Raw genomic sequence first — 57,671 nt, forward strand, 5'->3', positions numbered from 1 at the left:
GAGTTGGCATAGTAAAATCCTTAGAGGTTGAGTGTAATAACACTCACTCTTAGTCAAAAAGCGTGCCAAAGTGAAATCGTATATATTTCAATAACTTAAGGGTTTGTTAATATTCAAGCTGAGCAACTTTTTGCTCGATCTGAGCAAGATCTTGCTCGAATCGAGCAAAAAGTTGCCCGGAGATAAAAGTATTCTCTACAATGTCAGTAGCGCTTTATCCTTATAACAAGCCTCTATAAATCGCATAGAAATCGTCTCGCCTCAGCAGGACTCGTCAATCTAACAAAGCGAATATGTTGATATTGAGGATTGTCCATATCGGCTAAGTACCTTTCACGATTCGAATGATAGGTTTTGATCGTCCACAACAAAATTGAATCTCTACTGAAAAATGACTTGCTCAGCGTTTCTCTATTGCCCGTATTGGGCCACAACTCTTTGCCTGAAATCAAGCGGCTTAAAGCTCGTCTCACTGCATGAAAGAGGGTTCTCGACAATGAGTAGTCAACCCATATCACAGTATCAACGTCATGCCATTTAATGACACGCGTGCGATTGTAATTACCATCCAGTACCCAACTCGGCGCTTTCAGCTCATCTTCTAGGCGAGAGAAAAACTCTTCGTCACTGGACTCCTGCCAGTTTGGTTTCCAAAACAGTCGATCCATTTCGATATGTGCGCACTCAAGGTGACGAGCAAGTTGGGCTGAAAATGTTGATTTTCCGCTACCACTGGTTCCGACTACATTGATCTTGTTCATGACATTACTTGCCCAACTTGTTGAATATGCGCGCAGTAAAACATGTAGAATGCGCATTTTCAATCTTCTAACCAATATTTGTTAACATTTCAGTCGTCTCGCTTCACAAAGCCTTCTAAGGGTAACTAGCCACATGTATACAAAGTGAAGTATGATTGTTTTATTAGCGAAATAAATGGTTTGAGAGTGAACGCCGCTTATGGCAAATCTAAAAAATTCTGTGGCGAAAAACGTCAAGACAAAAGTCGCCGGCCAAACTCAGGATGACGTGGTTTATTGTCATATCTTTGATGCAATTCTAGAGCAGCGTCTACCTCCAGCAACAAAGCTGAATGAAGAAGCACTCGCTGAAATCTTTAGTGTCAGCCGCACAATCATACGTCGAGCTTTGCTGCGTCTATCGATGGAACAAGTGGTGAGTATTCGCCCTAACCGAGGTGCGATGGTATCTGCACCAACAAAAGACGAGGCGAAACAGATCATCAAAGCGCGTGAGGTGATGGAACTGGCGATTACCGAATTAGCAGTTGAACATGCCACGCCAGCCAAAATTGAAGAGTGTCGCCGCTTAGTTGAGAAAGAGAACGACGCATTTGCCAACGGTGACTACGGTAAAGGGTTGCGTCTGTCTGGAGAGTTCCATATCAAACTCGCTGAGATGGCCCACAATACGCCTTTGCTGGCATTCCAAAGGAGCTTAGTCTCTCAGACCTCTCTACTCATCGCTCAGTACGAAACTGGTAACCACGCTAACTGTTCGCTCGATGAACATTCCAACCTGCTTGACGCTATAGAAGCGGGCGATGCCACACAGGCTTTGTCTCTGATGCAGGAGCATATCAACCACATTCGGTCTCGACTCAATCTCGACAGTAGCGCTGCCTCTAATGATCTGCATGTTGTCTTCTCGGATATATTGAACCGTAAATAGTCCTGACGCTCCCCCCAACCAAGACTCAAACCCGGCATCAAGCTGGGTTTTTTATCTCCCCCTTCAAGATTGTATACAAATAAAAATACAATATTAAAAATCTTTACGCTAAGATTTTTTACACAAAAATAACAACTAAGCCATTAATTATCAATAAGTTAGTATCAACACCCTCTTCTATCATGTAAAAACACAAGCTATTTCTTGTTGCATTTTTGTAAAATTAAAGTTGACCTTGGAGTCAAATTAACCAATTATTGACCCAAAGGTCAGAAAAACAAACATCGGAACATTAGTGTCAATGCACAAGGAGGTCTCTTGATTACTTTCCTACTCAATCAAGAACTCAGACAAGAAAGTGAACTGTCACCAAACATGACGGTTCTCCAATACCTGAGAACACAAGTACAAAAAACAGGGACAAAAGAAGGATGTGGTTCAGGAGACTGTGGTGCCTGCACCGTAGTACTTGGTGAAGTTGTTGAAGGAAAGCTTCAATACCGCTCTGTTAACTCTTGTTTGACGTTCGTCTCTAGCCTTCACGGTAAACAGCTGATTACTGTTGAAGACCTAAAAAATAAAGACAAGCTTCATCCAACACAGCAAGCGATGGTCGATTTCCACGGTTCACAATGTGGTTACTGTACCCCTGGTTTCATTATGTCGATGTTCGCTTTGAGCAAAAACAAACCAGCCGCGAATAAAGAAGACGTTATGGAGTCTCTTGCCGGAAACCTATGCCGCTGTACTGGCTATCGTCCAATTGTTGATGCGGCACTTTCTTTAGTTTCCAACGAACCTTTGATGGATCAATTTGTTGAGTTGGAAAAAACCACTGTTGCTAGATTACAAACTCTTGCGGAACAACCAGCTAGCCTAAGTCATGGTAACCTCACTGCCTATCTGCCTCGAAGCATTAACGAACTCGCCGATATCTATAGCGCCAACCCGAAGGCAAAACTGGTTGCCGGTGGTACGGACTTGGCCCTAGAAGTGACTCAGTTCCACCGTGAGATAGAGACACTTATCAATCTCAATCTAGTGGAAGATATGAAGGTATGTGAAGAGAGCGACGATGCGCTACATATCGGTGCCAATGTTGCCATTAGCGACGCCTACCAACTACTGACTACGCACTACGCAGATTTTGGTGAACTGCTGCATCGTTTCGCTTCGCTTCAAGTTCGTAACCAAGGTACGCTAGGAGGCAACATTGGCAACGCCTCACCGATCGGTGACGCGCCTCCTCTACTGATTGCTCTCAACGCTCAAATCAAGCTACGTCGTGGTAAACAGAGCCGTATCATGCCGATTGAAGAGTACTTCATCAGCTACAAGGTAACCGCTCAGCAAGAAAGTGAATTCATTGAGCAAATTATTATTCCAAAGCCAAAAGCGAATGAAACATTCAGAGCTTACAAACTTTCGAAACGTTTAGACGACGACATTTCTGCGGTTTGTGGCGCGTTCAATATCCAGATAGAAGATAACAAGGTCATTGGCGCTCGAATTGCCTTTGGCGGCATGGCCGCAACACCTAAACGCGCGACTCGCTGTGAAAATGCTTTGCTTGGCAAAGAGTGGAATCAGGCCAACATTGATGAAGCCATGAGCGAGATCCATAACGATTTCGAGCCTCTGTCAGATTTCCGAGCAAGCAAAGAGTACCGCTCTCTTACCGCCGCGAACATGCTGCGCCGATTCTTCATAGAGCAAAACCTTCATAACAACCAGATTGAAACAAGGGTAACGTCTTATGTCTAACGCACATCATCAGACCATGACTCATGAGGAGATGGTCGCCATCGTAAAACAGGATCTCAAAACTGGCGTTGGTAAAAGCGTAAAGCATGATAGCGCCCCAAAACAAGTGACTGGCGAAGCCATCTATATCGATGACCGTCTTGAGTTTCCAAATCAGTTACATGTCTACGCTCGACTCAGTACGCAGGCTCACGCCAAGATCACCCATATTGATGTTTCACCTTGCTATGAGTTTGAGGGTGTCGCGATTGCCATCACCCATGAGGATGTTCCTGGGCAACTCGATATCGGTGCAATTCTTCCTGGTGACCCACTACTGGCTGATGGTCTGGTTCAATACTACGGTCAACCTGTACTTGCTGTGGCTGCCAATGATTTGGAGACGGCTCGCAAAGCAGCAATGGCTGCTATTGTCGAATACGAAGCGTTACCACCGGTTCTGGATGTAAAAGAAGCGTTGGAAAAACAACTTTTCGTTACCGAAAGCCATCAACAAAAGCGCGGCGACTCTGCGGCGGCACTTGCGAAAGCTAAACACATCATCGAAGGCGATCTTGAAATTGGTGGTCAGGAACACTTCTACCTTGAGACTCAAGTCAGTAGCGTCATGCCCACAGAAGATGGCGGCATGATCGTTTATACCTCGACTCAAAACCCGACCGAAGTGCAAAAGCTGGTTGCTGAAGTTCTTGGCGTCCCCATGCATAAGGTGGTGATTGATATGCGCCGTATGGGAGGAGGTTTTGGTGGTAAAGAGACTCAGGCCGCTGCGCCAGCATGTATGGCTGCCGTAATTGCACACCTGACTAAACGCCCTACCAAAATGCGCTTACCGCGCGCAGAAGATATGACAATGACGGGCAAACGTCATCCGTTTTACAACCAATACAAGATCGGTTTCGATGACAATGGCGTCATTCAGGGTGCTGAGATCATCGTGGCAGGTAACTGCGGCTACTCTCCAGACCTATCGAGTTCGATTGTTGATCGTGCCATGTTCCACTCAGACAACGCATACTATCTGGGTGATGCGACAGTGACAGGTCACCGTTGTAAAACGAACACAGCCTCAAACACAGCTTATCGAGGATTTGGTGGCCCACAAGGGATGATGACCATCGAGCATATTATGGATGAAATTGCCCGTTACCTTGGCAAAGATCCGCTCGAAGTCCGCAAAGCCAATTACTACGGTGGCGAGGGACGTGATGTCACTCACTACTACCAGACGGTTGAAGATAACTTCTTGCCTGAGATCACCGAACAGTTGGAACAAAGCAGTGACTATCACGCGCGTCGTAAAGCCATTGCTGAGTTTAACAAGCAAAGCCCGATCTTAAAAAAAGGCCTAGCGATCACTCCGGTGAAATTTGGTATTTCATTCACTGCGACTTTCCTAAATCAGGCTGGTGCGCTCATTCACATTTACACCGATGGCAGTATTCATCTTAACCACGGTGGTACTGAAATGGGACAAGGCCTAAATATCAAAGTGGCACAAATTGTTGCACAGGAGTTCCAAGTTGATGTTGAACGTATCCAAATCACCGCTACCAATACCGACAAAGTACCGAACACATCGCCGACCGCAGCCTCATCGGGCACCGACCTCAACGGTAAAGCAGCCCAGAACGCCGCTCTGACGATAAAGCAACGACTCATCGACTTCGCGTCAAGTCACTTTAAAGTCTCACCTGAAGAGGTCATCTTCAAAAATGGCATGATCATGATTCGTGATGAAATCATGACCTTTGAATCCTTTGTTCAGTTGGCCTACTTCAATCAGGTGTCACTCTCAAGTACCGGTTTCTACCGCACGCCTAAGATTTACTACGATCATGAGAAAGCGCGTGGTCGTCCGTTCTACTACTACGCCTACGGTGCGTCATGCTCCGAAGTGATTGTGGATACCTTAACGGGAGAATACAAAATCCTTCGCGCTGACATTCTTCACGATGTAGGGGCTTCGCTAAACCCAGCAATTGATATCGGCCAAGTTGAAGGTGGATTCCTGCAAGGTGTTGGGTGGTTAACAACCGAAGAGCTAGTGTGGAATGAGCAGGGGCGTCTGATGACCAATGGTCCAGCAAGCTACAAAATCCCAGCGATTGCGGATATGCCGATAGAGTTCCATACCCACCTTCTGGAAAACCGAGCCAATCCAGAAGATACCGTGTTTAACTCTAAGGCCGTCGGTGAACCTCCATTCATGCTTGGCATGTCTGTTTGGAGCGCCCTGAAAGACGCAATTTCTTATGTCGCCGTGGAAGGTGCTATTGCAAAACTTGATACACCAGCAACACCTGAGCGAGTGTTAATGGCGATTCAGAAAGTCACCCAGCCCCAAGCACAATCTGCATCGCAGAGTGCTCAAAAGGCTTAACACACGCTAACAGGTCACTCCCAAGCCAGCAGTATAGGAGTGAGGAAAAGATTTGAGCGTCAGCTCAACCGTTCAAGGAGAGACGTATGTTTAAGGACAATTGGATTCATGAACTGGCACAACTAGAGAAAAACAGCGAACCTTGCGTAATGGTGACTGTATTGGAAGACCGTGGCTCTGTGCCAAGGGATGCAGGCACCAAAATGCTGGTCACCAGAGATAGACTGATCGCCACCATTGGTGGTGGTCATCTCGAGCATGTCGCGACCAAGATGGCGCGTGAAATGCTTATCTCGGGAGAACGCTCGCTGAAAGTTGAACGCTTTAACCTTGGGGCTCGCTTAGGTCAGTGTTGTGGCGGAATGGCAACTCTGAGCTTTGAACCCATTGGCACCGCGCAAAAACATCTAGTCGTATTCGGTGCAGGTCATGTTGCCAAAGCCCTTTTACATATCGTCTCAACTCTTCCATTTCGTGTCACTTGGATTGATGAACGAGAAGAGGTATTCCCAGAGGAATTGCCTCGTGGCATCACAAAGTTAGTCACTGACGATCCGGTCGCTGAGGTAGCAGATATGCCACCGAACAGCTACTACCTAGTGATGACTCACAACCACCAGCTTGATTTCGATCTAGCACGAGCCATTATCGATCGTGATGACAGCCTTTACTTTGGCATGATTGGTTCGCTGACTAAACGTAAAAAGTTTGATATGCGTTTAGCCCAACGTGGATACAGTGAAAAGCAAATCAATACCATGATTTGCCCTATCGGAGTCAGCATGATTTCGGGGAAACACCCCGCAGAAATCGCCGTCTCGGTCGCTGGTGAGCTAATTGCACACTATCAAGGGATTCCACTTGAAGAAAAGCGACCAAACAGCCACATTAAAGATATACCAATGAGCGATTCTGTACTGGAAGAGAAAATCGCCTAACCCAGATTGCGGTTCTAATCGGGTTTAAAAGGAAGTAAACATGACAACGCAACGCAACGCCTATCGTGCAGCTATTTTGCACAGCATCGCTGATCCGAAAGATGTCGGACTGGATAACTCTTACCAATTTTTCGATGACGGTATGATCGTGGTCGAGAATGGTCACATCATAGATATCGGTGCAACCGAAGACGTTCTCATTCGTCAACCTAAAGACTTAAACATTACTGAGTATGAAGATAAGCTTATCACTTCAGGCTTTATCGATACTCATATTCACTACCCACAAACTGGCATGATTGCCTCTTACGGCGAACAGCTACTCGATTGGCTGGAAAACTACACCTTTCCTGAAGAGCGTCGATTTAAAAACCCGGTCTACGCCCATAAAGTGGCAAAACTGTTCTTCGATGAGCTGGCGAGCAACGGAACCACGACTGCATTGGTGTTCGGGACAGTCCACAAAGAGTCTGTCGATGTCTTTTTCGAAGAAGCAGAAAGACGTAACTTACGCATGATTGCGGGTAAGGTACTGATGGACAGAAATGCGCCCGATTATCTGACGGATACTCCAGAATCTGGCTACCAAGCATCCAAAGAACTGATCGAGAAATGGCATAACCGTGGACGACTACTCTATGCCGTTACACCACGCTTTGCACCAACCAGTACCCCTGAGCAATTGGCGACCGTCGGTAAACTGTTAGAAGAGTATCCTGACGTTTATATGCACACTCATCTGTCTGAGAACAAGAAAGAGATTGAGTGGGTAATGGAACTGTTTCCTGAGCGTGATTCTTACCTCGATGTGTATGACCACTATGGATTACTGCATAAGCGCTCAGTGTTCGCTCACGGTATCCACCTGTCAGACTGTGAATGTCAGCGACTGGCCGACACTGAGTCCGCGATAGCGTTTTGTCCAACCTCTAACTTGTTCTTAGGTTCCGGTCTATTCAAACTGCCTAAGTTAGAAGAGCATGGCGTTAGAGTTGGGATGGGAACAGATGTTGGTGCGGGTACCAGCTTCTCGATTCTTCAAACGATGAGCGAAGCCTATAAAATCATGCAGTTGCAACAAGAGAAACTGCACCCGTTGAAATCGTTATTCCTTGCCACACTCAGTGGGGCGCGATCTCTTCACCTTGAAGATAAGATCGGCAACCTCGAAATCGGCAAAGAAGCGGATTTCGTGGTGCTGGATCTCCACGCAACTCAGTTGATGCGTTTTCGCATGAATCAAGCCACTACGCTTGAAGAAAAACTGTTTGTCTTAATGAGTCTCGGCGATGATCGCACCGTCTGTGAAACCTTCATCTATGGTGAGAAAGCCTACGATGCCAAAGGACAAATTGAAGTAAAGAAGAGAGCTAGCTAACCGCTAGCCCTTCAAATCAAAACAAATTCCTTCCTGTGATAGTCACTATTGAGCAATGAAGTGCTACCACACTGGGCCGACTGACCAGACATTCGGCCCTTTTCTCCACCGCTACTGGATACCGTATTTAGCGAGTATTTTATCGAATGTACCGTTGGCCTTTATCTCAGCTAACCCCTTATTAAATGCCTCGATATATTGCCCATTGTTTGGATTCGCCAATCCAGAGGTAACATGCAATGGATTGACAGACAAAGCATTAGCGGTAAATTCAAAATCAGCCACATTCATTCCTGCGCCCGATAGAGTGGACTTGGCAACTAACTCATCCTCTAGTGTCAAATCAATCCGTTTGGCCATCAGCTTTTTAGCATTCGCCACTAAATCATTCGCTTCTGGTTTGTTGAAGTTCGTCGCCCCCAAAAACTCATCTCCATAGCCATAATTGCGGATAATCCCCACTGTTTTACCCGTCAAACTGTCCATGCCATTGTATTCAAATCCATCGCCCTTACGCTTGATGAACTTGAGTGAGTTTTCGAGATAAGGGTCGCTATACTTGAGGAAAGAGGTTCGTTCACTCGTGAACCAAGTCGCGACCAGCACATCCACTTTCCCATCTTTGACCTCATTCAATGCCCGAGTCCAAGGCATGATTTTGAAGTCCACCATATGTCCCTGCGTTTTAAAGGCTTCGGTAATAATTTCTACCGATACCCCCGGGTTCGCCTTATCGGTCTGAACAAATGGTGCCCATGGATCTTGCGCGGCAGTAATGGTCGCCGCTTGTACCGACGCAGACAAAAGTGCACCCACTGTTAGTAATAGAAGATTCCTCATAACATTCCCTCTGATTGGTAGGTTAAGTACGGAACTTAGCCATGTGATTGGCAATACTTTGGCTAAGACTCAATACTTCTTCCGTTCGTTTTGCATTCTTAGTCGCACCAGATGACACTTCGTTAGTCGCTTCAGAAGCTTCAACAATCGCTCTGCTGATCTCCTCAACCGCCATTCTTTGTTCATCGGTCGCCTGTGAAATCTGGCCACTTCGGTCGGAAATAATGGTAATAAGCGTCTGCACCTCACTGACCGAGCTTTGAGACTCGCTGACTCTTGAAGCGGTCGTTTCCAGCAAGGTTGCAATTCGGGTAAGTTCGTCCTCTACTGATTTGGTTGCCGCATCTAACGCAACAATGTTTTTATGGATCTGCTCTGTGGATTGGCTGGTTTTTACCGCTAGATTTCGCACTTCATCCGCAACCACCGCAAACCCTCGCCCTTGCTCCCCTGCCCTAGCAGCCTCAATCGCCGCATTAAGTGCCAACAGGTTAGTCTGCTCGGAAATATCATTGATGACTTTCAATGAAGTCGTGATTTTTTGGCCCTCATCAATCAGGACATGCATTTCCTCATTAACATGGTCCATCTCTTCACGCATATTGATGATGTCTCTTGCGGAGTTTTCAATCGCATCGCTGACATTAGTCGTTAACGAGGTTGCGGTATGAGCCTGCTCTGCGGTTTCAGACGCGGTATCTGCGACCGTTGAAACCGATTGATTTAACTCGGTCGCGGCGGCGGCTACGGTCGTCAACTGGTGCCTTTGTGCCTCCAGTTTTTCGGCGTTGGTATGCGCCGTCGCACCATTGGCCTGCGCTTTCTCACCGAGCGCTTCCGATGAACGATTCACATCTTGTACAATCTGTCGCAGCGACTCAGTAAAACTGTTGATGCCTTCAGTAATGTCAGCAAACTCTCGATACTTAGCAGGCGCGAGTTTGTTTGTTAGGTCTCCATCACCCGACGCTAAGTCTTTTATCACCTCAGTCAACTGAGAGATCGGCCTGATTACCGTCATCGCCAACACAGAGACAATAACGATTGAGATGATGATATCGAGCACGATAAGCTCAATAATGCTGGTATTCAGCGAGCTAGCCAACTTTGCATCCAAAGCGCCAGTATCAAAGTAGACCACCACTTCACCCACTGAATTTTCTTCACCATATTCGACAAATACCAGACTGGCTCTAAGGCTGTTTTCAGCGAGAAACTGGGCTTTATTCACTACGTCGACGATTTGTCGCTGTTCACCATTCCCTTGCTGAGTGAGGAACAACAGATCCTTGCCTTCATTGTCTACCAACTGAATCGCTGCTATCTCTGGCAAATTGAGCTCTGCGGATATGGATACCTTGGCGGATTCCAGATCGAAATCCCATACCGATTTGGGCAAACTGATCTTCATCCGTTGGGTCGTGTTTTCCACGGAATGTTCCAGCTCTTGATGTAAGTTAACTTTGAAACTCTGATATTTGATAAATGCTGACACGAGCAACACAAGGGTCAGAGCGATGATCACCTGAACTAGGAATACGACTTTTAATCTTTTCAAAACTGATCCCTTGTATGAATGAGACAGATAAATAAAAAGTAGTAATTGATTAATCAATAATCAAACAAAGTCATTAATGTGATTAAAATCTCATAAAATAAGATTCTGGCCCCACTCAAAGTCAGAGGCTCCGATTTTGGGTTAGACCCAATGAAGAAAAAAGCCCCGGTAGATAACCGAGGCTTTGGATTGAAGGTTGCAAGTGAGTTACTGAGCCCACCAGCCAAGGCGTGCGATAGCCGTTGAACACCAGTAAAACTCGAGATCACGGTTGTCAGTACCAATCTTAGCCGTCGGCCCTTGCGGACCGTCACTGACATTTCTCAAGGCCTCTTTCAGCGTCGCCAACGTGTAGGTAATGGTTCCAACACCATACTGAATACTGGTATCGACTTTACTTTTGTTCACTTTATCGAAAAAAGGGTCATTGGTGCTATAGAGCACTTTGCCATCACCAACATAGTAGGAATGAGGAGTGTAGGTTGGGTAGCCAGTCGGATTAACGACGGTAAGAACACCAGGCGCAAGCGTATCCAAATCGTTCGGGTGAACACGTTGCATCTTGCCAATCAACAGTCCCCAAAACTTTTTACTCTCTTTGACACTGGGTGTTCTATCTTTGCTTTCGACTGGGAAACAGCGCGTAAAGGCAAAGTCGTGACAAACTCCATTAATAGGCATGTAATTGTTCTCCTTGCTATTATCCAGTCAATGTATAGCTAACAAGACACTTATTCAAATTCAAAATAACTGGTAAAACCAATCTATTTGGATCGCAGGCAAATCCCAAAAGCACCTATATCAGGTGCCTTTTGAGAAGGTTGATGCAGACTACTTCATCGTTAACATGCCTTGAGTAACAATAAAATCGATAATGGTATCAAGCCCTTTTGACTCTTTTAGGTTGGTGAACACAAATGGCTTTGTTGGGCGCATTCGTTGAGTGTCTTGTTCCATTACTTCCAGCGAGGCTCCGACGTAGGGCGCGAGATCTATTTTGTTGATGATCAGCAGATCTGAGCGAGTAATACCCGGACCTCCTTTCCGAGGGATCTTCTCCCCTTCAGCAACATCGATCACGTAAATGGTCAGATCGGCCAGTTCAGGACTGAACGTCGCGCTGAGGTTATCGCCGCCACTTTCAACAAACACCACATCGAGATTTTTATGACGCTTTGCCAACTCTTCAACCGCAGCGAGATTCATCGAAGCATCTTCACGGATAGCTGTGTGAGGGCAACCGCCCGTTTCGACCCCAATAATACGATCCGGTGCTAACGCTTCGGCGCGAGTCAGAATCTTCGCATCTTCCTGAGTGTAGATATCGTTAGTCACGACAGCGATGTTGAGTCGGTCACGTATTGCTTTACATAGCACTTCGAGCAACGCCGTTTTCCCTGATCCTACTGGGCCGCCAATGCCTACTCGTAAGGGTTGTTTGTAACTTTCCATAATCTAATCCTTAATAATCCTTGTCATCCAATCCCGCAGCTATGAGCGGAACAAGCGTGTGTACTGTGTTTCATGCAGGCTACTGGCAATCGAAATAGAGGGGGTATAGCTACCGATCATCCACTCTTCTATCTGACTCGCTAACTCAAGTGCCTGTGGGAAGCTATCACTGATGTTCAATAGCGCCCGTTGACCATCCGTCTGACCTAAAGGCACCAGTTTCACGCCTGCCATCACTAGGTTCTCCGCCCAGCTCCATAAATAACCTTGCTTGAGTGCATGAGACGGTATTTGCCAATGTTTGGCTGCAATACATAAACCGAGTAACTGATTCATTTCAATGTCAGGTTCTGCAAAGCTGGCGTGTTCGATACCGAGTTGTTTAAGCAGTGTGACCAGAGCCAACCCGCGCTGCCGCTCTTCGGCTCTCAACTCTTTGGTCTCGCGACTGGTGTACAGCAGCCGACTGTGTTCAATCAATGCAGTAAGATCATCACGACACAACGCGTCACAGAACTTATCTATCAGAGGCAGTTCCAGCGTAGCAACACTGTTAAACAGCATGTTGCCAAGCCAGTCCTGCATTGACTGTCGATTGGTTACCCAGCCCGCCTCAACCGCCCACTCTAAACCTTGAGAGTAAGTAAATCCGCCAATTGGCAGAGAGGGGCTAATCAGCTGAAATAACCGATATACGCTATGAGAATCGTGTTGTTGCTTCATGGGCAAAGTAGCGGCTTAAACAAGCACTAAAGCGCTGACTGAAACAACGCCGACCGATAGCCAAGGGCTAGATAAAGCACGTCCGAACTGAATGCCGAGCATCATCAAAGCCGCGGCACTTAATGTCATCCCTGCTGCAAATGTTGAGATAGCGCCCTGTGCTTCAACACCATGCGCATAACCGTGAAAGAAGAGCAGACCGACACAAAGTGTCACGATAAAACGCATCATATCCTTGGATGCATAAAACGCCTGCCAGATCGCGCCACTGACGACAAACAGCGACGCGCCAATCGCCAGTTCAACTCCGTTGAAGATTCCGAATAGCTGACCTGCCGCTAATCCAGCCAGCAAAGAGAGCAGAGCACTGCCCATCAACGCCGTTTTGCGTTTGAAGCTGGTATTAAGGCATGCGATTAAGATACCAAAAGCAATCAGCATGATCAGGTGATCAAAACCGGTGACCGGATGGGTTAACCCTGCGGAAAAAGAGCTCGTTTCATGGCCAGGATGAGCAATAGCCGGCAATGAAGCAAAAGTAAGTGACGTCGCAGCAAATGATGAAAACCAAGACTTTTTCATAAAAACTTCCTTGTAGTACTAGCTTATGTGGGTAATTAGTGATGGTGGTGATGGCCACCAGAGCGGCCACCATAAGCGCCGCTTTCAGGCTCGAACGAAGCCTCTTCAAAGGTCACCTTAGCGCCGAGTCCTTCGACCATTTCATCCAAAACATGGTCATGTTGATAACGTACCCAGCCGAATTCGACCTGAAGAGGGACGTGTCGGTTACCCAAATGGTAAGCAACACGAGTCAGAAGGTGCAGGTCATTGCAATAAACGGTAGAGACTTTCTCTGGTGCCGCTTTTATTTCAACGATGATCCCGCACTGACTTTTCAACTGTTCACCACCACGTAGAATGTGCCCTCGGGGCAGAAACAGTCCGGCTTCTCGCCCGTCATCCAGTTCCACTTTAAGTCGGCTCTTTATTCGACTCTCTATCGGTAGGCTAAGAAAAGCATCCGGTCTTATAACGATTTCGCTGCTGATTTCGGTCAGTTCAATCATGGCATGTCCTTATTCGTTGTTAGTGCCAAAGCGCGGTTAAAACAGAAAGTAGCGCTGTGCCATGGGTAACACTTCTGCCGGTTCACAAACCAGCAGCTCTCCATCGGCACGAACCTGATAGGTTTGCGAATCCACTTCGATATTGGGCTGCCAGTCGTTTAGTTTCATGTCTGCCTTGCTGATATCACGACAATGACTGACAACCCCGAGCCGGCTCCCTAATCCCAATTCACTGGCGATTCCAGCCTGTTGCGCCGCTTGGGAAACAAACAGCATTGAGGTGTTCTGAGAGGCTTTACCATAACTGCCAAACATGCTTCGATAATGCACTGGCTGTGGCGTCGGGATGGATGCATTCGGGTCTCCCATTGGGGCCATAGCAATCATGCCACCTTTGATAATCACGCTCGGTTTGACACCGAAGAATGCAGGCTTCCACAACACCAGATCCGCCAATTTGCCTTTTTCTATAGAACCAATTTCGTGAGCCATACCATGCGTAATCGCCGGATTAATGGTGTACTTAGCGATATAGCGTTTGAGTCGAAAATTATCACTGTAGGAGGAATCTTGCGCCAAACTGCCACGTTGCACTTTCATCTTGTGCGCGGTTTGCCAAGTGCGAGTGATCACTTCGCCAACTCGCCCCATTGCCTGTGAGTCAGAAGCGATCATCGAGAAAGCGCCTAAATCATGTAAAATGTCTTCAGCCGCGATGGTTTCACGTCGAATACGGGATTCGGCAAAAGCGACATCTTCAGCAATCGATGGAGATAAGTGGTGACACACCATCAACATGTCCAGATGCTCATCGACCGTATTAACGGTATAAGGTCGAGTCGGGTTAGTCGAAGAGGGTAATACATTCGACTCACCGGCAGCCCTAATGATATCTGGAGCATGTCCACCACCTGCCCCCTCAGTGTGGTAGGTATGAATCACACGGCCACCAATGGCACTGAGCGTCGATTCAACAAAGCCTGATTCGTTAAGCGTATCGGTATGAATTGCAACCTGTACATCCATCTCATCCGCGACCGAAAGGCAGGTATCTATCGACGCTGGTGTCGTACCCCAATCTTCATGCAGCTTCAAGCCAATAGCACCAGCGCTCACCTGCTCTCGTAAAGCTTCTGGCTGGCTAGCATTGCCTTTCCCCAGTAAACCAAAATTCATAGGAAAGTGATCCAACGCCTCTAGCATACGGTGCATATTCCACGGTCCTGGCGTACAGGTCGTTGCGTTCGTGCCAGTGTTGGGCCCCGTACCACCACCTATCATTGTGGTGATACCAGAGGCGAGTGCCTCTTCTATTTGCTGTGGACAGATAAAGTGAATATGGGAATCTACACCACCAGCGGTAAGAATGGAGCCTTCCCCTGCGAGGACTTCTGTTCCCGGTCCGATGACAATAGTAACGTCTGGTTGTACGTCTGGATTACCAGCTTTACCTATAGCCTGAATGCGCCCCTCTTTAATCGCGACATCGGCTTTAACGATTCCCCAGTAATCCAACACAATGGCATTGGTGATCACTAAGTCTGCCGTCTCTGCGCTCGGACGCTGACTTTGCCCCATGCCATCACGAATCACCTTACCGCCACCAAACTTGACTTCGTCGCCATAGACGGTGAAATCCTTTTCTACTTCAAGCCATAAATCAGTGTCCGCCAGACGCACACGGTCACCAACTGTTGGCCCAAACATTTCGGCATACGCCTGTCTGGAAATGCTTGCCATTACCTATCCTTGTCTATTGTTAGAGTGCTAGGCGAGTTTGCCCATGACTTTGCCCTGAAATCCGTACACTTCGCGCTTTCCTGCGTATTCAACCAGTTCTACAGTACGAGACTGCCCAGGCTCAAAACGAGTCGCAGTTCCCGCGGGAATATTGAGCCGATAGCCAAGGCACGGTTCACGTTCAAATTGGAGTGATGGATTGACTTCGTAGAAGTGATAATGGGAGCCTATCTGTATTGGTCGGTCGCCTACATTTTCTACTGAGATTTCGAAGGTCTTACGGCCAGTGTTGAGCTCAATTTCCCCAGAGGCTGTTTCAATTTGTCCCGGTACAAAACCGCGAACACTGCTTGTCGTTGCTGCCATAATACGCCCTACACTATCGGTTCATGAACGGTAACGAGCTTAGTGCCATCAGGAAACGTTGCTTCAACCTGAACATCAGGGATCATTGAGGCAACCCCTTCCATAACATCGTCAGCGCTAAGCAGTGTACGACCATAATCCATTAACTGAGCAACGCTTTTGCCTTCTCGGGCTCCTTCCAGAATCGCGCTGCTGATATAAGCCACAGACTCTGGGTAATTGAGTTTTAGCCCTCGCTCTTTGCGTTGCTGCGCTAGCATGCCAGCGCAGAAGATTAACAGCTTGTCCTTCTCTCTTGGTGTAAGTTCCATAGTTTCCCTTGTACTAATCCAACTGATAGCGAAATTGGGCAAGTATGGAGCGAGATACGCAACCTCTAATGCATCGGGCTAACTAGGTCGCCCAAATTCTTGGTGGCTGAGGTAACTCTGTGGTCCAGTATTGGCGAGCTTGCTGCCAAACCCGCTGAAAACAAGCTAAGATCACTTCACTCCATTGACCCAATGCTCTTACTACAACGAGTTGTTCTATCTGCGTCGCAGCAATCACTAACTTATCTGTGCCAATGTCATCTCTTATGTTATTGAGCAAGCTCTGTACCAATTGGAAAAATTCCTCGTTTTGCTCAGAAATATACAGAGTTCCTGCAATAGGAAAATTTAGTAAGCCATTGTTAAGCATAAGATTATCGCCACCACGAAAATTTAACCCTTCGGTCAATATTTTCTTTCCATCGCAGTAAATCTCTGTTTTTCCAACTAAATGTCCTGATGAGAATCCCTCATTTAGTGCAGGGCGACCAAAACAGTGCATCTCCCAGCCCAAAAACAGGGCGTCCGTCTCTAAGTGAATTTGAGTATCTAGTCGGGCATGAGCGTCAGGAAAGAAGATATTCTCTTGCGGTAACCACTCAAGATATCCTCCTTTTGCCACTTCCAATATTTGTCTCTGGTGAGCGTAGCGCTGGTCAGAACGATAAAACTTGGTGGCACCCGGTGTGGTGACGAGCGAATGAGCGCCCGATTCAACTCGAGCATGAATGTTCAGAGTATCCCCTCCTACCACACCTCCTGGGGGATGGAGCAAGTAGGCGTGGCAGGTTTTGCCTTCGGGATAAAGAGGGCGCTGAATGGCTAATGGGCCCATCTGCTGGCGTTCTTTAATCACGGTTTTATCGCCACGATCAGTAAAGCGTAACTTGAGTTTCGCCTTCCACCCCTGCGAGGTATCGGACGCGATGGTTTGACCTAATGTCTTGGGCTGATTGCCAAATTCAAAGGCGACTGCTGGGTCACAAATCATACCGTGAGATACTCCTTTATCAGTTCATCCTTGAGTTGATCCATCCTTCCCTCTGCAACTCTCCTGCCACGATCTAAAATACAGAACTGATCGCCCACTTTTCGCGCAAACGGCAGCTTTTGCTCGACCAATAGCACCGTCAGCCCCAGTTTCTCATTTAGCATGCGAATGATGTCACCAATCTCCTGCACGATATTGGGCTGAATGCCTTCGGTCGGTTCATCTAGGATCAGTAAGCTAGGGTTGACCACCAAGGCACGGGCAATAGCAAGCTGTTGCTGCTGACCACCGGATAGGTCCCCGCCACGACGATGGCGCATCTCATCCAACACAGGAAAGAGATCAAAGATAAACGCAGGGATTTGTCGGTCTCCTTTGGCGCGGATCGGCAGGCCTACTTGCATATTTTCTTCGACTGTCAGCATTGGGAAGATCTGGCGTCCCTGCGGAACATAACCGATCCCCATTCTTGGGCGCGACTCTGCATCGCGACCCACTATTGATTTGCCGTCGAGCAAAATATCTCCACTTTTCACCTTCACTAGCCCCATGATGCACTGAAGTAACGTGGTTTTGCCGACACCGTTTCTGCCCATCAGCACAGTGCATTTTCCTTTGGGGATCTCCATATCGAGATCCCAAAGCGTGTGGCTCTCACCATAAAATTGATTTAGTCCTGAAATGGTTAACATGCTATTCCCCTAAATACACTTGCTTAACTTGCGGATGTTCCTGAACCTTATCCATGCTTCCCTCTGCTAACACATGACCTTGGTGGAGCACGGTGACATGACTGGCAATGGAGCGAACAAAATCCATATCGTGTTCCACCACCACCACAGAGTGCTTTCCTGCCAACGAATTCAGCAGCTCAGAAGTGCGGTCCATCTCCTGATGAGTCATGCCTGCAACGGGTTCATCGATAAGCAACAATTTAGGGTTTTGCATCAACAGCATGCCAATTTCCAACCACTGTTTCTGACCATGGGATAAATTGCCTGCAAGCATACGGGCATGATCTTGGAGGTGGATTAAAGTCAACACTGCCTCAAGTTTGTCACTCTGCTCGCCCGTTAACCTTGCGGTGTAAGTTCCCCATACGGAACGAACGCCAGACATCGCCAACTCTAGATTTTGCCAAACACTGAGGCATTCAATGACCGTAGGTTTCTGGAACTTTCGACCGACCCCCGCATTGGCAATCTGAGCCTCATTCATTTTGAGTAAGTTGAGATTAGAACCGAGCCAGACGGAACCACTATCCGGCTTCGTTTTGCCTGTAATGATGTCCATCATGGTGGTCTTACCCGCCCCATTTGGTCCAATAATGCAGCGTAGCTCTCCTTCGCGAATATAGAGGTTGAGATCATTAATCGCTTTAAAGCCATCAAAGCTCTTATTCACCCCTTCGACATAGAGCAGTATGTTGTGACGGCTATCAATCAACGGATGTTGCTCTGCTTTGAGAAATGAAAACACCTCATCTCGTCGAGTGATTTCCGCTACCGACTGTTTGAGTTGCATCGCACGGTTGAGTCCTGTCATACCAATGCCTCCTTCTCTTGCTGCTCCTTATGTGTGCTATCTCTATTCGCTTTCACTTTGTTCAACTTTTGGAATTTGTCACTGACAAAACCCATGATGCCCTTAGGAAAATACATGGTTGAAAGCACGAACAGCCCACCTAAAGCAAACAACCACACTTCCGGAAACTCGACTGTAAACCAGCTTTTTGCGTAGTTGATCACCAGTGCGCCAACGATGGCACCAAATAAGGTGGCCCGCCCACCCAGCGCGACCCAAACAACGATTTCAATAGAATTTAGCGGTGCAAACTCACCAGGGTTGATGATGCCAACCTGTGGTACGTACAATGCCCCAGCAACCCCCGCGATAACCGCTGAAAGTACAAAGATCCACAACTTAATACCATCAACGTCATAGCCCATAAATCGGGTACGAGACTCAGTGTCTCGAATCGCCATAGAGACGCGCCCTAAACGACTCGACACCACACTGCGACACAATAAGTAGCTGAGGATTAATGCAATCCCCGTCGCCACAAATAGCGAAATACGCGTGCTGTCCTGCTGCAAACTAAAACCGAGAATATCTTTAAAGTCGGTCAGACCGTTATTGCCACCAAACCCCATCTCATTGCGGAAAAATGCCAGCATCAGCGCATAGGTCAGAGCCTGAGTGATAATTGACAAATAGACCCCAGAAACCCTTGAGCAAAATGCGAGATAACCAAAAACATACGCTAGAGCACCAGGCACCAAAACGACCATCAGTGCCGCAAACCAGAATTGATCAAATCCCAGCCAGAACCAAGGTAACTCCTGCCAATTAAGAAACACCATAAAATCGGGCAGTACTGGGTTGCCATACACCCCTCGGTCACCGATCTGGCGCATAAGGTACATACCCATCGCATAACCGCCCAAAGCAAAAAATGCCCCGTGACCCAAACTCAGAATACCCAGATAGCCCCACACCAGATCGACCGCTAGGGCGAGCATGGCGTAACTAAGATACTTACCAAGCAACGAAATAGTAAAAGTCTCGACATGAAGCGGATGTCCAGCGGGAAGCAGTGTGTTTGCCAATGGAATAACGATTATCGCCGCTAACACAGCCAGCAAGGTGAGTTGTCCCCCTTTATCACCAGCCATGGCAGAAAGGACAAATGATCGAGGTCGAATTGTGTTTACTGATTGGTGCATAACCTCTCCTTAACTTTCTGCAGCGCGACCACGTTGAGGGAATAAGCCTCGCGGACGCTTTTGGATAAACAGAATAATAAAAACCAACATAAGGATTTTCGCCAGCACAGCCCCTGCCCAAGGTTCGAGAATCTTGTTGAACAGACCCAGCCCTAACCCAGCGACCAAGGTGCCCCATAGGTTACCAACACCACCAAACACCACCACCATAAAGGAGTCGATGATATAAGCCTGCCCCATGTTTGGACCCACATTGGTTAGCTGAGAAAGGGCGACGCCAGCCACTCCGGCAACACCCGAGCCTAATCCGAAGGTCAAGGCATCCACTCGCTCAGAGCGAATACCCATCGCCCTTGCCATAGCTCGGTTTTGCGACACCGCACGAACCTGAAGACCTAATGGCGTTTTTTTCAGCGTCATCACTAGACCGATAAATACCAATGCACAGAAGAGAATGATGTAAAGACGGTTATAGGTCAGTGACAACATGGGATTAATTTCCAGTGCCCCTGCCATCCAGTCAGGTGTGCTGACTGAGCGGTTAAGAGGAGAGAAAATAGATCGTACCGCTTGTTGTAGGATTAGACTGACGCCGAAGGTTGCGAGTAGAGTTTCCAGTGGACGACCATAAAGGTGGCGAATCACACTCCGCTCAATCACGACGCCCACTAATCCAGAGACGATAAACGCCATAGGAATGGATACCAGCAGAGCAACACCAATATGATTTGGCAGCAGTTGCTGCATCACGTAAGTGGTGTAGGCTCCGAGCATAATCAGCTCACCGTGGGCCATATTGATCACGCCCATCACGCCAAAAGTTATCGCTAATCCTATTCCCGCCAACACGAGCACCGACCCCAAGCTCAAACCGAAGAATAGGGTCTCGACCCCCGAATAGAATCGCTGGCTCTGTTGGTAATGCTGCAAACTGCGCTGTGCCGCGGTGAGGATACGCTCATCCTGTTCAGTGGCTAGGACTTGGTTCAAAGTAGACAACACCACTGGCTGGTTATAATCAGCCAAAGACTCTATCGCTGACAGTTGTTGCGCATTGCTGCCATCGAGTGCCGCATCAACGGCGATCGCCAATTCAAGCAGGGCTTTGATATCACTATCCTGTTCTGAAGAGATCAACTGTTTAAGCTGCATTGTGACATTTTGATCGGAGTGGCCAATCAGTGCCTGAACCGACGCTTTGCGCATCTCGACATTGGCGCTATGCAATCCAAGAGTCGCTATTTGAGAACGAAGAACAGAACGCAGTTTGTTGTCTACCTTCACTTTTTTAAACTGGCGAATGTTTTCAATCTTGACAAGGTTGTCACTCCAGACGTGCTTTGCCTGCCCGCCGACTTGTAGAGCTTCAATGATAAACAACGAAGCGTTCAATGGGTTATTTGTCTCTTTTAGATAGAACAGATCCCCTTCCAGCCAAGCGACCAAAATGGGTTTTGAGATCTCTGAAGAGTAGGAAGTAACAAGCCAACTCACGGCCTGCTGCTTGTTAGCACTGTTTTTTCCTAGCAAAACTTGGCTAAACGCATCCTGATTTAACGGCTCTGATTCACTGTCAGCAGCCATGGAGAAAGGGCTAAATCCAATCAGTGAAATGACGAGCACAGCGTAGAGCCGTAATACGGTCAACATAATGTGCATCCTTGATGTTATTAACTATCAGCAGAAGAAAAAAGCGCCTTAGGACCTGCCCTTCGGCGCTAAAATTGAGGGATTTAGTTTGTGCCCGAACACTTGTTCGTTTCTACGTTAAAAGCACCACAAGAGAATGGCTTTGACCAACTTGAAAATAGCTTTGCAGACTCAGGTAAATATTCTGACCAAGCATCACCAGCCACCAGACCCGTGGTTTCCCAAACGACATCAAATTGACCATCGTCCTGAATCTCGCCAATCAGTACCGGTTTCGTAATATGGTGGTTGGGCAGCATAGTAGAGTAGCCGCCTGACAGGTTAGGGACAGACACACCAATCAAGGCATCCTGCACGGCTTCAGCATCAGTTGTACCCGCGTTAGTCACTGCCTGAGCCCACATATTGAAACCAATGTAGTGCGCTTCCATTGGGTCATTGGTTACTCGTTTTTCACTGGCAATAAACTTCTGCCAAGTCTTCACGAACTCGTCATTGCTCTCGGTATCCACGCTCATGAAATAGTTCCAAGCCGCAAGGTGACCAACCAATGGTGAGGTATCCATTCCAGATAGCTCTTCTTCACCGACCGAAAATGCCACCACAGGAATGTCTTCTGATGAGATGCCCTGTGCACCTAACTCTTTATAGAATGGAACGTTGGCGTCGCCATTGATGGTTGAAACCACCGCGGTTTTCTTGCCTTCTGCTCCAAATTTCTTGATGTCTGACACGATAGATTGCCAATCTGAATGTCCAAACGGCGTGTAATTGATCATGATGTCTTTTTCGCTGACACCTTTGCTTTTAAGGTAAGACTCAAGAATCTTGTTGGTTGTGCGAGGATAGACATAGTCCGTTCCCGCGAGAACCCAACGCTCGACCTGTAACTCTTTCATTAAGTAGTCGACCGCAGGAATCGCTTGCTGGTTTGGCGCAGCGCCGGTGTAAAACACGTTTTTAGACGACTCTTCGCCTTCGTACTGTACTGGATAGAACAGGATACTATTGAGTTCTTCAAATACTGGCAGCATGGATTTACGTGATACTGATGTCCAGCCACCAAAAACAACGTCTACTTTCTCTTTTTCAATCAATTCCCGTGCTTTTTCAGCAAACAATGGCCAGTTTGACGCCGGATCGACGACAACCGCTTCGAGCTTCTTGCCCAGCAGACCACCTTTTTTATTTTGCTCCTCAACCAGCATCAAGACCGTATCTTTCAATGTGGTTTCACTGATCGCCATAGTGCCGGATAGTGAATGCAACACACCAACTTTGATCGTATCGGCAGCATTAACCAACCCGGAAGTCAGCGCGAGTGAAGTGCCCAATGCCGCAAGCTTTAGTTTGAACGTCATGTTCATGGATATCTCCTTATATGAATGGTTATTCAACCTATCGGTTTCTTCATTGACAAATCCAAGAAAGATGCCAGATCAAAAAACCAATAATAAAATTTTTATTCATTTGATTTATAAGGAGTAATTTGAAGCATGCGTATTTTTGGTGCATTGAAACACTCAAATACTCGCTGCATAGTAGTGCAACTGAAAAATGTATTTCACCATTTTGGAGATATGACTCGAGTTTTATTGGGCGGGTTTGGCTGCAATATATTTATTTAGCACTCGCTGCATTAAATCCATTCTCACAGGTTTAGGAACAACATCGTTGAAACCCTGTTCAATGTAGTGCAACGCATCTTTATCTGAGTTGTTGGCGGTTAAGGCGACGATCGCCGTTCCTGGCGCTAAGTTTTCCCTGCGGATGGTTTTCAGAGCCTCTATGCCATCCATCACCGGCATTTGGATGTCCATAAAAACAATATCAAAATGGTGCTGCTTCAGAATATCTAAACACTCTTGTCCATTGCTTGCGGTCGTCGTCTCGACCTGTAGGGTATTCAGCATCTTTTGTGCAACGATCTGATTGACTCTCATGTCCTCCACTATCAGAGCAGAGAGCCCTGCACTATTCGGCGCAACATCTATGTTCGCGCTCTTTTCCTGTCCTGTATTTCTGCTACAAACGGCGTTAATTAAACTAAAAATATCGTAGGGTTTGGTCAGCTTTGTGACCCAATCCGAATCAGGGACAGCGACATGAAGATCGCCAATCACTATGCACGGTTTCCCCTCTGCAATCGCATCGTTGTCAATGAATCCCTGAGCGCCACTGAGGTAGTAAACGGTCAGCTCTCCGTCGTCGTCAAACAGTCCAAGTTGGTTCAGCTCTGACGAAATTAACCTTTGTACATGGATATCTTGCGCGACAACACGTATACGCTGATTGCGAATCTGTGGACAGAGAATCGTCTTTTCTCCTTCTACTACAACGGGGATCGATACGTTGAACTGTGTCCCTTGCCCAAGCTCACTTTGCACCTCTAATGTACCCTTCATCATGTTGATAAGTGACTGACATATGGATAACCCCAATCCCGTACCACCGTACTTCCTCGTGATTGAGTCATCTGCCTGAACAAACTCCTCAAACACCTTATTAAGTTGCTGTTCCGACATTCCAATACCAGTATCAATCACCGATAACTTTAGATAGCTTTGTTGGTCTAGGGTCTCAACCGATAACGATACATCTACATATCCGCTATCAGTAAACTTGAGGGCGTTATAGCTAAGATTATTGATGATTTGCAGTAACTTCGTTTTGTCACCAACAATCTTGTAATCCTTCTCCATCGGTGAGCAAAACATAATCTCAACATCAGGTTTGTTGGTTTCAACAAAAATGGTCTTGGATAATTTGATGAGTTCACTACAGTAGAAAACGTCTCGGTCAAGCTTCATCTTGCCCTGCTCGATCTTACTCAAATCCAGCACGCTATTGATGAGCTTTAGTAAGTGTTTCCCAGAGTCATTAATCATTGCCACAAAACTGCGCGTCTGCTCGTCTGTATTGAGGTAATATTCTTTATGGCTCAACCCGATAACCGCATTGAGTGGTGTTCGCATCTCGTGGGACATATTGGCAAGAAATCGCGCTTTAGCCGTCGCGCTTTGCTCGGCAAGCTTCTTAGCCTCTTCCATTTTATCCGTGCGCTCTTTTAAGTCTCGACTCAATTTAATTTGGTTGAGATACATCCATGAAATCACACCAACCATCATTGCCAAACATGCAGAAATGACTGCTAGATAAGTGTATTGCTGGCTGTAAAACTGCTGTTTCTGTTGTACAAACATCATCTGATTTTTTTGCACTTCAGAGACGAACGATGACATATAAACATTGAGTTGCGAGTAGAGGCTATTTAACTGAGTCAACACGGTTTTCAGCTTCAACTCACTCTCATCCAAAGTCATCTGGTCTAGATTGTTACCTAGCGCATCTAACCTGGCACGAATCGATGTTAACTTCTTTACGTCACCAAACTGTTGGTGAATCTGAACGGTTCTCTCCGCATGCAAATCTTGTAATATACTGGAGCGATAGACGCGTGCCTTCATCTTCATTCTCGCCAAAGATCGTTCCGAACGGTCACTTGAAAACTCAATAATTTCCAGCTTGAGCATCAATAACTTACCTTTGGCGGAGATGTTATTGTTGACGATTGTCACGTATGGCTGTGGCGGAATTCGCTGAAACTCCTTCATTGAATGGAAAAAGTAAACCACCATCACGATCAGTACCGCACATAGCACTGATGTAACAATGACAAATAAGCGCCCCTGCGTGAGGAGTGGTTTATCCATATCGTTACTCAATGACCAGTTCCTTCACCTGCCAAACCGACAAACTATAGTAGTAGTCGTTTCTCAGTTCAGGATTCTCTGAAAATGGATACACAATGAAGAATGGGCCTTTGTCGTCGATTGTCATCCTCTTTCCGGCTTCGTGAGTGGCAAGCAACAAACCGTACTTTTCGACATCGGCGATCGGCATCGTCACCACGTAATCGTCCCAAGCAACTACCTTCAACGTTTCTCCCTCAGCACCGACATAGTCAAGCACGGAAACAAGCTTAGGACCGGTATACTCGACGATTTGTTCGACAACATGGTTGTTGGTCATGATAGATCCTTGCTCTAGCGCGAGGAGCATTTCTTCATCAAACACGACACCCTGATTAGAGTTAGATTGGGTGATATTGCCCGAAACCCAAAGAACGGGCTCTGATTTAGGGGCAGGAAGCGCATAAGCGAGATTAATGAGGCTAAGAGCTAAACTCAGTAAAGTGGTGTATCTGACACCACGGAAAAGTGCTGCTGACATCAATTCATTTCCTCCAGACCTAACTTTTTATAACCACGAGCAAAACTTCAATTAATTTCAGTATAGACAAGGATTTCTGCCATTAATGAAACTAACTTCGACATTGCTGATACAAATATATAACGTTATGAAACCGATAACTTATTGTTAGGAGTGCAGGCATTGCGGCGAATTTGAGTCACCATTTATTGGGAAATGACTAAGGCGGACGAAGGTGAACAAGGCGATTCTCAAACTGGAACCGCCATAACTACAGAGTCTATTTTCTCAGCGATCACTTGAGTATCAGGAGCGTATAGTCCAAGGTGGATGCACCTTACGCTCCTGAACGCTTATCAACCAAGGTTAGAATTTAAACTTCGCGACAAGCTCTGTCAGCGATTCGACATTACGCTTTAAATCGGCACAATGTACGGAAGTCTGTGTGACCATGTCAGTATTGCTGCGTGCCACATCGGCGATACTGGATATGTGCGGTGCGATCTCATTGACCACTTGGGATTGCTCTCCTGTTGCGGTCGCAGTTTGCGCACTCAACTGATGGATCTCATTAATTATTTCGTTGATTGATGCTAAATGCCGTTCAGACTCTTTGGCTAACTCCAGACATTTTTGCCCTGAGTTGTAACTTTGGCTGACTTCGTTTACGGCACTGTGGCTCAAGCCTTGAAGGTTCTCGATAATGGTGCGTATTTCGCTGGCAGATTGATGGGTACGAGAGGCGAGCGTTCGAACCTCATCCGCTACAACTGCAAATCCACGTCCTTGGTCACCCGCGCGGGCAGCTTCAATTGCAGCGTTCAACGCCAGCAAATTGGTTTGTTCAGAAACCCCACTAATGACATCCAGCACCGTATCAATGGCATCGATGTCTCTAGACAGTTTTTCAATACTGCGATTACTCTGCTCTAGCTGACGGCTCATGGCTTCTGTATAAACATACGTATCACTCACCGAAGTCAGACCATTTTTCACTTCCAATGCCGTTTTCTGAACGTTGTCGGAGGTATGATTTGCGTTGCCTGCAATTTCTTCTGAACTGGCACTCATCTCATGTATAGCCGTCGCAACCTGATCAATATTATGTTCTTGACCATGAATCTGTTGCTTCATTTCGTTGGCTTGCTGGTCAATATGCTCAATAGTCGCGACCAGATCTTTTCTTGAGCGCTCTATCTCTTGCAACACACTTCCCATGTAGGCAACAAACTGATTGTAACCTTTGGCTATCTTGCCCACTTCATCGCGGCGACTCTCGTCCAGTCTTTGGGTGAGATCACCACCTCCACCACCAATCTCGAGCAGCACCTCGGCAGTCGTCGTCAGTGGTTTTAAAAGAATATGAGTCATGTAAGCACTGACAATGGTGAACAGTACTGCCACCGAAACCCCTATCCAGGTCATGGTTTGAATAAACTGGTTAATTTCTATCAATACTTCACTGGTCGGCTGCAACGAAACTAAGACCCAATCAAGTTGCTGTAACGGCATCAAACCCACGATCATCGAACGCCCATCAACTTCAAGCGAATGAATACCAGAACCTGTCATATGTAATTGAGAAAATTGGCTTTTGATACTCGCTAAGCCCAGTTGTTCCAGCGATTTGCCGACCAGTTCCGTATTTGAATGGATTTTCACTGTTCCGTTGGAATCGGCCAAAAACAGTTTCCCAGAATCACCCAGTGAGTAGTTCGCCACTGTTTGACCCAAGGTTTCGAGTGACAAACCGATTCCTGCCACCCCAATTCTCTGACCATTGTGAATCACTATGTGATTTACAAATACAGTCGCGATACCCGTCGCCTCATCAACATCAACGGATAACTCCACTCGCTTATCACTGTTAAGAAAGCCATAAAACCATTGATCATCCGGAGATGATGGTGACATCGTCTTCAATAACCCCGAAGCCACATAATAACTGTCGTTTACCGTTGTAACGTAGAAAGCCGTCAATGCATTGAACTGGCGCTTAATTCGCGCCAGTTGATCCGTTATCCCACTGTCATTTTCACCGGAAAACGCCACAAACTGAGTCAGTTCAGCCATCACCTGAGAGACCACGAGAGGCCTTTCCAACTCATATTTTATTTGGTTACTAACCTCGCCCAGTGCCGCGGGTATTTGTTGAGAGTAGGTTTTATCAAGAATGATTTTCTGCCCTTGATTAAGGGTAATACCAATCAAAACCACAATCACCATGATCACGGCCATTACCGTAGCAAGAATGGTTTTATGCCGAATGCTTAGTGTTGTCATCATCACGTCAAACTCCTTTTAGCGATGTAATTGACCACCATAGACAGTGGTGGCTTTGCCCTTTTAGATGGGCGCTTTGTCTTAGCTGCGATGGATATCCAGCCATAATTGCAGCCTTCGACTTCTACCAACGACATATAAAAAACCCCGGAACAGGGGCCGGGGGATCTCAAGTGAGATAAAGAGCGGGAAATACCACGTTTGCATGAATCACGCCTACCGGATTAGCCGTCCGGTAAGCGGGATGGGGAGTGCGATTAATTAATGATCGCACCTTGTTCTACCCATGTACCGATCAAGGTTCGTTCGTCGTCGGTCATTTGTGTTAGGTTGCCAAGCGGCATCACTTTTGTGGCGACAGATTGGGCAACAATACGGGGTACATTTGCTTTGATCTCTTCAGGCGTATCCAAGATCACCCCCGCCGGAGCCGCAGCAAATGCAGCATGTGTTGGGGTTGCAGAATGACAAACCGAACAACGTTGCTGAATCACTTGATTAATCGCTTCAAAGCTGACTTCCGAGCCATGTGATGACGTCTCTACCGTTTCTCCGCTTACTTGCTGAGTGGCGGATTCAACGGTAACGGGAGCCTTAGCCACTGGCGCGACTTGCTTGTTGGCGTATGGCGATGTGACAAATGCTAGGGTAATCATACCCAAGGCTGCCACTGGTACCGTCCACGCGAACTTCTGACTACCATGACGGGTGTTAAAGTAGTGACGAACTAAGATACTAAAGATCGCCAGACCCGCCAGAATTGCCCAGTTATACTCCGAACCGTAAGTGCTCGGGAAGTGATTACTGATCATGATAAACAGCACTGGCAGAGTCAGATAGTTGTTGTGACGAGAGCGGAGCAAACCTTTCGCGGGCAATGCTGGATCGGGTTCGCGGTTCTCTTCAATCGCACTGACAAGATTACGCTGAGCAGGCATAATCACGCGGAACACGTTACCGACCATGATGGTACCAATAATCGCACCGACGTGAATATACGCGCCACGACCACTGAACACCTGAGCCAAACCGTAGGTCGCACCCACCAGCAGTACAAATAGCACAGCACCAAGTAACATTGGGGTTTTACCTAATGGAGAGTCACAGAGAAAATCATAGACAAACCAGCCAGTAACCAATGCCCCTACACCTATCGCTATCGCAGTCGTTGGCGCCATACCTGATCCAGGTGCGATCAGATAGATTTCTGCGTTAAGGTAGTAAACCACACCCAACAACAGCACACCGGTAATCCATGTGAAATAAGCTTCCCATTTAAACCAATGCAAATGCTCTGGCATTTCAGGTGGTGCTAATTTGTATTTTTCCAAGTGGTAAATACCACCACCATGAATCGCCCATAAGTCCCCTGATAGGCCTGTTTTCGGATTAACGCGATTTAAGTTGTTCTCTAACCAAACAAAGTAGAACGAAGCGCCAATCCATGCGATGCCAACTATCATGTGAACCCAGCGAATAGCCAGATTCAACCACTCCGTGATATGTGGATCCATAATAAACTCCTTTACAACGCGCTTTCCATGCGTTGCGTAATTTCCTTATTGTTGACGCTTGGGAGATCTTCAAGATGAAGTGACACTAAATCCGTATCAAAAAAAACTTCATCACAGTTATGCCCTTCTCCACCACGATCAACGATTAAAAACTGATCCTGATCTCTCAGTGCCAGCACAGGGTGATGCCAAACGCCTTTGTGGTAATTGACGCCTTGACGTCCATTACTCAAGAATGCTCGGCACTCTTGAAGGCTCGGGTCATCACCTTGTGGTGCGACGACAATGAGATAGGGTTGACCAAGCAAGGGAACAAAAGCCTGAGATCCCAGAGGGTGACGCTCCAACATTTGTATCGTTAACGGGTAGCTAAGCGGTGTCGCTTGGAAGATGCTGATGATCGCTTCACCACCTTGTTGCTGCACATCTGCCGTTGCTAGTTTGTGGTAACGACGTGTCGAACCATTATTGATCATGAAGTAATCACTATTATCCACTTCGATGACATCTCCAAACTGGGCAAAAGCTTGTTTAGTCAAGGGCTCGATGGTTAAACGGCGAGTTCCATTGCTCATAGTCACTTCCTCGCTTATTTCGCTTTGGTGCCAAACAAACGTAAACGGCTAATACCACCATCAGGGAAGATATTCAGACGCACATGCGTGACCGCACCTAGATCATTTACTTCCGATGCAAACTCATGAATATCGTGCGCTTTCAATTTTTGCGCTGGCAAGAGTTCGCGCCAGAATAGACTTTGCGTCGCCACTTGATCATCGGTACCGCCTTTCACGTATGCCGCCTGAATCGAACAGCTATCAGGGAAGTTACCTTTGAAGTGCGCCGTATCGACCACGACGCGATCAATATTGCCTGCATGGCCTAACGCAACAATAACCCAGTCATTACCCGGTGTACGACGACGAGCAGTTTCCCAGCCATCACCCATATTCTCACCACGACCTGGACCAAGAATGTTGGATTTGGTGCCATAGTGCTCATCACTACATGCCAACGCACGACCGCCGTTTTCTACCGCTGCAAGGTCAACTTGCTGCTGCGGGTCGATACGATCCCAGTCGACACTAGGACGACCGTAAACACGCAAACGAGCCACACCACCATCTGGGTAGATATTCAAACGTAAGTGAGTAAACACGTCGTCGCTATCGATTTTTTCTAAGTGGTGATGGTTACCTTGCAAACTCATTGACGGTAGGATCTCCTGCCACTCAGTCGCGTCTGTCGGATCACCGTCTGGCGAGTAACAAGCATCAATAGATGCCGAGGGTGGGAAGTTACCAGTAAAGAATGAAGTGTCGATATCAACACCCGCGATCGTACCCGCAAGGCCCAAGCGAATCACACAGTAGTCGTAGCCTTCACCGCGTTTACGGCGGCTTTCCCAACCATCCATCCACTTACCGTTATCATCATAAACGCCTTCCTTCCACTCCGGTGCTTCGCGGCGCAGTAGTCGGCTCTTGTCTGCAAAGAAATCGTCAGTGGCGTAAATTGCTTGTGCGCCAAGTTTGTCATCAGCGAGGTTAATGTATTGTTCAAAATCTAAGGACATTTCCTTTATCCTTCCAATTATTCAAAAATAGGTTAAATGAGTATGGCTCTTGGTAAAGAGCGGTAAAGCGTGATAGTCGCCAGCTCTGTGACTTACATATCTCGCAGACGAAACAGGGCAATCTTATTGATCTCCTGAATCGCAGTAGCAAACTCAGTTTCACTATCATTGCCTAATCGCTTCTCGAACGACTCAAGAATTTGGTAACGATTGGCCCCTTTCACTGCCATGATGAAGGGAAAGTTGAAACGACTTTTGTAACTGTTGTTGTACGTGGTGAATTTTTCAAACTCTTCAGCTGAGCACTGATCAATACCCGCACCCGCTTGTTCTGCGGTGGACGCCGCAGTGAGTTCTCCGTTGATTGCTGCTCGCCCAGCTAAATCTGGGTGAGCATTAATAAGATCGAGTTGCTGCTGCTTATCGGCTTCAAGCAAGGTATTCGCCATTCTTAGGTGTAGATTGGCGATCTGATCGTCTTTGTCACTTAAGCCTTGGTCGTACACAGATTCCGCAACCCATGGACTGTGTTCATACACATCACCAAAGTGAGTGACAAATTCCGTACGTTCCATCGTTGATGGTTTGCAAAAACGAAATTCCGCCATTTTTTATTTCTCCTTGAGTGGTGTGTATGGGTGGTGCTCATGCCAATGGCGAGCAATATCAACACGGCGACATAACCAAACATCGTCATGCTGTTTTACGTATTCGAGAAAGCGTTTCAGGGAAGCTATTCGCCCTGGACGGCCAATCAAACGACAGTGTAAACCTACCGACATCATCTTCGGTGCGGTCTCACCCTCGGCGTACAATGTGTCAAAGGTATCTTTCAGATACTGGTAAAACTGCTCACCAGAGTTAAAACCTTGCACCGTTGCAAATCGCATATCATTCGCATCGAGTGTGTAAGGGATCACCAGTTGCGGTGTTCCCGTTTCTGTATGCCAGTAAGGTAAATCATCATCATACGCATCTGAGTCGTAGAGAAAGCCCCCTTCTTCCGCCACAATGCGGCGCGTATTCGGGCCCGTTCGACCGGTATACCAACCGAGTGGACGTTCTCCAGTCAACTGCTTGATGATCTCAATCGCCTTCATCATATGGTCACGCTCTTGAGACTCATCCATATATTGATAGTCAATCCAGCGATAGCCATGGCTACAGATCTCGTGCCCTGCTTGCACCATAGCTTTAGCCACATCAGGATGTCGCTCGATAGCCATGGCAACCGCAAACACTGTTAACGGAATCTCATACTCATCGAACAGTTTTAGCACACGCCAAACACCAGCTCGACTACCGTATTCATAGATAGACTCCATGCTGATATGACGTTCACCTTTAATCGGTTGGGCAGCGGGGATCTCCGACAAAAATGCTTCGGATTCATCATCTCCGTGAAGCAGACAGCGTTCACCACCTTCTTCATAATTCAAGACAAATGACACAGCGACACGGGCGCCGCCTGGCCATTTAGGGTCAGGTGGATTCGCACCATAGCCAATCAGGTCTCGCGAATATTCCTTATCCATTCAGGCTCTCCTTAAATACAAGATGCTCTCAATTGGCACCTTCTCAATCTCACACATTCATTGTATACAATAAATTATCTCAATGTAAAGATTTTGTTGTTAAAGTTAAATTAAAGAAACAAATTCAATTTATTCATAAACTTACGATTATAACTCCAACCACCAACCAACGATTACACCTCACAAAATTGATTTTCTTTCACTTTCATTAGTAACAAATTTATAACAACACGCTTTACTAACCGAATATTTTGTGTACATATATAGTTATCAAAAGTCGAATTGAATATCTCTTTGTATACAATTTGACGTTCACCAAAGCTAAGGAGAGCGCTAGGCGCAATTAACAATTATGGGCAAATTAACCACTCACGTATTGGATACAATGCACGGTGTTCCAGGTGCCGAGATTCAAGTTGAGCTGTTTCGTGTGGAAGGAGATTCCCTCACCAAGATTAAAACAGTCACAACGAATTTTGATGGGCGAACCGATGAACCCGTACTTGAAGGTGACACTTTCACGACAGGAAAGTATCAGTTGGTGTTTCATGTCGCTGACTACTACCGCAAGCGAGATGTCGATTTAGGGGATATTCCCTTCCTAGATGACGTGGTGATTCGTTTTGGTCTTGGTGAAGAAGGCGCTCACTACCATGTACCACTGCTGGTTTCACCATATAGCTTCTCTACCTATAGAGGCAGCTAATACCAAGCAATCTAACAACGTCAAATACATTAATACATCAGGAGAATTGGAGTCTGCAGATAAACCTTTCGGTAACAAAACATCCTAATGCAGAGTGCGGTATTCAATTTCAGAAAAACCAAAACAAAAGGACTTGCTGACATGAATGAAAGCAAAGCAGAAGTGCTTAACAGCGAAAGCCAATCCGGTGGCTTACTAGAGCGCTTTTTTAAACTGAAAGAACATGGAACCAGCGTGAAAAACGAGATGATCGGGGGGATCACCACGTTTGCGACCATGGCGTACATCATTTTCGTCAACCCACAAATTATGGCAGCGTCAGGAATGGATTCTGGTGCGGTATTCGTCGCAACTTGTATCGGTGCGGCGATTGGCTGTCTACTTATGGGGCTCTTTGCGAACTGGCCGGTTGGTCTAGCACCTGGTATGGGCCTCAATGCTTTCTTCTCGTTCACCGTAGTCAGTGAAATGGGTTACAGCTGGGAAGTTGCACTCGGCGCTGTATTTTTGTCCGGTATTCTATTCGTCGGTATGAGTTTCTACAAAATCCGACAATGGATTATCGAAAGTATTCCTGAGAGTTTACGTTTCTCTATGACTGCGGGTGTTGGCCTATTTCTTGGTCTGATTGGTCTTAAAACCGCAGGCATCGTCGTCGAAAACCCAGCCACTTTGGTTTCGTTGGGGGACTTTACAAAACCCGACGCCATGCTCGCTGCGATCGCTTTCCTAATCATCGCTGTATTGAGTGAGCGCAAGGTGTTTGGTGCCGTATTGATCGGTATTCTCAGTGTCACCGTTATCGGCATGATGTTGGGGCTAGTCCATTACAATGGCTTCTTTGCCGCGCCACCAAGTATCGCTCCTACTTTTATGGCAATGGACATTGCTGGTGCGTTCAACATCTCTATGGTCAGCGTTATTCTGGCATTCTTGTTCGTGAATATGTTTGATACGGCTGGCACGCTAATGGGCGTTGCTGAACGTGCCAACTTAGTCAACAAAGAGACAGGTCGAATTGAAGGGCTTAGCAAGGCGTTAAAAGCAGATTCTATCTCAAGTGTTGCTGGAGCATGTGTGGGTTGTCCACCAGTAACCAGTTACGTAGAAAGTGCTGCGGGCGTTGCCGCTGGTGCTCGTACAGGTTTGTCTGCGATTGTGGTTGCGGTTCTTTTCCTAGCAGCGATTTTCCTCTCTCCTCTCGCCGGCATGATCCCAGCGTACGCAACCGCCGGTGCTCTGATTTATGTTGCTTTCGTTATGATGAGCAGTATGCAGCACGTCGATTGGAAGGATTTCACCAACGGAGCACCAGCCGCCATCACAGCGCTAATGATGCCTCTAACCTTCTCAATTGCTAACGGTATCGCACTTGGTTTTATTACCTATACCGTGCTCAAAGTCGCAACCGGTAAGACAAAAGATGTTTCCATCTCAATGTACTTCCTGACGGTGATATTCGTTGCCAAGCTCATCTACATCTAAGCCTGATTAGCCGCAATTATTTCAATCAAACACACCACTGGCCTGATACAAGATTCAGGCTAGTGGTCAACATACACATTTCGTGACCCTACGCAGTTTGTAGAAGTCTGTTGTCCAGTCAAAGAGAGCCGGCTTTGTGCGGTGTTCTCTGAGGTAAAACCAATGAAACTTCTGTACTCGCTTAACCAAAAGCCGCCACACGGCATTACTTTACTTCTCGCTTTGCAGCACATGCTGGCCTCGATTGGCGGTATTGTGGCTGTCCCTCTTATCGTTGGCTCCTCTATTGGCTTACCCAACGAAGAGATTGTTTCTCTCATCAATGCCGCTTTGCTGGCGTCCGGTATTGTGACGATGGCGCAATGTATCGGCCTGGGTCCTATCGGTATCCGTTTGCCCGTCGTGATGGGGTCAAGTTTCGCCTTCCTAGGGGTTGCTATCGCCATTGGTCGTGAAGGGGGCGTTGCCAGCATTATGGGCTCTGCATTGGTGGGATCTTTGGTGGTAATTCTGGCCAGTTTTTATATGGACAGAGTGCGCAAATTGTTTCCGACCGTGGTCAGTGGCGTTGTGGTGACATTGATCGGCTTGACCATTTTACCCGTTGCCATGAACTGGGTTGGTGATGCGCCAGCTTCGAGTGAAAACTTCGCGACGTTACCAAAACTGTTCTTAGCGATTATTTCACTCGGTATTGTGGTTGCAGTCTCGGTGTATTGTAAAGGCGCTGTCGCGGCATCAGCTATTGTGATCGGTCTTGCCGGAGGTTACATCGTCGCTCTGTCGCTGGGCATGGTCAATCTCAACGACATCTCGTCCGCAGCATGGGTGGGCGGCCCTGAGCCTCTAAAATATGGCCTCACTTTTGAAGCCAGTGCAATCGTCAGTATGAGCTTGGTTTATATCGTTGTTATTGCAGAAGCGACTGGCGATTTTATGGCGCTGGCCAATAACTGTAACACCAAACTGTCAGGCAAAGATCTCCAACGCGGTCTTCTCGGTGATGGCCTTGGCAGTACTCTGTCTTCTCTACTGACTGCGATGCCACTTGCTTCTTTCAGCCAGAACGTCGGCATCGTCGGTATTACCGGCGTGGCGAGTCGATTCGTCGTCGCGACTACCGGTGCATTACTTGTCTTGGGTGGGTTATTCCCTAAATTGGCGGCCATCGCCGTGACCATTCCGAAACCGGTATTAGGCGGCGTTGGATTCGTCATGTTTGGTATGATCGCTTATGCCGGTATCCGCATGTTGATTACCGCTGCCGATACTAAGCGTAACGCGCTCGTCATTTGTGTCGGTCTCGCTTCAGGTCTTGCCGTTACTTTTGAACCACGCTTACTGCAACACCTGCCACACGATATTGCTAACTTTCTTCACTCGGGTATCACCACAGGTACGATAGTGACGGTTCTTCTGCACCAATTGTTACCGAAGTCGAGTCGCAAAGAAGAACGCGAAGCTCTCACGGAGAGTCGCAATCAAGTACAAGAGAAAATCGCGAAAAAAGCCCAAGCAGAGGAAGAAGCTCGCGAGACTCAAGTTGAGCTCAAAGCACAACAGGATTAGCGTGTCAGATCGTTATCTCAATGATCACACTCGCTAGAGAGAGGGTAGACTCCAGTGTGCGATTCTGCCCTTTCTCAATACCCACACTGCCGGATGATTCTGGCTTAATGATCACGAAAATGTTTAAGACCTTCTCCCCTGAAATGGTTGAGACGGCTAAGGACGACTATGAATGGAAACCATCTGGATTAAGAATCCACTTGCAATTTACACCGCAAACGCTCAAGACGCCCGAGGTGGCATTGTGGTTCAGGGAAACAAGATTGTCGAACTGATCGCACACAACCAAACCCCTTCACTAACCATTGACTATGTCGTTGATGCTTCGCGTCATGTGGTGACGCCAGGGCTAATCAATGCACACCATCACTTTTATCAGACATTAACCCGCGCCTATCCTGACGCCCTCAATAAAGAGCTGTTCCACTGGCTTACTAGTCTTTATCCGGTATGGGCAAACTTAGATCCGGAAATGATGAGTGTCGCGACCGAACTTGCCTTGGTTGAACTGATGCTCTCGGGCTGTACAACCGCTTCCGATCATCATTATTTGCTCCCGAATGGGCTAGAGCATGCGATCGATATTCAAGTGGAAGTCGCTCAAAAACTGGGCGTACGAGCCATCTTTACCCGAGGGTCGATGAGCCTTGGTCAAGAGGATGGAGGATTGCCTCCGCAACACACAATTCAGACTGAACAGGCGATTGTTGATGACAGCCAACGCTTAATACGCCAGTACCACCAGCATCATGATGGTGCAATGACCCAAATTGCATTAGCCCCCTGCTCACCGTTCTCAGTCACCACAGAGTTGATGAAAGAGACGGCGCGAATTGCCAAGCAAGAAGATGTGATGATGCATACTCATCTTTGTGAAACACTCGACGAAGAAGAGTTCTGCGTCAAACGATTCGGCTTAAGGCCGGTCGACTATCTCGAAGATGTCGGTTGGCTCAACGACCGAACTTGGCTGGCGCACGGGATCCATTTCAACAGCGAAGAGATAATCCGCCTCGGCAAGGCGGGTGTAGGGGTAAGTCACTGCCCAACATCGAACATGATGCTGGCTTCAGGTATATGTAAGAACAACGAGCTTGAGGCAGCAGGTGTCAAAGTCGGACTCGGTGTTGATGGGTCTGCCTCCAACGACGGTTCAAATATGATTGCGGAAGTGCGCATGGCGATGTACTTGCAACGACTCAAATATGGCTCTGCCAATGTCACCCACTTTGATGCGTTGCGCTGGGCGACAAAAGGTTCAGCACAAGCAATGGGACGCAGTGATATTGGTGAGATTGCTCGTGGTAAGCAGGCCGATATCGCCATGTTTAAACTGGATGATATTCGCTTCTCGGGCAGTCATGACCCTTTAGCCGCGCTGCTACTATGTGGAGCTCAACAAGCGGATCGCGTTATGGTTGCTGGTCATTGGCGTGTCATAAACGGCGAGATGATTGGTGTCGATATCCACCAACTGATCGACCGCCATCAGCGTGCGGCTTCCCGTTTAGCTAAAAAAGCCCTTGGTGAGTAACTGAACATTATTCGTACTCACTCAGTGCCAGTCTGAAGATAGCCAGATTGGCACTCTATTTACCCCTCACTTTCTTGGGGCATTCGTTTCCTGAATAAAGCATTCATCAGCAATTCATCTCTGTCGATGCACAATGTCCATACTTTAAGCATGGAGAAATAACATGGACAGTAATCCAAACAGAGCAATATCAACGCCAATGATCTGGTTTCATTGGCTAAGCGGAATGGGCATGATTTTGGTTTTGGTATCCGGACTCATCATGGATGATGGCCCCAGCAACCTCTTGTTCAACGCTCACGTATCATTCGGCATACTGGTGCTGGCAGTGAGTATCCCTAGACTGGTCGCTCGACTCATGGTTGGTATGCCACAACCCGTTGCCCAGCGAGGTAAACTGGAAGATATGGCTGCTAAAATAGTGCTCTATTCCTTACTGGCACTCACCGTCCTTTTGCCATTATCAGGCATTGCGTTAACCCTTGGAGAGGGTGACGGTTTAAGTCTATTTGGATTACCGCTAATTCTCCCCGGTAACGAAATAGAGTGGCTAGAGAAGCTAGGAGAAGGGATTCATGAATTTGCTGGAGAAACGTTACTACCCGTGCTCTTGCTACTCCATGTCTCGGCAAGCCTGCTTCACCATTTCGTGAAGAGAGATGGCATTCTACTAAGGATGTTAGGTCGCACCTAGCGCTACTATCCACCCCAGATTTATCATTCCCCACTCGCGTGCCAACGAACTCTCTGACGCACGCATAACTCACTCAGTTTGCTGATTATAAATAACGGGCGACTTCCCCTTCCATTGCCGCCATAGGCTCTCATCTGACACCAATCGATACATCGCATTGGCGACATTGATTCTGCTGGTTTCTCCTGCATCAAATAGAGCACTGCGTGTTGGGCTCACAAACCAGTCATACTGGCTCACCTCTGATCTATCGATTAAGGTATCTGGTCTCACCATCACCCACTCTAGCGATGTGTTATTGATCTCCTGACTGTGGAGCAATTTGGCTGCCTGTTCATTGTCCCGATGCGGCGGCAACAACCAACGCAATAAAAAGTTCAGCGCCGTTTCGAGCGTCGGAATACGCTCCTGTGTAACCACATTGCGTACACCTGTCGAGCTCATTAGAACCAATTTCAAAGGCTGACTCCTTTGCTTATCGACCGATGAAATGATTCGTCGCAAGCTGTCCCTTACCAACATCCTTGGAGCGCCGTAGACGCCTTGCAAGGTTAAGTTGTGCCCAAGACAACATATGATGGCGTCACTATTTCCCACCAATTGCTCTAATTCAGTCGGTTCCATCGATAGTGCTGTTGCAGCGATCTGTTGCAATCGAGGATGTTCCCCTAGTACATCGGTATCTCTCACTAAAGCAGCGACATCAATATCAGCATCAAGCAGTTGCTTGACGACCCCTTGCCCTGTTGCTCCGGTCGCGCCCAATACCATCACTTTCATCATCAAATTCTCACTCGTCACACAGATTGGTCTAGTGTATCAATTCATATTCATTTGGAAATCACCCGAAAATGTATAAGAATCATTCATTATTGAATGATTAATTTAGCTGAACGGGTACAACTCATGGACTGGAAACACATCCACTTTGATTGGAATCGGGCCCGCGCATTCTTGGTTGTAGCGCAAGAAGGCTCCCTCTCAGCGGCAGGGCGTGCGATGAATATCAGCCAACCGACATTAGGTCGCCAAATAACCGCGTTCGAACAGGAGTTAAACGTCACACTCTTTGAACGCGTTGGCAAGAAGCTTGTCTTAACAGAAAGCGGCGCTAAGCTTTATCAACATGTCAGTAAAATGGCTGAATCAGCGAATCAGTTACTACTGACGGCCTTGGGACAAGATGAAAATGTCGCGGGAGATGTCAGCATTTCACTCACCGAACTGGATGCCTTTTTCCGTTTCCCCGCACTGATTCACCAACTCAAAGAGTTCGCGCCAAACATCAACCTCGAGTTGATCGTGTCTAACCAAATCAGCGATCTTAAACGTCGTGAAGCAGACATCGCAATTCGCTATCACCGCCCCACAGACCTAGACTTAATCGCCAAAAAAATTGGCCATGAAACCGTTCGGCTATACGGACAAAAAGAGCTAGTGAAACGCTTTGCTAACAAGAGACCGGATGACTACCCTAATCTTCAGATCATCGGTTTTGACCGTGGAGATAGGCTTGCCGAGCACCTTAACCACTCTGGCTGGTCACTTAAGCACAATCCTTTCAAGCTGATTTGCAACAACCAATTGGTTCAATGGCAACTGGTTCAGCACACCCCGTCTTTAGTTCTGCTACCAGAACATATCGCGCAAAATAATCCCGATCTTGCCATCGCCTTCTACGAGCACTTTAAGCCCTTCGAGTTAGATGCGTGGTTAGTCTGCCACCGCGAGTTACATACCAATAAGCGCGTACGTCTGGTGTTTGACTTCTTAGCGAACCATATGGCGTTGTAGCAAGTTAGATAACTCCGTTCTAACGCAAAAATTTTTTTACTCAAATTGATATAATTATCATCACCTTACTCATAGCCACATAACATCAGCGGTTCTGCAAGCACCAGATGACAGGTTTTCCACTATCACATAGCTATACTTCAGAGAGTTCTAAACTAAAGGTCTAACTTTGGTAAAGAGTGACAAATAAGGTCTGATTCGATAATGAAGAAGCTGCTGTTTTACTCTCATGATAGCTATGGTTTGGGGAATATCCGCCGCATGGTGGCTATTGCTAACTTTTTAGTCGCTCGTCACCACGATCTATATATTCTCTTGGTGACAGGTTCTCCTATGCTTCACGCGTTTCGTACTCATCCTCAAATCGACTACATCAAACTGCCCTGCCTACAGCGTTCTCAATCGGGAAGTTACTCAGCAAAGCTAAGCTGTTTTAGTGGTCAAAGTTTGCTCGAACTAAGAGCGGATATTATTCATGAGGTCGTCGACTCATTTAAACCCGACCTCGTGCTGGTCGACAAAAAACCAGAAGGTCTAAATGGCGAGCTGAAACAAACCCTCTCGCTGCTTAATACCCTTGAGCCAGCACCAAAATGTGTATTGCTACTAAGGGATATTCTCGATACTCCTCAAGTCACACAGAGGATCTGGCAAAAGAACCAATATTATCAACTGATTGAAAAGCACTATCATCAGGTACTGGTCGTTGGCGAACAACGAATCTTTGATGTCGTTGAACAATACAGCTTCCCACCTACCGTTAAGAACATGACGACTTTTTGTGGTTATTTGTATCGAACAGAGCCTATCGAGCATCGTATTGAATTGCTCGATCACATGCTTGAGTCAGATAAGAAGTTAATCGTTGTCGCAGCAGGGGGAGGCAACGACGGTCTGCTAATGCTAGAGAATTACTTGCAAGCCTGCCGACAGAACTCGTGGCATCACCGAGTTAATTCTATGGTTTTCTACGGACCGGAGATGTGCCAAGCAGACGTAGAACAACTAAAACAAATTGCCCAGCAAGTACCAAACGTCACTTTATCTGAATTTACTCCACATTTTATCAGCTACCTAGCTGCGGCAGACTTAGTGGTCACAATGGCAGGCTACAACACGGTGTGCGAGATTCTATCAGTGAAAAAGCCAGCGATTGTCGTTCCACGAGTCTCTCCCGTCGCAGAACAGCTGATCAGAGCAGAACAATTTTCCAAACTGGAGATTTTCGACTTTATCCACCCGCATGAGATCACACCGAGTCTACTGAACAGCAAAATCATCAGTAAACTCTTCTGTGAAGAAGCTCGACTACCGTTTTCTCAGCACGTCGACTTGTGTGGTATGGAACAACTAGAACGTCAGTTGTTGGAATAACCAATAATAAAATCATTATTAACAAACATTGGTTGGGAACAAGAAACAGAACAATTTCAAGGAGTGACCTATGTCTGTCGCCTATATCGTCAAGCGATATCCGCGCTATTCTGAAACGTTCATTGTTAACGAAATTCTGGCCCATGAGAAAGCGGGATTGGACATCCATATTTTTGCCTTGTTACCGCCTCAAGATTCACATTTCCAAGATATCATTTCTCAGGTCAGAGCACCCGTTACCTATCTCCCAGCCAAAGCGGATAGGGCGAGTACGTTTTGGGAGCGACAAAAAAAAGTATCGCGCCGCTATCCTCAAATGTGGAATGTGCTAGGCCAATATCCAAACGCCAGCGCGCGAGAAATATTGCAAGCTTTGGAACTTTCACTCCACATTAGCCGAATGAAAATCACCCATATGCATGCTCATTTTGCTACCACATCAACCACAGTTGCACAGATCGCATCAGCCATCACAGCCGTCCCCTTTTCGTTTACTGCACATGCAAAAGATATCTTTCATCAAGACAACGATTTTGTCTCTCTGGCAACCAAGTTCGAACAAGCGAAATGTGCCATCACCGTAAGTAATTTTAATCTCAATTATCTCACCCATGAGCGTTCAGTCAGAGACGGAAAAGTAGTGAGAATATACAACGGTCTGGATCTGACTCAGTTCCCATACCTCTCCCCTCAACACCGAGAACCAGTCATTTGCGCCGTTGGACGATTGGTTGAAAAAAAAGGCTTTTGCGACCTTATCGACGCATGCTCTTTGCTTAGACAGCAAGGTATCCAATTCCAATGTGAAATCATCGGTGATGGAGAAATGAAAGACGAGTTGGCGCAACAAATCCAAACCTTGGGCCTAGAACAAGTCGTAACGCTAAAAGGGGCGTTACCGCAGCATCAAGTGAAAGAGCATCTGCGCCGTGCCGCCGTTTTCGCCGCCCCTTGTGTTGTGGGAAAAGATGGCAACCGCGATGGATTGCCAACCGTATTACTCGAATCAATGGCCTTAGGAACGCCTTGCGTGTCTACTGAAGTGACGGGGATTCCAGAAGTGATTACCGACGGGAAGACGGGTTTAATCGCACAACAGAATAATCCTCAGTCTCTTGCGCAAGCACTAGAAAACTTACTCAGCCATTCTCAGCTACGAGTCAACTTATCACGGCAAGCGCGTTCACTTATCGAAAGTCAATTTGACATTCATACCAATGCCCAAGAGATTCGAACGATCTTCCAACTCTCTGACAGGGTCGATTTGGAGGAAAAATGAAAGCAGCCTATGTATGTTCTGATCGAGGAGTGCCCGTATTTGGCAGTAAGGGTTGCTCGTTACATGTGCAGGAAATTTCCAGAGCCCTACTTCAATCAGATATCGATGTTGACCTTCATGCTGCATCGGTTGGTGGTCAATGTCCTGATGACTTACGCGCCCTTGATGTCCACCGCATTCGACATTCTAAGCTTACAGACCGAGCCTTGAGAGAGCAGTCGGACATTCAGGACAATATCGCTATCATTCGTGAGCTAGAACGTTCAGAGCCGTATGACTTTGTTTACGAGCGATACTCGCTGTGGAGCCACGCAGGCATGACCTACGCAGCCAGCAGGGACATACCTGCCATATTAGAAGTGAATGCTCCTTTGGTGGAAGAACAGCAGAAGTACCGAGGGCTAATCGACCACAAGTCGGCGGTGAAAGTCACTCAGCAGTGTTTTGACTCCGCCAGTTTGATTCTAACCGTCTCTGAGCAGGTCGCTTGTTATGTAGAATCATACCCACAGGCACAAGGGAAAATAAAAGTGCTGCCGAATGGGGTGAACACAGATCGGTTTAGTGAAGTGCTGCATAAAAAGCCAAACTCACAGCAAGCATTTACGTTTGGTTTTGTCGGCACCCTAAAACCATGGCATGGCGTCGATAGATTGATCGCTGCTTTCGCTCACGTGCACCAGCGCCTGCCTCATACTCGTCTATTGATCGTCGGTGATGGACCGATGAAAGAGGCCCTAACAAGCCAGATAGCGGCTCTCAATTTGTCCGAACAGGTGGAAATGACTGGCTCCATTGCTCCTTGCCAAATGGCTAATATGTACCAGCGCATGGATGTCGGTGTTGCCCCTTATCCCAGTGAAATTGATTGTTACTTTTCTCCCCTTAAAGTCTTCGAATATATGGCGGCGGGGCTGCCAGTGATTGGCAGTGATGTAGGTCAAATAAGCGATATCGTCACCAACCACAAAACGGGCATCACTTGTCCGGCGTCAAGTTTGAATCATCTTATCGAAGCAATGGAGTACCTAGCGATACACCCATCGACCGCATCGGCTTGGGGTCGAACGGCACAAACTGAAGCTCAGTCTTGCCATAGCTGGCGACAACGAGTCGATAATATTCTTTGCTGGTCAGGTTTGGTTCCGGAGTAACAAAATGGCAAGGGCAAAAGGATTATCTCAAAGCTTACCTAGCCTCTCTCGCTTCATTCGCTACGTGCTCCCTTATATCAAGCAAAGCAAGTGGCTCATTGTTGGGGCATTCATCTGCCTATTCGGTCAGACGTTGTTACGACTACTGGAACCTTGGCCGCTTAAATACATCATTGACCGCTTAGCCTCCCCTGAGTTTAGCGCGACGAAAGACCTGCAATTTCTTTCATCATTATCACTCTCGACATATTTTGCGCTACTGGCAGGAGCATTGGTGACGATTATTTTTTGTCGTGCTTTACTCACCTACTCAACCACCGTTTTAATGGCGATAGCGGGCAACCGCATTATTATCAGCCTGCGCAGTAAAGTATTTAACCATCTTCAAGGTCTCTCGACGATTTATCACCAACAGCAGCGCAGTGGCGATTTGGTTATCCGCCTGATTAGCGATATGGGACTAATGAAAGAGGTGGCGATCACCGCCACAGTCCCACTGATCGGAAACAGCCTGATTTTTATCTGCATACTGGTTGTGATGCTGTGGCTCAACTGGCAATTGACGTTAGTTGCCCTCTGTACCTTACCCTTCTTGTGGCTGGTGACATTAAGTAAAAGCAAAAAAATCCACAATGTGGCGCGTAAAAACCGCCAAAGAGAGGGGGTAATGGCTGCGACAGCGTCAGAGTCGATTCATGCAATAAAGTCCGTCCAGGCACTGACCTTGGAAGATCGTTTCTCCTCGATCTTTGGTCAAGCCAACAACAAAAGTTTGAAAGAAGGGATACAAGGAAAAAGGCTCGCAGCTTCGTTACAGCGAAGCGTCGACATCCTAATGGCGATCTCAACGGCTCTGGTGCTCTGGTACGGTTCTCTTCTTGTCATTCAAAGCAAGCTAAGTCTTGGTGAACTGCTGGTTTTCATCTACTACTTGAGACGAGTTTTTCGTCCTATACGTGACTTTACTAAATATACGGCAAGGCTTTCAAAAGCCTCTGCTGCTGGCGAACGTGTCTTGGCGGTACTTGAACAACAAAAAGATGTTCACAATCTTAAAGACGCGAAAGATGCCCCTCCATTGAGTGGCAACATTCACTTTCACAAGGTTAAATTCTCCTACCTCAATGATAACGTCACCAATCTTGACGACATCACATTGGACATTGAACAAGGGCAAAAGGTCGCCATTGTCGGCCCTTCGGGTAGCGGAAAATCAACGCTAATCGCACTGCTTATGCGACTGCACGATCCACAGCAAGGCGTGGTAAAAATTGATGGCATCGATATCCGCCAATACACATTCGAAAGTGTCCGCCAGCAAATCTCGGTTGTGATGCAAGATACCGCCTTGTTTGCCACATCCATTCTCAACAATATCACCATCGGTCAACAGCAAGTGGATATGGATCGAGTCATAGAAGCAGCCAAACAAGCTGAGATACATGACTACATTGTATCTTTACCCAATGGTTATGACACTGAGGTTGGCGAACGTGGTGTGACTCTTTCAGCAGGTCAACGACAGAGAATTGCCATAGCTAGAGCCTCCCTTAGACAGGCCCCAATCTTAATTTTGGATGAGCCAACCACAGGTTTGGATCCGAGCACAGAGAAACAGGTCAATGAAGCACTGATGAGGCTAGCGGATCAAGCGACTGTCCTCGTTGTTACCCATCGCATGGACTTCGCAGCCCAATGTGATCAGATTGTCTGTATGCATAAAGGTAGAATCGTCGCTAAAGGGACACACGACGAACTGATGCAACAGAGCGATATCTACATTGATCAATTCAATGCTCCAACCGATCAGCAAGTTCAGAGAGGGTAAATGGAAGCCGATGACCGTGTTTTGATTGCTAAAGAGTCGCAGATTGTCGGCTTATCTATCCTATTAAATGACGAAAAGATGCTCGCGTTGATGAGAAGCTATTTCCCTTCAGAGGAGATACACAAAGTAAAAAGGTCTTATCTACGTTATAAACCCGCGACCAACTGCTTGGTCAAATATCAGGTGCTAGGGAAAAGTGGAGAAAGCCATTGGTACGCAAAAGCTTTTACCGACAAGGATCAAGACAAACTCGCGCCACTGACAGTACCAACCACCAACTTTCAACTGACGCCCATGGTTTTTATTTCCCAGCGAGTCGTGTTGTACCCATTCCCTTTTGATGCAAAGCTTAAAGTTCTAACACGCCTTCTTGACCCTTCTGATTTGCAACAACTGTTTATGCGTGCCCTGTATCCCAACACGATCGAAGACCCGAACATTCAACGCGTCGAAATACTGCAATACAAACCTGAAAGGCGGTTTGTCGCCAAACTCGAGATGACATCGGGAGAAATGGTGGTTCTCAAGATCTACACTCAGCAGCGCTATCAACTGGCCAAAATTGCTCGGCGTAGAAAGTTACATTCACAACACTTGCTCGATATGATCGGTCGGAGCGATAAGCACCGACTACTGATTTATCGATGGATCGAGGGGGAGAATTTAACCCATTACTATCACAGTGATGAAAAGGGTCTGGCTCCTTTCATCGAGTGCGGTCGTTATCTGGCGGAATTTCACCAACACTCAAAAAATAAACAGGTGGTGGATGCCGATACCAATGACTTTATCGCCACTCTCAAGCAGTGCGCTGAGGGCATATCCCAGCTTGTGCCTGACATCGCCCCACAACTGACTAAACTCTCAAACCAATTAGTAACGGCTTTAACCACTCTCCAATCAAGCAAAAGTGTCATTCACGGGGATTTCTACGCTAAACAAGTATTGATCACATCAAATGGCGTAAAGCTTATCGATTTCGATGATGTCTGTTACTGGTATTCTGGCTATGACCTTGGTCTTTTTATCGCTCATCTTGAACGTGATGCATTGCTCGGCACGCTATCAACACAACAAGCGCATCATTACCAATCCGCCATGCTGGACGGCTATCGACAACAGCGACCCATAGTAGCGAGTGATATCGAGTTGTTTAGCGCGATAGGGCTTCTCAAACTGGCCCATCATCCATTTCGCAATGCCCTTCCTGACTGGAACAACGCTATCAGAATGCTAATCGACCGTTGTGAGCAACATCTATCCACCTTTCAGTTACTGACAAAAGTGCCTTCCCTAACGCAAATTCTGCCATCGATAAGTGAATTGCTCGATAAGCAGCAAGCGGAAGTGGTGTTAAAGCGCAATATTCGTCAGTTGTCTTGCCACGCTCACTTAGTCAGTATTGATATCATCCGATATAAACCAGAGAAGCGTGTATTGATTGAATATACCTTTGAGAAACCTGACGGACAGCAAGAGCAGATTCTTGGCAAAGTCAGAGCAAAACGGTTTGATAAGCATACATGGAACGTAAACCGTACGCTGCATCAATCACAGTTTGGTCAAAGCAGTCGTGATGGTATCCAAGTGCCATCCCCCCTTGGATTCTCGCAACATCATCATGCTTGGTTCCAAATGAAAGTGGCTGGAGAGGCCTGTTTTAACGATTTTTGTCATAGCGAAGATGGAAAAGTAGCGGAAAGGATTGCTCAAGCACTCTACAAACTTCATTGCAGCCCTATCACTACCGAGCGACGCCATACTCATGTCGAAGAAATCAACCTGCTAAAACACTACTTAGTTCAAGCAAGCAAGGCTTTACCGTCAGACAGAAGCGTTATTCTCGACATCCTCGGTGGTTGCAAGCATCGAGCAAACAAACTAGCCGCCCCGTACTCGTTGACCACAATCCATCGCGATTTCTATCATGATCAAGTCCTCATCGCAGATGAACGAGTCTATTTGCTCGACCTAGACCTGATTTGTTGTGGCGATCCAGCACTAGATATTGGCAATTTTATTGCGCATATTGAAGAGCAATGTCTGCGTCACTTCGACCAAATGGATTATGCCCAGACGCAAATCGAACGATTTATTGCACACTATGAAAAACTTGCGGGTTATGACCTGAGAGCAAGGGTCGAAACCTACACTTTACTCAGTTGGGCGCGGCATATTTTTATTAGTCACAGAATCACACAACGTAATCCTTGGACAGAACGCATTATTCAGATATGCCAACATCTGTTAGATAACAACAAAACCCTCTGATTTAGTCGGTTTGGTAAATATCGCGTGAATAGACTTTCTGTCGAACATCAGCTAACTCTTGGCTGAGACGGTTCGCGACAATAATGCTCGCAACCCGTTTAAATTCCGCCAACTGGTGAATAACTTCACACTGATGAAAAACGACTTGAGACAACTTAGGTTCAAAGATCACAACGCGCACACCGCGAGCAATTAACCGATCAATCACATCAAGTATTGCCGAAGAACGGAAGTTATCCGAGCCCACCTTAGTGATCAGACGATACACGCCTACCACCTCTGGTTCATTCGCTAGAATGGCATTTACGACATGTTCCTTTCGAACTGAGTTGGCTTCAACAATGCCCGCAATCATTCTATTGGGAATGTTTTCAAAGTTAGCATAAAGCTGCTTAGTATCCTTTGGTAAACAATAGCCGCCATAGCCAAACGAAGGATTGTTGTAGTATTGGCCTATTCTCGAATCGAGGCAGACCCCCTCAATAATATCTCTACTGCTGAGATGATTAATCTCTGCATACGTATCAAGTTCATTGAAAAAAGCGACTCGCATAGCAAGAAACGTATTGGCAAATAGTTTGATTGATTCTGCTTCACATGAATGGGTGTAAATCACGGGTGGATTAGGGGCAGCAGTACATTGTTGCAGTAACGCACCAAATACTTTCGCGGCTTCCGACTGACCTCCGACAATAATCCTGGATGGATACAAACAGTCATAGAGCGCTTGCCCCTCGCGGAGAAACTCTGGCGAAAAGAGGATGTTGGGGTATTGGAAACGTTCTCTGGCTTGGTAGGTAAAATTGACAGGAACCGTACTCTTAATCACCAAGGTCGCTGAGGGATTGATACGAATAGCGCTGGCTATCACGGCATCAACGATTGTGGTATCAAAAGTGCGAGACTCACAATCATAGTCTGTAGGCGCCGCAATGATAATGAAGTCTGCATTTCGATATGCGAACTGCTCATCCGTTGTTGCGGTGAGTTGCAAAGGCTTGTTCTCAAGATAATCTTCGATCTCAGGGTCTTCAATAGGAGAGCGGTACTGATTGATCATCGCCACTTTGCTGGCGTCAATATCAAGCAACGTGACCTTGTTCTGCTGAGCTAATAAAATGGCATTGGCGAGTCCAACATAACCAATTCCGACCACTGCAATGTTCATATCATACCTATATTGGTTGAACAGAATATACGCCGATTGAAGTAGAGTTATTGTTGTAGCCTAGCCTGAATTGAGTATAGACAAGCGTTTAAAGTATTTAAATTATCAGCAAACATCTGTGAATTGCATCGCGGCTAATTTTGAAGAATGGGATATGCTTAAGGCAATGATAATTAAGGAACTCAATCAAGATGAAAAAATTGATCATTCTGTTGCTGGCGGCCTTGGCGGTCTTTAGTGTTCCATCCATCGCTTCAGAACGTGCCGATATTGGCTGGCAGTGGATCAAGCAGGGTGCATTAATCGTCGATGTACGAACCCCACAGGAGTTCGAAGCCGGGCACCTAGATAACGCGGTCAACTACCCCCTATCTCAACTGGCGACGCACTTTGCCAATATCGACAAAGAGAAACAAATCGTCCTCTACTGCCGAAGCGGAAACCGCTCAGGTCAAGCTTATCAATACTTAGTTTCTCAAGGCTTTACCAATCTGCACAATGCTGGCGGTTTGGTCGAGATGCAAAATGCTCAGTAACCTCTACTGAGCATCTCTCTCTAAATCTGATACTGCTTAACCAAACACAGAGCGGTTTGGTAGGCGTCTATCAACTCAGCCTGACTCTTACCCTGATTGTGATAAAACAACGCCCCTTGCTCATCAAGCGTCGGGTAAGCGTCTTTAATCATCTCCAACACAGCCTCAACTCGTTTAATGGTAGTAGGCGTACAGCTTCTCCCCGCCAAGTCATCTTCGATATCCAGCACGTGTGAGCGGAACATTTCCACCTCAAACAACTGCTTTAACTTTCGCTCATTAGCCAAGGCGATTTGATAGTCTGTGATTTGCTGGCGCTTTGCCATCAACACCGGCTTGCTAGCGTTTTGGTTTTGCAACCATTCAAAGTGCAAGGTCAGAGCTTTAAGTGCCTGACGCTTCACTTTCCTAAACACTGACAACGACTGAGAAATGGAATAATCCTGATCCAAAAACCAACCGGAGAGAAAGCGCGTCTCGAAACGTTCGCAAAGCTCAAACAGAGGGTCGCTCATTCCATTACTATTCAGCGCATTCAAAGGGTCAAAACGGTACATATAGCCAAAGTCGAATAGCCATAGTTTGCCATTCGCATCCACCAGCAAATTTCCTGCACAAAGATCCCACTCAAACAGTCCAATTCTTTCGCAGGCAGTTAACGTCGAAAACAGTTGCTCAAGCAATGAGTGCGTGATCTTGCTGACAGGCTCGGCTTCAATCCAATCAGACAAAATGATCCCAAGCCGATAGTCGGCATAAACGGTCGGGACAATGCATTTAAACGCATCGCTCGTTGCCGGATTATCTTTGTGGCACTGTAAATCAGCACGACGTTGTACTTCATTCAAAAACGAAAATTGACCATCCAGATTTTGCACCTTGGCAACTGGACGCTTTTTCTTCAGAGTGTAATCTTTGCCAGCGAAGCGAAGTCGAAACACTTCAGCGGTAAGGCCGCTTTGAAAAGTTTCAACGACATAAGGGCTATCACTGGTGGTAGAGGCCAGTTGCTCAGGATCGATTGGGCAATTTTCCATCGCGCCCACAACAAGGTTTTCACCACTGAGTTCAAATTGCTGTTGTTCCTTTTGACGCTGATTCATTGTTAAGTCCTTTTCCTGCCATGAAGTGGTGATTTTATCAGCAGACAGGAGAGGCAAATCCTCCCTAATGGATTAACTTAAGGGTGAGTAGCAAGGCGTAAAACCAAACTAGATACTGTGTTAACTGTGATGTGCCGTTAAATTAAATTCCAGCGCGGGCTTAATCAACTTGGGAGGAGGAAGTTGATGGTCTCGTCCTTCTCGCCTTTCTACAAACTGAGTTTGCGTCGTCTCTTCATCGACAAAAACGTTGTCATGTTTCTCTTCTCCAATCGTGGTTTTGTAAACCAATTGGTCTTCGCTTTCTGGATAGTTATGACACAAATAGACTTCAGTGCTGTCCTTGAGCGCATACAGCTTTCGTATAGACTCAAACATTTTTTCTGCACTTCCACCGGGGAAATCTGCCCGACCAGTTCCATGGTAAAACAACGAATCTCCAACGAATAACGCATCACCAATCTTAAAAGTCAGATCCGAAGGGGTATGTCCAGGAGTGCTAATTACCTCCAAATGTGAATGACCAAAATCCATCTGCTCATTCTCCAACAAGAAATGCTCAAAGTGGTACAACTCACTCAAACAGAGCTCATCTTTCCACTGCGAATAAACGTCCTTCACCCCTTCAGAAACATAGATAGGCACATTGAGCTTTTTACTGAGGTAGAACGAACCAGATAGGTGATCAGCGTGTACGTGAGTTTCTAGAATGGCAACAATATGGAGACGATTACGTTGGATATGATCGATAATTTCTTGGGCAGACTCATAACTAATCACATCTAGAAAGACGTCATAATCGGCGACAGGGTCAATAATGATTGCTTCCTTGGTATCACTATCAGCGACAACATAACTGATGGTGCCAGAATCAGAATGAAAGAAATGTTGAATATTCTGAGATGCCATTATTCCCCCTTAGGAAGAAACTTCCTGCGCAAGTTATCGATCCATTCATTACTACTCAGTGTAGTCTGTTGGCGGTAAACAAGGGGGAATCAGCTCGCGAATTATTACACCACCGTCTTGATCATGTGTTGGACGAGTTGAGCAGGTTGACGCCAAATAACAAAGCCAGAGAAAAACTCTGGCTTGTCAGTTCAACGTAACGTTAATCCCTAAATAGATTCGACCTCTTCAGGGCTCGGCACGTACTCGAGTATATCCCCTGGCTGACAATCAAGATGCTTACAGATAGCTTCCAGCGTCGCCAGCTTAACGGCCTTCGCTCGACCATTTTTCAATATCGACAAGTTTTGCTCTGTAATACCAACCAGTTTCGCCAACTCGTTAGAGCGCATTTTTCGCTTGGCCAACATTACATCAAGATTGATTACAATCGCCATATTCGTTCCGTTAAATCGTCAGCTCACTTTCTTCATGAAGTTCCGCTGCTCTTTCCATTACAACCGCGATAACTCGGACAATAAAACCGATTACCATCATGGTGATGTCTACATCATCGACTTCGACTGAGAAGTACCAAGAATCGCCATTGTACGATAAAGCGAGGCTTAGAAGTAAGTCGCTGATTGCGCCAATGAAAGGAGATGCGATCAATAAGTAGCTCAGTTTCTTGTAACACTGAGCATTTTTCTGTTCGAAGATCTGCCCCTTTTCATACAGACCAAACAAGGCGATCAATTGCCATAACATCGCCATCGTCAAGAAGGCAGAAAACATACTTGGAATATATGCGATCAAAGATCGTGTCACCGATAACGGCAAATCCACTTCAACAGGGAAGCTAGCCGTAAACCACTGAGCATTAAACATCGTGGCGCTGAACCACAACGTTGTGTCAAACACGGCGACAAAAACAAAAGAAAACCAAAACAAAATAAGCAACTTACGGCTAAAAGTACTAATCGATTGGTGTGACATATAGAGCCTCAAGATTAAATAATTCAATCCTATCTTAGCTATCAAACTCGAATTAAACAATAAAAAATTATCGTTTTACGATAATTTTTTATTGAAAAACACTTTGGAAACATTTAGCTTAATAATCAATTCAAGACAAAACATTGATTCATTCGAGGTAAATATGTTTTCAAAGAATCCAGCCATCGGTGCTCTAATCGTCCTTTTCTCTTGCTCAGCCTTTGCTGACAACCTGCTTGAAAAAAGTATCGATATTCATAACGACATGATGGACTCAATGAGCTCACTGCATAAAAGGCCATCGACCTCACATCATCAAGGATTGAACAATGATGACTGTCCCGGAGCAATCAGCCGCCCATTTGGTGATAATGGACTTAGCAGCGGTTACGGCAGTACGCATTGCTATACCACTGAATTTGATGGTGGGAATGTGCAAACCTATTTCAAGTCGAGCCCCAACGGGAGCTACAGCTCTGGTTTTTCTTGGACATTTGAATAGATCGTAGCAGCGAAAGTCAGCGCCATTTTGGGGCTTTGTGGCTAGATAATGACCAAATGTCAGATTTAGATGAGTAGTTAGTCTAAATTCAAAGCGTATCTTTTGATTCCGCTAACGCGATTCTATAAGCTTTGTTCCACGTTTCACCCTCATAAGCCTCATTTTACCCGGTTCTCTATGCTTGTTTTTATCATTGTGGCACTTCTTATCGTATTGCTTTTGCTTCTCACTTTTTACTTCTTTCATGTTAATCAGCGTCAAAAAGAAGAACTCATCACCAAAAAGACATTGTCGGTCCAAGTCGATAAGCTCAAGTTGAGATTAAAAGATGACATCAGCATCATGGTGGATTCAACGTGCATTTCTCAAAAGCAAGGAGACGCACTTTATCGCGTGGCGAATTACTACTTCGTTTATCAGTCGATGACCCATGAAAACGTCACAAGCTACTCGGAGCTAATCGGCGATTTGCTTGGTATCATCAACGAAAACGTCTTCCCAAGACTCATCAACGAAGAAGAAATCAGCGAATCAACAAAAGACATAATGAGCCGTTTCATCCACTCATTACCACCGAGGACCGATGGTTTCACCCCGGGATTTTATAGAAACGATTTACCTGTTTTGTTCAATAACCTAAGAGAAGCGTTAGCAGCAGAGCCCGAGGTAGAAGAAACAACAGACAACAACAATCTAGTCATGGAAAGTTAATCATCACAAAGCGAGCCCAAAAGCTCGCTTTTTTCTTATTGGGACACACGCCATAAAATTATGCTCTCCCTCTCACAAGGACACACGCCTTAAAACCACACCTAACTTAAAAGAACTGAAAAGCACGAACTGAAAAGGACGAACTGAAAAGGACACACGTGATAAAGCCTTCTTAAGTGGACACACACCATAAAGGATGAAAATGGTATGAGTTGTTGATACCTCGATGGAAGGGTGGCTTATTCCAGATTGCCGCAGGTAGGCGACTTTCTTAACCTAAGTGAATCAATCACTACTTGGAAAAACAGATGACAACCGCCAGAAAACACCAGCTGTGTGTCGATGCTACACCTTACTATCATTGCGTTTCTCGCTGCGTCAGACGAAGTTTTCTATGTGGAAAAGACCCCGTTACCCAGCAGTGCTATGAACACCGACGGGCTTGGATTAAACGAAAGATGTTGGCACTATCGCAAATCTATTGCATCGATATCTGCGCTTACGCCATCATGGCCAACCACTACCATCTAGTTGTTCATATCAATTGTTCAAAGGCCCTAAACTTATCTCATCAAGAAGTGGTTGAGCGTTGGAAGCAAGACCACAAGTTACCAAGTTTAGTAACTAGGTGGTTAGATGGACAACTTACCAATGATGTTGAAGTCGAAGCATGTATGACTATTATTGAGTCGTGGCGAGAACGGTTATGGAACCTAAGTTGGTTTATGAAAGAGCTCAAATTTGACATTGCTTGCCAAGCGAACAAAGAGGACGAGTGTAAAGGCCATTTTTGGGAAAGTCGTTTTAAAAGTCAGGCCTTGCTTGATGAACAAGCACTTGCTGCCACCATGGCTTACGTCGATTTAAATCCATTAAGAGCTGGGATAGCAGATACTCCCGAGACTTCAGACTATACATCAATTCAAGCGAGAATAGAGGCACTAAGCAATCAGCAAGAAACGGCTCCTTGCCTCCATCCATTTATAGGCAGTTCAGCAGACGTTCAACTCGATGGTATTCCCTTCCGACTTATCGACTATATTGAACTGGTTGATTGGACTGCACGTCAATTTCGAGAGGGCAAAGCCCAGCTAAGTAGAAGCATTCCGCCAATATTAGAGCGTTTGAATATCAACAAGCTAAAGTGGCTTAATGCTTGTACAGAATTAGAACGTCGCCGGACAACCAGTATAGGCTGTATCACGAGCGCAATAGTGGCCAAACACGTGTTTAATAGAAAACGAATCAATTTGTTTCGACTGGACAGTTAGTTTCAGTTTTCAACTTATGATTTCTAACCAAACCTGATAGACAGGTTTGGCGCTTCTCAATACTTCAAGAATTCCCCAAAGACCCAGCCAACACTAAAATCGCTGCAATATTGAATTTAATCTCAAAGTGAGCTTATAAAACCCACGACTAGCGAAGCAACTTTCACCAAACATAGCTAAGTTCGTTATGGTGCCTGTCCCTGTAGTTCGTTATGGTGCCTGTCCCTGTAATAGTGCTGTAATAAAAGCGCCTGTCCCTATAACAAAAAAGGCCCTTCGTAGTTGAAGAGCCTTAATGTCTGTTGTCTGTCGCTGAAAGGCGGTAATTAAGCGTTTTCTGCGTCTGCTACCATCGCTTTTGCTAGCGCTTCTGCCACTTTAATGCCATCGATACCCGCAGATAAGATACCACCCGCGTAGCCAGCACCCTCACCAGCAGGGTAGAAGCCTTTAAGGTTGATGCTCTGGAAGTCTTTACCACGTTTGATACACACAGGTGAAGACGTACGAGTCTCAACACCGGTTAGTAGACCATCTTCCGAGGCAAACCCTTTGATCTTCTTATCAAACGCTGGAATAGCTTCACGGATTGCTTCAATTGCGAAATCTGGCAATGCTTTCGAGATGTCCGTCAGCTTAATACCGGGTGTAAATGATGGTTCAACATCACCAAGCTGACTTGGATCGCGACCTTTAAGGAAATCACCGATCTTCTGAGCTGGCGCATCGTAGTTTTCACCGCCCAGCACATATGCGCCCGATTCAAGTTCACGTTGGAAACGAATACCTGCAAGTGGGTCTCCAGGGTAATCGCGTTCAGGGTCGATACCAACAACGATAGCACTGTTTGCGTTGCGCTCTGAACGTGAGTATTGGCTCATACCGTTAGTAACAACTCGACCTTCTTCTGAAGTCGCCGCCACTACCGTTCCGCCCGGACACATACAGAAGCTGTACACAGTACGGCCATTCTTACAATGGTGAACCAGTTTGTAATCCGCAGCGCCAAGAATTGGGTTACCTGCGTTTGGTCCAAAACGAGCTTCATCAATCATCGACTGTTTATGTTCGACACGGAATCCCACAGAGAATGGTTTCGCTTCCATGTAAACACCGCGATCATGCAGCATCTCAAACGTGTCACGAGCACTGTGACCAACCGCAAGAACAACATAGCGTGAATGAATTTGCTCACCATTTGACAATGTAAGACCAGTAATCTGTTCACCATCCATGTGGATGTCGTCGACACGAGTACTGAAACGAATTTCACCACCTAGCTCGATGATTTTCGCACGCATTTTCTCGATCATGGTAACCAGCTTAAAGGTACCAATATGCGGCTTACTGACGTATAGAATCTCTTCTGGTGCGCCTGCTTCAACAAACTCAGAGATCACTTTACGACCGTAGAAGTTTGGATCTTTCACCTGGCTGTATAGCTTACCGTCAGAAAAAGTACCTGCACCACCCTCACCAAACTGTACGTTTGATTCTGTATTTAGGGTGCGTTTACGCCAAAAGCCAAACGTATCTTTAGTACGCTCACGGACTTCTTTACCACGCTCGACAATAATAGGGTTGAAACCCATCTGCGCGAGAACAAGACCGGCAAATAGACCACATGGGCCAAAACCGATCACAACAGGACGTTCTGTTAGGTTCTTAGGTGCCTGAGCGACAAACTTATATTCCATATCTGGCGTCTGTTTAACGTGTGGATCGCTAACGAACTGCTCAAGCAATGCCGCTTCGTTCTCAACCACAACGTCCAAAGTATAGATAAGTAGGATGTTCGCTTTCTTACGAGCATCGTAGCCACGTCTAAAGATATTGAAAGAGATAACTTGGTCAGCAGAAATACCAAGTTTCTTTGTAATAGCAGCGATTAACGCCCCTTCCTCGTGATCTAAAGGAAGCTTGAGTTCATTTAAACGTATCATGTAGATGTCTCGTAATCATAGGTGTCTTAGCCAAGCCGAAAAGGCGAGCTCACAATGGCGCGCATTTTACGAGAAATTGATTTGTCTGTCATACTAAAATCAGTTTGGTGAACTCATTTACACTAAGATTCACTGCATAGAATGTTGAATTTTGCCTTGGGAT

General features: G+C 46.5%; 51 protein-coding genes and 2 pseudogenes. 20 read left to right on the plus strand and 33 right to left on the minus strand.

The window, feature by feature from the left end; genetic code table 11:
- Positions 1-233: 233 nt before the first annotated feature.
- Positions 234-761 (minus strand): AAA family ATPase, encoded by a 528-nt coding sequence (locus ACQEXP_RS15980; RefSeq protein ID WP_426970964.1) that lies wholly within the window; start codon positions 759-761, stop codon positions 234-236.
- Between the two features lie 199 nt (positions 762-960).
- On the opposite strand from ACQEXP_RS15980, the gene ACQEXP_RS15985 reads away from it, so the two are divergent.
- From ACQEXP_RS15985 to guaD, 5 genes are all read left to right on the plus strand, one after another.
- Positions 961-1,692 (plus strand): GntR family transcriptional regulator, encoded by a 732-nt coding sequence (locus ACQEXP_RS15985; protein ID WP_269375429.1) that lies wholly within the window; start codon positions 961-963, stop codon positions 1,690-1,692.
- 318 nt (positions 1,693-2,010) lie between these two features.
- Positions 2,011-3,456: a xanthine dehydrogenase small subunit gene (xdhA, locus tag ACQEXP_RS15990; RefSeq protein WP_269375428.1), complete on the plus strand. Its 1,446-nt coding sequence runs from the start codon at positions 2,011-2,013 to the stop codon at positions 3,454-3,456.
- The gene (gene xdhB, locus ACQEXP_RS15995) at positions 3,449-5,839 is read left to right on the plus strand and encodes a xanthine dehydrogenase molybdopterin binding subunit (RefSeq protein ID WP_426970908.1); all 2,391 of its coding nucleotides are present in this window, start codon (positions 3,449-3,451) and stop codon (positions 5,837-5,839) included. The genes xdhA and xdhB overlap by 8 nt, the downstream gene beginning before the upstream one ends.
- Before the next feature lie 86 nt (positions 5,840-5,925).
- Positions 5,926-6,777 (plus strand): xanthine dehydrogenase accessory protein XdhC, encoded by an 852-nt coding sequence (gene xdhC, locus ACQEXP_RS16000; protein WP_426970909.1) that lies wholly within the window; start codon positions 5,926-5,928, stop codon positions 6,775-6,777.
- A gap of 40 nt (positions 6,778-6,817) precedes the next feature.
- Positions 6,818-8,155 (plus strand): guanine deaminase, encoded by a 1,338-nt coding sequence (gene guaD / locus ACQEXP_RS16005; protein WP_426970910.1) that lies wholly within the window; start codon positions 6,818-6,820, stop codon positions 8,153-8,155.
- Between the two features lie 111 nt (positions 8,156-8,266).
- Here guaD and ACQEXP_RS16010 read toward each other — a convergent pair whose 3' ends face one another.
- The 25 genes and pseudogenes from ACQEXP_RS16010 to puuE form a co-directional block, all read right to left on the minus strand.
- The gene (locus tag ACQEXP_RS16010) at positions 8,267-8,995 is read right to left on the minus strand and encodes a transporter substrate-binding domain-containing protein (RefSeq protein WP_426970911.1); all 729 of its coding nucleotides are present in this window, start codon (positions 8,993-8,995) and stop codon (positions 8,267-8,269) included.
- Between the two features lie 22 nt (positions 8,996-9,017).
- Complete coding sequence (locus ACQEXP_RS16015; RefSeq protein WP_426970912.1) at positions 9,018-10,553, minus strand: methyl-accepting chemotaxis protein; 1,536 nt, start codon at positions 10,551-10,553, stop codon at positions 9,018-9,020.
- A gap of 207 nt (positions 10,554-10,760) precedes the next feature.
- Positions 10,761-11,234 carry a hypothetical protein gene (locus tag ACQEXP_RS16020; protein WP_269375422.1) on the minus strand — a complete coding sequence of 158 codons (474 nt, stop codon included), beginning with the start codon at positions 11,232-11,234 and terminating at the stop codon, positions 10,761-10,763.
- A gap of 150 nt (positions 11,235-11,384) precedes the next feature.
- Positions 11,385-12,005 (minus strand): urease accessory protein UreG, encoded by a 621-nt coding sequence (ureG, locus tag ACQEXP_RS16025; protein WP_269375421.1) that lies wholly within the window; start codon positions 12,003-12,005, stop codon positions 11,385-11,387.
- A 39-nt stretch (positions 12,006-12,044) separates the two neighbouring features.
- Complete coding sequence (locus ACQEXP_RS16030) at positions 12,045-12,728, minus strand: urease accessory protein UreF (RefSeq protein WP_426970913.1); 684 nt, start codon at positions 12,726-12,728, stop codon at positions 12,045-12,047.
- 15 nt (positions 12,729-12,743) lie between these two features.
- Complete coding sequence (locus ACQEXP_RS16035; protein ID WP_426970914.1) at positions 12,744-13,310, minus strand: HupE/UreJ family protein; 567 nt, start codon at positions 13,308-13,310, stop codon at positions 12,744-12,746.
- 35 nt (positions 13,311-13,345) lie between these two features.
- Complete coding sequence (gene ureE, locus ACQEXP_RS16040; RefSeq protein WP_426970915.1) at positions 13,346-13,798, minus strand: urease accessory protein UreE; 453 nt, start codon at positions 13,796-13,798, stop codon at positions 13,346-13,348.
- Between the two features lie 36 nt (positions 13,799-13,834).
- Positions 13,835-15,538: an urease subunit alpha gene (ureC, locus tag ACQEXP_RS16045; RefSeq protein ID WP_426970916.1), complete on the minus strand. Its 1,704-nt coding sequence runs from the start codon at positions 15,536-15,538 to the stop codon at positions 13,835-13,837.
- Positions 15,539-15,565: 27 nt separating this feature from the next.
- Positions 15,566-15,904, minus strand: a complete 339-nt coding sequence (locus tag ACQEXP_RS16050) for an urease subunit beta (RefSeq protein ID WP_426970917.1) — start codon at positions 15,902-15,904, stop codon at positions 15,566-15,568.
- Between the two features lie 8 nt (positions 15,905-15,912).
- Positions 15,913-16,215 (minus strand): urease subunit gamma, encoded by a 303-nt coding sequence (gene ureA / locus ACQEXP_RS16055; RefSeq protein ID WP_269375414.1) that lies wholly within the window; start codon positions 16,213-16,215, stop codon positions 15,913-15,915.
- A gap of 82 nt (positions 16,216-16,297) precedes the next feature.
- Entirely contained in the window at positions 16,298-17,206 is a 909-nt protein-coding gene (locus ACQEXP_RS16060) for an urease accessory protein UreD (RefSeq protein ID WP_426970918.1), read from the minus strand.
- Complete coding sequence (urtE, locus tag ACQEXP_RS16065; protein WP_426970919.1) at positions 17,203-17,898, minus strand: urea ABC transporter ATP-binding subunit UrtE; 696 nt, start codon at positions 17,896-17,898, stop codon at positions 17,203-17,205. The genes ACQEXP_RS16060 and urtE overlap by 4 nt, the downstream gene beginning before the upstream one ends.
- A 1-nt stretch (position 17,899) precedes the next feature.
- On the minus strand, positions 17,900-18,751 hold the full coding sequence (gene urtD, locus ACQEXP_RS16070; RefSeq protein ID WP_426970920.1) for an urea ABC transporter ATP-binding protein UrtD: 852 nt from the start codon (positions 18,749-18,751) through the stop codon (positions 17,900-17,902).
- Entirely contained in the window at positions 18,748-19,911 is a 1,164-nt protein-coding gene (urtC, locus tag ACQEXP_RS16075) for an urea ABC transporter permease subunit UrtC (RefSeq protein WP_426970965.1), read from the minus strand. The genes urtD and urtC overlap by 4 nt, the downstream gene beginning before the upstream one ends.
- Positions 19,912-19,941: 30 nt before the next feature.
- Positions 19,942-21,582 (minus strand): urea ABC transporter permease subunit UrtB, encoded by a 1,641-nt coding sequence (gene urtB, locus ACQEXP_RS16080; protein ID WP_426970921.1) that lies wholly within the window; start codon positions 21,580-21,582, stop codon positions 19,942-19,944.
- Between the two features lie 83 nt (positions 21,583-21,665).
- The gene (urtA, locus tag ACQEXP_RS16085; protein WP_426970922.1) at positions 21,666-22,949 is read right to left on the minus strand and encodes an urea ABC transporter substrate-binding protein; all 1,284 of its coding nucleotides are present in this window, start codon (positions 22,947-22,949) and stop codon (positions 21,666-21,668) included.
- Positions 22,950-23,174: 225 nt separating this feature from the next.
- Complete coding sequence (locus ACQEXP_RS16090; protein WP_426970923.1) at positions 23,175-25,295, minus strand: ATP-binding protein; 2,121 nt, start codon at positions 25,293-25,295, stop codon at positions 23,175-23,177.
- Positions 25,296-25,299: 4 nt separating this feature from the next.
- On the minus strand, positions 25,300-25,815 hold the full coding sequence (locus tag ACQEXP_RS16095; protein WP_269375407.1) for a hypothetical protein: 516 nt from the start codon (positions 25,813-25,815) through the stop codon (positions 25,300-25,302).
- A gap of 345 nt (positions 25,816-26,160) precedes the next feature.
- The gene (locus ACQEXP_RS16100) at positions 26,161-28,080 is read right to left on the minus strand and encodes a methyl-accepting chemotaxis protein (RefSeq protein WP_426970924.1); all 1,920 of its coding nucleotides are present in this window, start codon (positions 28,078-28,080) and stop codon (positions 26,161-26,163) included.
- 254 nt (positions 28,081-28,334) lie between these two features.
- Positions 28,335-28,595 (minus strand): annotated as a pseudogene (locus ACQEXP_RS16105) (urate hydroxylase PuuD); the annotation flags it as partial.
- 47 nt (positions 28,596-28,642) lie between these two features.
- A pseudogene (locus ACQEXP_RS16110) lies at positions 28,643-29,591 on the minus strand (urate hydroxylase PuuD); the annotation flags it as partial.
- Between the two features lie 11 nt (positions 29,592-29,602).
- Positions 29,603-30,166 carry an ureidoglycolate lyase gene (locus tag ACQEXP_RS16115; RefSeq protein WP_426970925.1) on the minus strand — a complete coding sequence of 188 codons (564 nt, stop codon included), beginning with the start codon at positions 30,164-30,166 and terminating at the stop codon, positions 29,603-29,605.
- A 14-nt stretch (positions 30,167-30,180) separates the two neighbouring features.
- A complete protein-coding gene (gene alc / locus ACQEXP_RS16120) occupies positions 30,181-31,167 on the minus strand; it encodes an allantoicase (protein ID WP_269375403.1) in 987 nt (328 codons plus the stop codon).
- A 92-nt stretch (positions 31,168-31,259) separates the two neighbouring features.
- Positions 31,260-31,775, minus strand: coding sequence for a 2-oxo-4-hydroxy-4-carboxy-5-ureidoimidazoline decarboxylase (gene uraD, locus ACQEXP_RS16125; protein ID WP_269375402.1), 516 nt, complete (start codon positions 31,773-31,775; stop codon positions 31,260-31,262).
- A 3-nt stretch (positions 31,776-31,778) separates the two neighbouring features.
- Positions 31,779-32,702 (minus strand): allantoinase PuuE, encoded by a 924-nt coding sequence (gene puuE / locus ACQEXP_RS16130; RefSeq protein ID WP_426970926.1) that lies wholly within the window; start codon positions 32,700-32,702, stop codon positions 31,779-31,781.
- Positions 32,703-33,054: 352 nt separating this feature from the next.
- Here puuE and uraH point away from each other — a divergent pair, with 352 nt between their 5' ends.
- The 5 genes from uraH to ACQEXP_RS16155 all read left to right on the plus strand — a co-directional run bounded on the left by uraH (position 33,055) and on the right by ACQEXP_RS16155 (position 38,690).
- The gene (gene uraH, locus ACQEXP_RS16135; protein WP_269375400.1) at positions 33,055-33,408 is read left to right on the plus strand and encodes a hydroxyisourate hydrolase; all 354 of its coding nucleotides are present in this window, start codon (positions 33,055-33,057) and stop codon (positions 33,406-33,408) included.
- Positions 33,409-33,549: 141 nt separating this feature from the next.
- Positions 33,550-34,893 (plus strand): NCS2 family permease, encoded by a 1,344-nt coding sequence (locus tag ACQEXP_RS16140; RefSeq protein WP_269375399.1) that lies wholly within the window; start codon positions 33,550-33,552, stop codon positions 34,891-34,893.
- Positions 34,894-35,055: 162 nt separating this feature from the next.
- Complete coding sequence (locus ACQEXP_RS16145; RefSeq protein WP_269375398.1) at positions 35,056-36,462, plus strand: nucleobase:cation symporter-2 family protein; 1,407 nt, start codon at positions 35,056-35,058, stop codon at positions 36,460-36,462.
- Positions 36,463-36,634: 172 nt separating this feature from the next.
- Complete coding sequence (locus tag ACQEXP_RS16150; protein ID WP_426970927.1) at positions 36,635-37,996, plus strand: 8-oxoguanine deaminase; 1,362 nt, start codon at positions 36,635-36,637, stop codon at positions 37,994-37,996.
- A 163-nt stretch (positions 37,997-38,159) separates the two neighbouring features.
- On the plus strand, positions 38,160-38,690 hold the full coding sequence (locus ACQEXP_RS16155; RefSeq protein WP_426970928.1) for a cytochrome b: 531 nt from the start codon (positions 38,160-38,162) through the stop codon (positions 38,688-38,690).
- Positions 38,691-38,759: 69 nt separating this feature from the next.
- Here the strand turns inward: ACQEXP_RS16155 and ACQEXP_RS16160 are convergent, their stop codons facing one another.
- Positions 38,760-39,473 (minus strand): NAD(P)-dependent oxidoreductase, encoded by a 714-nt coding sequence (locus tag ACQEXP_RS16160; RefSeq protein ID WP_426970929.1) that lies wholly within the window; start codon positions 39,471-39,473, stop codon positions 38,760-38,762.
- Positions 39,474-39,596: 123 nt separating this feature from the next.
- On the opposite strand from ACQEXP_RS16160, the gene ACQEXP_RS16165 reads away from it, so the two are divergent.
- The 6 genes from ACQEXP_RS16165 to ACQEXP_RS16190 all read left to right on the plus strand — a co-directional run bounded on the left by ACQEXP_RS16165 (position 39,597) and on the right by ACQEXP_RS16190 (position 48,390).
- Positions 39,597-40,484, plus strand: coding sequence for a LysR family transcriptional regulator (locus ACQEXP_RS16165; RefSeq protein WP_426970930.1), 888 nt, complete (start codon positions 39,597-39,599; stop codon positions 40,482-40,484).
- A 204-nt stretch (positions 40,485-40,688) separates the two neighbouring features.
- A complete protein-coding gene (locus ACQEXP_RS16170) occupies positions 40,689-41,858 on the plus strand; it encodes a glycosyltransferase family protein (RefSeq protein WP_426970931.1) in 1,170 nt (389 codons plus the stop codon).
- A gap of 70 nt (positions 41,859-41,928) precedes the next feature.
- Positions 41,929-43,137, plus strand: a complete 1,209-nt coding sequence (locus ACQEXP_RS16175; protein WP_426970932.1) for a glycosyltransferase — start codon at positions 41,929-41,931, stop codon at positions 43,135-43,137.
- A complete protein-coding gene (locus ACQEXP_RS16180) occupies positions 43,134-44,291 on the plus strand; it encodes a glycosyltransferase family 4 protein (protein ID WP_426970933.1) in 1,158 nt (385 codons plus the stop codon). The genes ACQEXP_RS16175 and ACQEXP_RS16180 overlap by 4 nt, the downstream gene beginning before the upstream one ends.
- A 4-nt stretch (positions 44,292-44,295) precedes the next feature.
- On the plus strand, positions 44,296-46,119 hold the full coding sequence (locus ACQEXP_RS16185) for an ABC transporter ATP-binding protein (RefSeq protein WP_426970934.1): 1,824 nt from the start codon (positions 44,296-44,298) through the stop codon (positions 46,117-46,119).
- A complete protein-coding gene (locus ACQEXP_RS16190) occupies positions 46,120-48,390 on the plus strand; it encodes a phosphotransferase (protein ID WP_426970935.1) in 2,271 nt (756 codons plus the stop codon). It abuts the gene before it with no gap.
- 1 nt (position 48,391) lies between these two features.
- Here the strand turns inward: ACQEXP_RS16190 and ACQEXP_RS16195 are convergent, their stop codons facing one another.
- Positions 48,392-49,558: a nucleotide sugar dehydrogenase gene (locus tag ACQEXP_RS16195; RefSeq protein ID WP_426970936.1), complete on the minus strand. Its 1,167-nt coding sequence runs from the start codon at positions 49,556-49,558 to the stop codon at positions 48,392-48,394.
- A gap of 191 nt (positions 49,559-49,749) precedes the next feature.
- Here ACQEXP_RS16195 and ACQEXP_RS16200 point away from each other — a divergent pair, with 191 nt between their 5' ends.
- Positions 49,750-50,094, plus strand: a complete 345-nt coding sequence (locus ACQEXP_RS16200; protein ID WP_426970937.1) for a rhodanese-like domain-containing protein — start codon at positions 49,750-49,752, stop codon at positions 50,092-50,094.
- Positions 50,095-50,114: 20 nt separating this feature from the next.
- Here the strand turns inward: ACQEXP_RS16200 and ACQEXP_RS16205 are convergent, their stop codons facing one another.
- The 4 genes from ACQEXP_RS16205 to ACQEXP_RS16220 all read right to left on the minus strand — a co-directional run bounded on the left by ACQEXP_RS16205 (position 50,115) and on the right by ACQEXP_RS16220 (position 53,081).
- Positions 50,115-51,197: an AarF/UbiB family protein gene (locus tag ACQEXP_RS16205; RefSeq protein WP_426970938.1), complete on the minus strand. Its 1,083-nt coding sequence runs from the start codon at positions 51,195-51,197 to the stop codon at positions 50,115-50,117.
- A gap of 120 nt (positions 51,198-51,317) precedes the next feature.
- Entirely contained in the window at positions 51,318-52,106 is a 789-nt protein-coding gene (locus ACQEXP_RS16210; protein WP_426970939.1) for an MBL fold metallo-hydrolase, read from the minus strand.
- Positions 52,107-52,315: 209 nt separating this feature from the next.
- Positions 52,316-52,543, minus strand: a complete 228-nt coding sequence (locus tag ACQEXP_RS16215) for a helix-turn-helix domain-containing protein (RefSeq protein ID WP_269375384.1) — start codon at positions 52,541-52,543, stop codon at positions 52,316-52,318.
- Between the two features lie 10 nt (positions 52,544-52,553).
- Positions 52,554-53,081 (minus strand): DUF2975 domain-containing protein, encoded by a 528-nt coding sequence (locus tag ACQEXP_RS16220; RefSeq protein WP_269375383.1) that lies wholly within the window; start codon positions 53,079-53,081, stop codon positions 52,554-52,556.
- 163 nt (positions 53,082-53,244) lie between these two features.
- On the opposite strand from ACQEXP_RS16220, the gene ACQEXP_RS16225 reads away from it, so the two are divergent.
- The 3 genes from ACQEXP_RS16225 (at position 53,245) to ACQEXP_RS16235 (ending at position 55,565) form a co-directional block, all read left to right on the plus strand.
- Positions 53,245-53,583: a hypothetical protein gene (locus tag ACQEXP_RS16225; RefSeq protein ID WP_426970940.1), complete on the plus strand. Its 339-nt coding sequence runs from the start codon at positions 53,245-53,247 to the stop codon at positions 53,581-53,583.
- Between the two features lie 177 nt (positions 53,584-53,760).
- A complete protein-coding gene (locus ACQEXP_RS16230; RefSeq protein ID WP_426970941.1) occupies positions 53,761-54,294 on the plus strand; it encodes a hypothetical protein in 534 nt (177 codons plus the stop codon).
- Between the two features lie 308 nt (positions 54,295-54,602).
- Positions 54,603-55,565 (plus strand): transposase, encoded by a 963-nt coding sequence (locus tag ACQEXP_RS16235; protein WP_426970942.1) that lies wholly within the window; start codon positions 54,603-54,605, stop codon positions 55,563-55,565.
- Positions 55,566-55,891: 326 nt separating this feature from the next.
- Here ACQEXP_RS16235 and ACQEXP_RS16240 read toward each other — a convergent pair whose 3' ends face one another.
- Positions 55,892-57,508 (minus strand): NAD(P)/FAD-dependent oxidoreductase, encoded by a 1,617-nt coding sequence (locus ACQEXP_RS16240; RefSeq protein WP_426970943.1) that lies wholly within the window; start codon positions 57,506-57,508, stop codon positions 55,892-55,894.
- Positions 57,509-57,671 lie beyond the last annotated feature (163 nt).

This window comes from Vibrio sp. TRT 1302, assembly GCF_050113875.1.
GTDB lineage: Bacteria > Pseudomonadota > Gammaproteobacteria > Enterobacterales > Vibrionaceae > Vibrio.

What these genes read in the sequence shown, in the direction of transcription:
- ACQEXP_RS15980 (WP_426970964.1), bottom strand. Translation starts at nt 761, where the DNA reads ATGAACAAGATCAATGTAGTCGGAACCAGTGGTAGCGGAAAATCAACA.
- ACQEXP_RS15985 (WP_269375429.1), top strand. Translation starts at nt 961, where the DNA reads ATGGCAAATCTAAAAAATTCTGTGGCGAAAAACGTCAAGACAAAAGTC.
- xdhB (WP_426970908.1), top strand. Translation starts at nt 3,449, where the DNA reads ATGTCTAACGCACATCATCAGACCATGACTCATGAGGAGATGGTCGCC.
- xdhC (WP_426970909.1), top strand. Translation starts at nt 5,926, where the DNA reads ATGTTTAAGGACAATTGGATTCATGAACTGGCACAACTAGAGAAAAAC.
- guaD (WP_426970910.1), top strand. Translation starts at nt 6,818, where the DNA reads ATGACAACGCAACGCAACGCCTATCGTGCAGCTATTTTGCACAGCATC.
- ACQEXP_RS16010 (WP_426970911.1), bottom strand. Translation starts at nt 8,995, where the DNA reads ATGAGGAATCTTCTATTACTAACAGTGGGTGCACTTTTGTCTGCGTCG.
- ACQEXP_RS16020 (WP_269375422.1), bottom strand. Translation starts at nt 11,234, where the DNA reads ATGCCTATTAATGGAGTTTGTCACGACTTTGCCTTTACGCGCTGTTTC.
- ureG (WP_269375421.1), bottom strand. Translation starts at nt 12,005, where the DNA reads ATGGAAAGTTACAAACAACCCTTACGAGTAGGCATTGGCGGCCCAGTA.
- ACQEXP_RS16030 (WP_426970913.1), bottom strand. Translation starts at nt 12,728, where the DNA reads ATGAAGCAACAACACGATTCTCATAGCGTATATCGGTTATTTCAGCTG.
- ACQEXP_RS16035 (WP_426970914.1), bottom strand. Translation starts at nt 13,310, where the DNA reads ATGAAAAAGTCTTGGTTTTCATCATTTGCTGCGACGTCACTTACTTTT.
- ureE (WP_426970915.1), bottom strand. Translation starts at nt 13,798, where the DNA reads ATGATTGAACTGACCGAAATCAGCAGCGAAATCGTTATAAGACCGGAT.
- ureC (WP_426970916.1), bottom strand. Translation starts at nt 15,538, where the DNA reads ATGGCAAGCATTTCCAGACAGGCGTATGCCGAAATGTTTGGGCCAACA.
- ACQEXP_RS16050 (WP_426970917.1), bottom strand. Translation starts at nt 15,904, where the DNA reads ATGGCAGCAACGACAAGCAGTGTTCGCGGTTTTGTACCGGGACAAATT.
- ureA (WP_269375414.1), bottom strand. Translation starts at nt 16,215, where the DNA reads ATGGAACTTACACCAAGAGAGAAGGACAAGCTGTTAATCTTCTGCGCT.
- ACQEXP_RS16060 (WP_426970918.1), bottom strand. Translation starts at nt 17,206, where the DNA reads ATGATTTGTGACCCAGCAGTCGCCTTTGAATTTGGCAATCAGCCCAAG.
- urtE (WP_426970919.1), bottom strand. Translation starts at nt 17,898, where the DNA reads ATGTTAACCATTTCAGGACTAAATCAATTTTATGGTGAGAGCCACACG.
- urtD (WP_426970920.1), bottom strand. Translation starts at nt 18,751, where the DNA reads ATGACAGGACTCAACCGTGCGATGCAACTCAAACAGTCGGTAGCGGAA.
- urtB (WP_426970921.1), bottom strand. Translation starts at nt 21,582, where the DNA reads ATGTTGACCGTATTACGGCTCTACGCTGTGCTCGTCATTTCACTGATT.
- urtA (WP_426970922.1), bottom strand. Translation starts at nt 22,949, where the DNA reads ATGAACATGACGTTCAAACTAAAGCTTGCGGCATTGGGCACTTCACTC.
- ACQEXP_RS16090 (WP_426970923.1), bottom strand. Translation starts at nt 25,295, where the DNA reads ATGGATAAACCACTCCTCACGCAGGGGCGCTTATTTGTCATTGTTACA.
- ACQEXP_RS16095 (WP_269375407.1), bottom strand. Translation starts at nt 25,815, where the DNA reads ATGTCAGCAGCACTTTTCCGTGGTGTCAGATACACCACTTTACTGAGT.
- ACQEXP_RS16100 (WP_426970924.1), bottom strand. Translation starts at nt 28,080, where the DNA reads ATGATGACAACACTAAGCATTCGGCATAAAACCATTCTTGCTACGGTA.
- ACQEXP_RS16115 (WP_426970925.1), bottom strand. Translation starts at nt 30,166, where the DNA reads ATGAGCAATGGAACTCGCCGTTTAACCATCGAGCCCTTGACTAAACAA.
- alc (WP_269375403.1), bottom strand. Translation starts at nt 31,167, where the DNA reads ATGTCCTTAGATTTTGAACAATACATTAACCTCGCTGATGACAAACTT.
- uraD (WP_269375402.1), bottom strand. Translation starts at nt 31,775, where the DNA reads ATGGCGGAATTTCGTTTTTGCAAACCATCAACGATGGAACGTACGGAA.
- puuE (WP_426970926.1), bottom strand. Translation starts at nt 32,702, where the DNA reads ATGGATAAGGAATATTCGCGAGACCTGATTGGCTATGGTGCGAATCCA.
- uraH (WP_269375400.1), top strand. Translation starts at nt 33,055, where the DNA reads ATGGGCAAATTAACCACTCACGTATTGGATACAATGCACGGTGTTCCA.
- ACQEXP_RS16140 (WP_269375399.1), top strand. Translation starts at nt 33,550, where the DNA reads ATGAATGAAAGCAAAGCAGAAGTGCTTAACAGCGAAAGCCAATCCGGT.
- ACQEXP_RS16145 (WP_269375398.1), top strand. Translation starts at nt 35,056, where the DNA reads ATGAAACTTCTGTACTCGCTTAACCAAAAGCCGCCACACGGCATTACT.
- ACQEXP_RS16150 (WP_426970927.1), top strand. Translation starts at nt 36,635, where the DNA reads ATGGAAACCATCTGGATTAAGAATCCACTTGCAATTTACACCGCAAAC.
- ACQEXP_RS16155 (WP_426970928.1), top strand. Translation starts at nt 38,160, where the DNA reads ATGGACAGTAATCCAAACAGAGCAATATCAACGCCAATGATCTGGTTT.
- ACQEXP_RS16160 (WP_426970929.1), bottom strand. Translation starts at nt 39,473, where the DNA reads ATGATGAAAGTGATGGTATTGGGCGCGACCGGAGCAACAGGGCAAGGG.
- ACQEXP_RS16165 (WP_426970930.1), top strand. Translation starts at nt 39,597, where the DNA reads ATGGACTGGAAACACATCCACTTTGATTGGAATCGGGCCCGCGCATTC.
- ACQEXP_RS16170 (WP_426970931.1), top strand. Translation starts at nt 40,689, where the DNA reads ATGAAGAAGCTGCTGTTTTACTCTCATGATAGCTATGGTTTGGGGAAT.
- ACQEXP_RS16175 (WP_426970932.1), top strand. Translation starts at nt 41,929, where the DNA reads ATGTCTGTCGCCTATATCGTCAAGCGATATCCGCGCTATTCTGAAACG.
- ACQEXP_RS16180 (WP_426970933.1), top strand. Translation starts at nt 43,134, where the DNA reads ATGAAAGCAGCCTATGTATGTTCTGATCGAGGAGTGCCCGTATTTGGC.
- ACQEXP_RS16185 (WP_426970934.1), top strand. Translation starts at nt 44,296, where the DNA reads ATGGCAAGGGCAAAAGGATTATCTCAAAGCTTACCTAGCCTCTCTCGC.
- ACQEXP_RS16190 (WP_426970935.1), top strand. Translation starts at nt 46,120, where the DNA reads ATGGAAGCCGATGACCGTGTTTTGATTGCTAAAGAGTCGCAGATTGTC.
- ACQEXP_RS16195 (WP_426970936.1), bottom strand. Translation starts at nt 49,558, where the DNA reads ATGAACATTGCAGTGGTCGGAATTGGTTATGTTGGACTCGCCAATGCC.
- ACQEXP_RS16200 (WP_426970937.1), top strand. Translation starts at nt 49,750, where the DNA reads ATGAAAAAATTGATCATTCTGTTGCTGGCGGCCTTGGCGGTCTTTAGT.
- ACQEXP_RS16205 (WP_426970938.1), bottom strand. Translation starts at nt 51,197, where the DNA reads ATGAATCAGCGTCAAAAGGAACAACAGCAATTTGAACTCAGTGGTGAA.
- ACQEXP_RS16210 (WP_426970939.1), bottom strand. Translation starts at nt 52,106, where the DNA reads ATGGCATCTCAGAATATTCAACATTTCTTTCATTCTGATTCTGGCACC.
- ACQEXP_RS16215 (WP_269375384.1), bottom strand. Translation starts at nt 52,543, where the DNA reads ATGGCGATTGTAATCAATCTTGATGTAATGTTGGCCAAGCGAAAAATG.
- ACQEXP_RS16220 (WP_269375383.1), bottom strand. Translation starts at nt 53,081, where the DNA reads ATGTCACACCAATCGATTAGTACTTTTAGCCGTAAGTTGCTTATTTTG.
- ACQEXP_RS16225 (WP_426970940.1), top strand. Translation starts at nt 53,245, where the DNA reads ATGTTTTCAAAGAATCCAGCCATCGGTGCTCTAATCGTCCTTTTCTCT.
- ACQEXP_RS16230 (WP_426970941.1), top strand. Translation starts at nt 53,761, where the DNA reads ATGCTTGTTTTTATCATTGTGGCACTTCTTATCGTATTGCTTTTGCTT.
- ACQEXP_RS16235 (WP_426970942.1), top strand. Translation starts at nt 54,603, where the DNA reads ATGACAACCGCCAGAAAACACCAGCTGTGTGTCGATGCTACACCTTAC.
- ACQEXP_RS16240 (WP_426970943.1), bottom strand. Translation starts at nt 57,508, where the DNA reads ATGATACGTTTAAATGAACTCAAGCTTCCTTTAGATCACGAGGAAGGG.